The sequence below is a fragment of the Arthrobacter sp. 01T428 genome (assembly GCF_056398685.1).
The window spans coordinates 1-54,803 of sequence record NZ_JBFTPW010000031.1 but is presented as its reverse complement, the minus strand read 5'-3'; the positions used below and the strand labels follow the sequence as shown (position 1 = coordinate 54,803).

The window sequence follows — 54,803 nt, the reverse complement described above, 5'->3', positions numbered from 1 at the left end:
ACGGAGGGGCTAGACGGGGTGGAGCGGACACGTACAATCCGAAGGACAGCAGCCAAAAAACGTCGTAGACACCAAGGTTCAGGGGGTCCGGAGCTCTGCGACGGCGCGCGCCCTGGACCCCACAGCCGGCCGCGAAGCGGACGCCCGATTACCTGGTTGCAGCGAAGCGGAAACCAGGACATGCCCGAGGACGCGGATGGATCCACCCGCGCCGGCCACTCCCCCAGGGCAGGCCGCCGGCATCAGCCACCACGCGCGGCCCTGATGCGGACGGCGGTCCGTCGCCGGTGACCACAACGGCAGCCGGCCACGACGACGGACCGCCCAAGCGCGGCGGAAAGTGCGGCTCCAGCGGCAACGAAAGGATCCGGGGGTGGGGTTCCCCGCTCTGGGCGGAGCGGGGAACCTGTCGCCGGTGGTTAGGCGGCGGTGAAGACGGTGCACGGCTGCCGGTACCGGCTGGGCAGCTCGGCTGCCGCCGTGGGCAGGTCTTCCGGTCCTTGGGCCTGTCCGTTCTTCCAGTGGAAGAACGCCTGTTCGCTGATCGCATCCCAGAACCGGGCTTTGGTCCTGTAGAAGGTCGTCCGAACGTCGCCCTCGCAGTACGTGGCCATGCCGAACAGGTTGCCGATCTCATCGGCGGTGCGGATCCCGGCGACCATGACATAGGGCCACTGGCCCAGGTCCCAGCCGTCGCACCCCCAGCTGGGGATCACGGCCCAGCCGTGCTCGCCGATGAGTGCCATCCAGTCGTAGCCGTCGTTCATGTGGTAATCGCCAAGCACGGTGGAAGGAGCGCCGGAGGGACATTCCCGTGCCGCAGGCCCCGGAGGAACGGAGGGGCTAGACGGGGTGGAGCGGACACGTACAATCCGAAGGACAGCAGCCAAAAAACGTCGTAGACACCAAGGTTCAGGGGGTCCGGAGCTCTGCGACGGTGCGCCCTGGACCCCACAGCCGGCCGCGAAGCGGACGCCCGATTACCTGGTTGCAGCGAAGCGGAAACCTACCGCCTTGAAACGAGCCCTCCGGCCGGGGCCACGCATTCCGCGCGGTGTTCGTCCCGGGACGACGGGGCTTGGAAGGGAGGGGAAGAATGTTTGATCTGCGAGGCCTTTTCCGCAGGCGCCGGACGGCGCCCGACTCGGAGGAATCCACGCCTGCAGCGGGCGCGCCAACGGGGCCGGACTTGCTGACTCCGGACCAGGCAGCGGATGTGGAACAGGCCTGGGTTGAACTACGGCAGGCCGCGGAAGAGGCCGGTGCGACGACGTTCCGCGCCTGTACGCGTGGCGGGAGCCGGTGGGAAGAAGACCCGGCCGCTGTGCGCGCCTTGGCCGCCGCCCTCCGAAGCTTCAAGGAAGCCGACACAGCCACCGGCAGCGACCCCGCCCGCTAGGCGGCTGCCGTTGTCGGCAAGGCCCCTAGCCCGGGCCACCACGCATCAGGTCGAAACCTGCCCTCCGTCAAAGCCTCCCGGAACAGCGCGGGGGAACTTAGAATCCAGGCATGGTAGTCATCCTGACCGTCGAAGGCCCTGACGGCTCACAATCGACCGTCAGGGCCGCAGCCGGCAGCTACGAGGAAGCCAAGACGTCGGCCGAGGCTTTGGTCCCGGAAGGGCACAGGATCATCGTGATCCGCACGGACCACTACTGACACGGCAGCGGGAGGGGCCACAAACGGTGTCCCGGGTGCCAGTAGCGGTACCAGTAGCCGGCTTCCGCGTCGGTGAGGATTTCGTCGATCCGCTCGGCGGTGAACTTCCCGAAATAAGGACGGTCCCCGGCCTCCAGCTCACCTAGGGACTCGAGGGCACCGGTCAGCAGTGCGTCATCCTTCAGGGATTCGTCGACCCGTTCCCTCACGCCGTCGGCGGTGAGGTCTTCCCAGGTGTGGGGCGAGGTTGCCACGGCTTCGCGGGTAGCGCGGAGACGCTCCCGGGGGTTTGTGCCGCGGGACTTCACATAGAGAAGAACCTGGTATTCGTCGGAGGTCACCTGCAGGATCGAGGGCCGGCCGGTTACTGCGGACGGGCCGGTGGGAGTGAGCCGGTAGCGGCTCGGAGCGTGATGGTGCCGCTGGTGGAGGTCCTGGCGGATTTCCCTGATGCGGTGCCCGGGCCGGGGTGTGGTGGCCGCCGGGGTGGTGCGGCTGCTTTGGTTGCTGTCCTGAATGTTGTTGCGTGGCGGCATGGTGCGTCCCGTGCGGTGGGCCAATATGCGCCCCCAGTCCCCTCATGGTATTCCCGGCGCCCGGGGTGTTGAAGAGGAGCATTTGCCACGCCCTCGTTCCTGGCGCCCTACGTCGCGGTCCGCCACGTGTTCCAGCCAGGGACGAGGGTATCGAGTTGTTCCCGGTGCGCTCCGCTCAGCCGGCCTTGGCTGGCGGCTTGGCGCTGCCCGTGCAGCCAGGTGCCGAGCTGCCGCTCGTCCTCGCCTGACGGGTTCTTCCATGCCGGCCACCGGCCGCTGGCGGCGCATCCGGTTGCGGTTGCCGGGGCAAAAAGGACAATCGGCGGGCAGCGGGTGTCCCGGTCGGGGTGCGTTTCCGCCACGGCCGGGAGGGTTGTGCCCATTGTGGACAGGTGGAGTCCTCCGCGCAGCTCAAAGCTGTCCCCACTGGGTTCAACCCGGACATTCCCCCGACCCGGCCATGCTCCGGCAGCCCCGTCGTTAATGTGCCTGAGCGGTCCGGGTTCCAGAGCGTCGCCCGGACCGGGGCGGAGTTCCGGCTAAAGTCTACGTACCGGGCAACAGCCCGGGGGCGGCGTTTAACGAACAAAGGACCCGAATTTGGCCTCGGATCCTTGTTCAGAGCGTTGCCGCTCTTTGGTGCGATTTCAAGGGTCTACTCCTTGAGCCGTCACACCTCAAGAGTAGGCCCTCCGGTCTGTCCGGTCTAGGACGTAAGTCACGGAACAGCGGACCGGGTCGCACCTCCGCCCACAGGGAGGAGGTGCCGGCATGAGCTCCAAACGGAAACGTGAGGAACCATGGGGCGCCTGGAACCTTGCGATCAACGTCATCCGCCTCGCGGTTGAATTGATCCGCTGGTTCTGGCACGTAGCCCCCTAAGCGGGGTTGGCGGCGGGTACCGGCTTTCGGGCCGGTACCCGCCGTCCGCCACCGGACAGACGCGGGACGCCGGCCTGGCCTTCTGCCGGCGCATCCGAAAGGTGCCATGCCTTGACCCGTCAGCCGTCCTTGGTACAGTGGCCGTGTCCCGCCTGGCCCCCATCAGGCGGGACCTTACTTGTCCCCGGGAGACTTGGTCCGCCCCGCGCGGCAAGCCTCCGGGACTGTGCGTGGAAGGGAGCCAGCTATCTGCGGGCGTTACGCATTCACCAAGGACATGAACCAGCTCGGGATCGAGTTCGGCGCGCAGCTGCGCGCCGGGGTCAGGGAACCGGCACCGAACCTGGACGTGCGCCCGACCACCCAGGTGCCGTTCCTGCAGGGCCGGCTCAGCGAGGACGTCACGGTGGCCCGGGAACTGTCCGTGGGCAGATGGGGACTCATCCCCACCTTCGCGAAAACGTTCGAGTCGAAGTTCGCAACCTTCAACGCTGTCTCCGAAACCGCGCTGGAGAAGGCGACGTTCCGGAACTCGGTCCCCCGCTGGCGCGCGGCCGTTCCAGTGTCCTCGTACTACGAGTGGAAGAAGTCCGGGCCAAAACGCACGGACCCGAAACAACGCTACGAGATCACCCCCGCCAGCGGGAACGATAGCATCGCCTTCGCCGGTTTGTTCGCTCCCTGGCACAACCCGGCCATCGAAGACGAAACCCACCCGGAAGCGTGGCTGCTCTCCTGCACGGTCCTGACCATGGCCTCTCCCCCAGCCAACCCAGACCGCCCCGCCCTGGCACAACTGGCCGGGCTGCACGACCGCCTCCCGGTCCCCCTGTCCCCTGCCACCATCGATGCATGGCTGGACCCCCGGGACAAGGACGGCGCCGGACTGCTGGATCTGGTCCGCGGTGAAGCGTACGACGTTGCCGCCAACTGGACCCTCCGTCCCGTCGAACTCGTCAAAGACGAGGACGGCCGTCAGCGCCTGGAAACCGTCGACAACCCCGTCGCCTGACCCAGCGAAAGGCTCCGGCAAGCGGGGGTTTAGGCGGCCTTGACGAGGGGCAGTTCGTCCCAGTGGGTGGTGTAGCGGGGTGAGAGCATGTCTCGTTTCATGGTCCAGTCCGGGCCGCCCTTGATGCCGGCGTGGCCGAGCCCGATGGAGCCCCTGCCGTATTTGCCGGCCACTTGTTCCAGCAGCGGGCCGATTCCGCGTTCCTCGTGAACGTTTTCGAACAGCTCCAAGGGCCTTTGGTTCCCGCTGGGCCGCAGGTCGGTGACCATGATCCCGGCGCGGACGTATTTCACGCCGTCGTTGATCCTGGCAATGAGGGCGTGGGCCGCTTTGGTGAGGATCACCGGGTCGGCGGTGGGCATCGGCAGCGCGACGCACACGGACGGGTAGGACGTGTCGCCGGGACTGTAGTAGGACGTGCCGGCGAACGCGGTCAGCACTTTGGCCTGCAGCTCATGTTTGGCCAGGCGGGCGCTGGCCTGCTGCGCATACACGCTCATGACCTGGCGCATGTCCGCCGCCGTCGTGATCGGTTTGGAGAAGGACCGGGAGAAGATCAGCTGGTCCCGGCCTATCCGCTCTTCCTCCATGGGGATGCAAGGGGTTCCCTGCAGCTCGAGGACGGTGCGCATCATCACCACCGAGAACTTGTCCCGGATCGCCACGGGATTTGCCTTGGACAGGTCAAGAATCGAGTAGATCCCCATCCCCGCCAGGCGTTTCGTGAGCCTGGTGGCCACGCCCCAGATCTCACTCACAGACAGGCGGGACATGAGCGCTTCGCGCTCGGCCGCCGGCACGGATTCCCACCGGCACACCCCATCGAAGACGGGGTTGTGCTTGGCCCACTTATTGCTGAGCTTTGCCAGGGTTTTCGTGGGGGCTATGCCCACGCAGACGGGCACGCCAACGTGGGTCCGGCAGGCGTCTTTCATGGCCCGTCCCAGGGCCAGCAGATCCTCTCCGGAGCCCTTGACTCCCAGGAAGCATTCATCGATGCTGTAGACCTCTTGCCAGGCCGAGTACCGGGCCAGGAGCTCCATGACCCTGGCGCTGATCGATCCGTAGAGCTCGTAGTTGCTGGACCTCGCCACGAGGCCCCATTCCTTGGCCCGTGGTGCGAGTTTGAACCACGGCTCTCCCAGAACGATCCCGAGCCTCTTGGCCTCATCTGAGCGCGTTACGGCGCAGCCGTCGTTGTTCGAGAGCACTATGAGGGGTTTGCCTTCGAGGGAAGGATCGAAGATCCTTTCGGCGGAGGCGTAGAAGCAGTTGACGTCGATGTGGGCGATTTCCTGCATGCGGCGCATCACCGCCGGCCTAGACATAGTGAAGGCATCTGATCGCAACAGCCCAGATCCGCAGATCCGAGAGTTCCTGGACGCGGATCGGCGGGTATTTGGGGTTGTCTGCCTGCAGTATCACGCCGGCTCTGGTGATCCGCAGCCGTTTGATGGTCAGTTCGCCGTCGAGGATCGCCACCACCACGGACCCGTCCTTGGGCTCCAATGCCTTGTTTACGATGAGTTCGTCGCCGTCGCTGATGCCGCCCGGCTCCATGGAGTCCCCGCACACCCGAACGATGAAGGTGCTGGTCTTGTCCTTGATCAGGTGTTCGTTCAGGTCGAGTTCCGAGGAAAAATAGTCCTGGCTCGGAGACGGGTAGCCCGCCGGGACGGCCACCGGTGCCACCGGAACGTGCCCCGGAGGCGCCCCCGCGTCTATCATGCGAGGGTCCAAAGCAAGACTCATGACACACCTTTATTCGAAAATATGTTCGAATAAAGTCTAGTCGACCCCACTGACATTTCACCGCCCATGCGACAGTCAAAGATGTCGGGGGTCGGGTCAGGGACGTATCAACCGGTCTCGGTGCGTAGCCGACGGGATCCGCGCGTGGCTTCAATGTCGCGAAGACCGAGCCGGAGACCGGAGTGGTCTTGGTCGATGGCTACGCATATGCTCGTGGACCCCGATTTCGGAGACGTCTCAGGGGCCATATGCGGATGGTGAAGGTGTGTCCGACGAATTGTGCGAGAGTGGGGCAATTCGAGTTATCCGCGGCTGGAACGTGGGATCCGTTGAGGGTAGCTCCCGCTGGGCGCGGGCATCGACCCCAGGGGGCCAGCGGCGTCTGGGGGTAGTGGAGAATCCATGCCAGGAACCGAGATTCTCTCCCGCCGCTGGTCCCGTCTGTCAGCCAGACACCGAAGTCCGGCCGGTGCGTAAACCAAGCCTCTTGTTATGAGTCAACCTTTTTCAGGTGCTCTATACACGAGTGGTGAGTACTTAAATTTTCCGGAAGCCCGGACTGGCCGGCCCGCTGACATTGCTGGTGGGCTCTCCGAAGAGGGCAGGCACTGACACTACAGAACGCGGGCGAAGTTCTGGCGGCCCGGCGTATCTACTGGCCTCGATCAAAATGGGGACATTTAGAACCGCGGTTCGGAGTCCGGGTTATCCCACCCGCCGGCATTGCTGCCGGGATGCGTGGCCCACGGGTTTCCGGTGAGGCAGGCTGGCTCGTGCCGCCAGGGTGGGTGGCGGCGCCCTGGACGCCGATATCGTTGCCTCGACGGTAACTCAGGAACCGCACCCGCTGTGACAAGGTCAGGGTTGGCTTCATTGGACCACTCCCCTCAGCAGCCTTTGCCTCACTCATCAAATTGCAGAGAGGTCCAGGCTTAGCCGTGAGGCTGCTGAGCTTGGCGAGTTCTGATGACGCGTTCTGGCATCTGGATGGCGACAGCCTCCTCGCGCGGCCTTACGCTTCTCGAGGGGTCGGCGACGAACCTTTCGTCCGTGCGGGATCGCGTTCGGCGAGCGTACCAATGACGTCGTCGATCTGCTTCATGACCTCTGCCTCAAGCTTCACGCCAACCGCCGCGACGTTGTCCGCGATCTGTTCGGGCCGGGAGGCACCCACGATTGCCGAAGCAACGTTCGGATTCTGCAACACCCAGGCGACCGCAAGCTGGGGCATTGTCAGCCCGGCTTCCTCAGCGATCGGCTTGAGGTCCTGTACACCGGTGAGCACGTGATCGCGCATCCACCGCTGGATCATTTTTCCGCCGCCTTTCGTATCCGTGGCGCGGCTGCCTTCAGGGGCCGGCTGGCCGGGCAGGTACTTCCCGCTTAGGACACCCTGTGCCATGGGGGACCAGACGATTTGGGACACGCCTAGCTCTTGCGACGCCGGAACCACTTCCGCCTCGATGACCCGCCACAGCATGTTGTACTGCGGCTGGTTCGAAATCAACTGGAAGCCAAGTTCCTTGGAAAGAGCATGGGCCTCGCGCAGCTGCTCGGCAGTCCATTCGCTCACACCGATGTATAGCGCTTTGCCCTGCCGCACGATGTCCGCGAAGGCCTGCATGGTCTCTTCCAAGGGCGTTTCGAAGTCGTAGCGGTGGGCCTGGTAAAGGTCCACATAGTCTGTCTGCAATCTGGAGAGCGATCCGTTGATCGATTCCATGATGTGTTTGCGGGACAGTCCGACATCATTTTTGCCTTTGGGGCCGGTGGGGCCGAATACCTTGGTGAAGATCTCCAAGGATTCACGGCGTTCCTCTTTCAGTGTCTCGCCCAGAACGGTCTCCGCGGCGGTGTCGGCATAGACGTCGGCCGTGTCAAAGGTGCTGATGCCGGCATCGAGCGCCGCGCGTACGCACTGGGCGGCGATGTCGTTCTCCACCTGCGAACCGTGGGTCAGCCAGTTGCCGAATGTTATTTCCGAGACTTTGAAGCCGCTGTTACCCAAGTATCTGAATTCCATTTTGTTCGGAACTTCCTTTAGTTGCTCGATGTTTCCCGACAATCCGTCGGGCGTCCTACACGTGGTGACTGTCTTTGGTCCGATATGGAGAACCACAAGGGCCCGTCACCGGAATTACCGGCCGCCGTCGATCTTCCGGCTCCGTTGCTTTCTGGGCCATCGGACCGGACGGGTAGGCGTCGTCCGGGGCTGGTGGCCTGAGTGGACCGCGGGGGCCTCCTCGCGGCTGAGTCCCAAGTCCCCCGCGACAAGGTTGTCCCGCCAACTGCTCAGTCGTGGGGGCTCGGAGGATCACGGACGTCACGGCAGGCCGGTCCGCCAACCGTGCCAGCGCCATCTAGGATGCACTGACTCCATAGTCGGGCGGCGATCTTTCCACATGGACAGATGGCGTCCCCAGCGCGGGGGTCCTCGATCAGGCAACCAACGTCTGCGCTGGTGCGAACTGCCTAACCGTTTACAGCCATCACGGATCCCGCGGCATCGTCCCATTGACCATCCTCCAGTCCTGGTCACAGGGCGTGGAAGCCTGGGGCCGGGAAGGCCTGCACTCCGCCTCCAACATCAAGGTCTAGGGCGCAGGTCGTTCTTGCCGGTGGCGTATAGCCGTGGATCTTTTGATTACGCGGACGGACTGACATTCGCGAAAATGGAAAGATCTCCTCTGGTTGAGATCGTCCCTTATCCAGATTACGAGCCCGTCGCTGGTCCTGGATTCGACTGTTCCGGTCCAGTCGCGGGTCCCGAGCCCTCGAATCGACACGGCGTCGCCGGGGCTGAGACTTGTCCAAATCACCAGGGGGTGCTTCTGTGCCTCCTCGCAATGCTGTTCTTCCAGATGCGGGTCCCCTTGATGCTGCTCTGTCACGTGCTGTCCCTTCGGCAGGTCCGGGGCCTCCGGTGCGAGTGATTGGGCGGGATGACCGGGACACGCAGCCGGCTCCGAGTCAGAGCAAATCGAGTTCGCGGGTGAGGCCGAACGGAACGTCGGGGCTCAGGGCGACCTCGAAGGTGGTGTGGTCGAACCTGGTTACGACAATGCCGCGATCTGTTGCTTCCTTGCGAAGCAGAGCGCACGTCTGTTCAAGTTGCCGGTCCCTTGATTCAGGGTCCTCAACTTTGACAGTGATCCTTGAGGTTGTTGGTGGCATGCTGCCTCTCCTTTCTTGTTTTCAATTCGGGGCTCTGGAGCGGTTCCAGCGCGCATGCCGCGGCCGTGCGTCATCACCTTTGTGAATCGAAGGCTGAGACCGGAATTTGGGCGGACGCGGGGTGAGATCCGCAACCAGGCTGCAATCGGCACTGGGACCCTGTCAGCGTCGAGCGCTGGGAGGTCCAAGCCAAGCTGCCAAGTGCAAATGCTGAACTGCCGACGTTCACGATGTGCCGGGAGCCGTTGGATACCCAGTGGCAGGTGGATCCGTCCGCATCGGTCATTCGGCATCCGACCTTAGGAGGGTTCCGACTTGTGTGAAGGTTGGGATTGCGGATTGCGCGCCGGGTCGGCTAACGGCGATCGCCGCTGCCGCCCCGGCTGCCTTCATTGCGTCGCCGATCGGCTCGCCGAGTGCCAAACGTGCTGCGATGACACCGCAGAATGTATCTCCGGCGGCTGTCGAGTCGATGGCGTCGACGGCATAGGCAGGAACCCTGATATGTTCACCGTTCGTGTCGTAGTAGGCACAGCCCTCGCCGCCCAAGGTGATGACCACCCGGGGCACCTTGGTCAGTAGGCGTTGGACGATGGCGTCAATGTCACCAGAAGTGCCTGCGTAGTCAGCAGCCTCGTGTTCATTCACGATCAACATATCCACGAGGTCCCACAGTGTTTCCTCGATGGGTATGGCTGGTGCCGCATTGAGGATGAGCAATGATTGCACTGGACGCGCTCTCGCCACGTCGAAAAGCAGTTCGGGGGGCGTTTCGAGCTGGCACAGAATTACACTCGCTTGCCCGACGGCTTCAGCGGCTTGGGGAGTCAACGCCCGGAACCGCGAATTCGCGCCGGGAATGACGACTATCGAGTTCTCCCCGTTTTCCGAGACACTGACGAATGCCTGTCCTGTCGCCTCACCTTCGGCTACTTCTAGGAGCGTGTGGATGCCCTCGGCGCGAAACGCGCGCTCCAGCTCTTCCCCGATCCGGTCGTCACCGATTGCGCCAATGAGCGTTGTTGGAGCGGCTCCGGCCCGGGCTGCCGCAACTGCTTGATTGGCTCCTTTTCCTCCACCGGATTGGGTGGAGCTTATCGCGAGCGTGGTCTCTCCTGGGCGAGGGAGTTGTAGCACCCGGATCGCAGTGTCCCGGTTGATGCTTCCAACGACAACCACGCGCGCCGTCGAGTGTTGGTTCATGCGCTGACCGTGACGCCATTCGTGACGTGCTGTCCTCGGTATTGCGGGATCGCGATGCCGCTGAGCTTGATGGAGTCGAGGGTGAGGTCAGCCGGAATCCAGTCGGTGCCGAACATGACCGCTGCTGCTGCGCCGGCCAGTGCAGGCAGGGTGGCTCCATTTCGGGGTTGGCTGAGGGCGCCGAGCATGAGGTCGTCTGCGTTTCGTGCTGAAGCGACGTGCGCGAGCAGGAAACCGAGGGTTTCCGGGGCGGCAGTCGGGTAACTGTAGATCCAGTCTCCAACCTCGATGCTCAACCGTCGGGCGCGTTCGATCGGGCCGTTGCTTGCTGCGGCCACTTCGAGGGATGTCTCGGCGATTCGGCGACTCCAGGTGTCATTGGGGAGCAATTCAATCGCCGAGAGGACTGCTTCGCGTGGTGCGTCGCCGTTCGCTAGTCGTGAGAAGAGTTGTGCGGTCGCTCGAGCGCACCAGAGACCGTCGGAAGCCGTGGTGAATTCTGCGTCTGCCGTCGCTGCAGCGAGTGCGGCCTGGGAATCCTGTGGGAACGTGGCGACTGCTGCCAGCACTCGAACCATCGCGAGGTCATCGAAATAGTGCGGGTTGTCATTTCCCGACTGCGCGGGAGTGAGGCCCCTCTTGAGGTTCAGGAGAGCAGCACGTGTGCCGATGCGCGTCCGAATGGGCGGGTCAAGTTCGGCGAGCTCAAGCCACCCCGCAAGGCGGGTGTTTTCATCCAGTGAGCTCTGCTGCTGTCGGAGCGAGAACGAGAACCACTCAACTGCCTCGCCCGGCGCGGGGTGAAGCAATGCGGGTGGGTTGGCATGCGCGAACGGTCGGGGGACGTTGGTTTGTCGGGAGTCATCAGCGAGTTTGCTCAGGATGCGTAGCCGGTTCACCCTTTTCGGGGGAAGCGAGTAGATGTGGAAGTCCGCGTTCATCGAAGAACTGGTATCTCCGGCGGTCAGTCCACGGACGATGGTCTCAGTAAGGGTCGTCATTTGGTATTTCCTTCAATCAGGCGCAGCAGGTCGTCCGCCGCGTCCAGTGGGTGGATCCCCGCCAGGGATCGGATGCACGAACCTTCGACCGGATACAGGCCCGCAAGCCATTCCGGCGGGAAGGAATCGGCCCCGGAGATCGCTCCGGCGATGCAACCGGCGATTGCAGCGTTCGTGTCGGCGTCGCGCCCCATGTTCACGGCGAACAGCATGCTGGGGGCAAAGTGACCGTCGCCAACCAGCAGGCTCGACATCGCGAGTCCAACGGCTTCGGGGGCAACGTCAGACCAGAAATAGTCGGGGACGGCGAGCCTGTCGTGAAGTGCCAGGGCGAGTTCATCGTGACCGAGCCCGGAATCGACGAGGTCGCGTCCGTCGCGAAGGTTGCGGGCGGTCCACGAGTCTGCGGGGATCGCGTCGAGACCAGCTTGGAAGCATTCGCGGGCGTTAGCGCCGGTCATGGCTGCGGTCACGGCGACGGCAACGACGACCCCGGAATGCACGCCTTCACCGCTGTGGCTCACTACGCCGTCTTCTATGGCGAGGTGGGCGGCGAGTTCGCGGTCTCCGTTTGCAACAATTCCCAGGGGTGCTACCCGCATCGCGAGTCCATCACTCCATGCATGGTTATGGTCGCCGGTCAAAGGTGGTTGTAGACCTCGCCTGAGGTTGTCGATTGCTGCCATTTCACTGAACCCGCCGCCTTTGAAGTTGTCGGTTTGAGGCAGCACGTCTTCGCGCCAGGTTTGTGCGAAATCGAAGCGGGTCGCTCCGAGCCCCACTCTGTGGATGGTCTTGGCGGTGAGAAGGGCGTATTCGGTGTCGTCACTCCCGGCCGGCTTGTCTTCGACGAATCCTGTAATCCGCCCATATCGTGCTTGGATCTCTTGGGCGGAGAGTGCTTCGACGGGACGGCCGATGGCGTCGCCGAGGGCAAGGCCGGCCATCGAGCCGCGTGCTCGGTCGCGGGTTGTTATGTGTTTTGTCAGGGTCATGTCAAGTCCTTGGGCTCAGAGGAGGATGGATGCGCTCGGGCGGAGGCTTTGCAGGACTTCGATGCGGTGGTTCGCTTCGTTCAGGTCATCGCCGATGATCTGTTCTGCGACTTCGGCGATGAGGTCCGCGTAATGTCCAAAGTCGGCTTTGCTGGCTTTCTCAATGGCCTCGTACCAATCAGTTGCGATTGCCTCGGTGCCTCCCAATCCGCCCGCGATCGAACCGACCATGCTGGCGATGGAGTCGGAGTCACGGCCGTAGTTGACCGCTCCGAGAATGCACTTCCGGAAGTCGCCGTTGTAGGCCACGAGCAGTCCCAGGGCCACCGGCAGCTCTTCGATGGCTTTGGTACGGGAGGGTGTCCGGGCGTCCATGTTCGGTTCCCGGTACTTTTCTCCGACCGTGTCGAAGGGTCGGATCGCATCGCGCAGTGCAGCGCCGATCTCGTCGTCGGTTGCGGTTTCGGACAGTTCCCGGACGGCAGCAACGGTGGCGGCGATGGCCTCTCGTGTCCCATCATGAGCCAAGGAAAGCGCCCATTCAATGACACTCTCCACTGTCGCGCCGGGGGCTGCCGAGGCAGCTACGGAAGCCGCGAAGACTCCGGCGGCCTCTCGGCCATAGCTCGCCTGGTGGGCGCCGGCCATGTCGATTGCTTCGTCGTATGCCCGGGCGGGGCTACCGATATTTACGATGCCGACGGGGGCCATGTACATGGCAGCACCGCAGTTAATCGCGTTGCCAACACCGGCCTCGCGGGGGTCCACGTGGCCATACTGAAGGCGCAGTACGAGATACTTCTCGGCCAGGAAGATCCGCTGCAACAAAATGGATTCCCGCTCGAACTCCGGTACCCACCAAAATTCAGTCTGCAGCAGCGGCACGAGGTCATGTGCGATGGCGAAGGCATCAAGATGGGTGCGCTTCTTGTCATACACCTTGATCAGCGCTTGGGTCATCAAAGTGTCATCCGTGATGTGGCCATCGCCCTTGTGATACGGGCTGACGGGGCGCTGTGTCTTCCAGTTCTCGTAGAACGGGGGCACAATTCCACCGACCCTGGAGCCATATCGCTCCTGTATCTGCTCGGGGCTGAACCCTTCTGTGGCGCCTCCAAGAGCATCGCCGATGGCGGAGCCCGCGAGAATCGCTGTCGCGCGTTCCCGAATCCAGTTCATGTCAAGCCTTCCTGTAACGGATGTTGTTCCTGGCCCAGGCGACAAAGCATCGCCTGGGCCAGGGTTGTCTACTTTTTGTTTGCTTGGGTCCAGCCATCGACGAGCTTGTTTTTCAGAGCTTCCGAGTCGATGGAGCCAGAGAGGAATTGCTGGTATGCCGGTGTAGCGACGGTTGACTTCCACGCCGGGTAGCTGGTCGCGGCCGATGCTGGCGGGGCAACAAGATTGCTGCCTGATTCAAGGACTGTCGCCCAACCGTTCTTGTCCGCAGTCGCTGTCGCCAAGGCGGCACGGGCGTCTTTGGTCGGTGGAATCAATGCCTCGGCAAGGTTCAGATCGGACAGGTTCTTTGCCGACATATAGAACTCGAGGAATTTCGCGGCTTGCTGAGGGTTCTTTGAATTCGCCGTCACCGAAAGTGTCGTAGGAATCGCCGCCTGCTGGGTGCCGGTTGCACCCTTGAGGGGCGGAAGCACGACCCACTTCAAACCAGCAGGAGCATTCTTGGCGACATCGGCAATGTGGTACGACTGCAGCATGACCATGGACGCTTTGCCGCTATAGAACGTGGGGAGAACATCGCCGCTTGCCTGCGAGACGCCTACGCGGTCCATAGTGCCGTCGGTGATCATTGTTTTGACGCGTTGAGGGATCTCTAGCTCTGCCGATCCGATACTCGCCTGGGCGTTCTTGTCGCTTCCTGTGAAGTATTTGGCCCCGAATCCGAGGCCGAGGCTGACGAAAGCGGCCGTCGGGCTTTTCAGACCCCAGGTAATTCCACTGACGCCGTTCTTGGTAGTTGCCTTAGCGATCGACTGCAATTCATCCCACGTCATCGATTCTCCGGTGGGAATCTTGACGCCGGCGGCGTCCAACAGGTCTTTGTTGGCCAGAACAACGTAGGTTTGCATCTCGGTCGGAACGCCGGCGATGGTGTTTTTGATTTTGACGGTGTCCAGCACACCCGGATCGATGCTGTTCACCGTGTCCTTGGACAAGAACGGAGTGAGGTCGGCGATGTCGCCGTCATTCACGTATTGGCGAATGTCCTGCGAGTCGTCCATCAGGATGTCTGGTGCAGTGCCGCCGGCCATCTGGGTACTGATCTTCTCGTAGATGCTGTCGATGGGCGTCATGACGAGGTTTACGGTGGTTCCGGGGTTGGCCTTGTTCCAGGCGTCAACGATGTTCTTGTTCGCAGTCTGCCCGTCCGGGGTGTTCGCGAACGCCTGGAAGGTGAGCGTCACCGGGCCGGAGGCGGCCGGGCTGTTGCCCCCGCATCCGGACAACAGCCCGGTTGTTAAGGTAGCCGCGGCAAGTACGACCGCGCATTTCTGAAGTTTCATTTCTCGTCTCCGTGGTTGGGGTGGATTTTCGTTTGGTTTGAGGGCATGAATTGAAGTCCTGTCATCCTTTGACAGCTCCGGACAGCAGGCCGCTGCCGAGTCGACGCTGGAGGATGGCGAAAAAGACGATGCTCGGGATGCTCGCGAGCACGGCGGCTGCCGCGAGGGGCCCTACATCCAATCGCCCGTCCGAACCTACGAACGCGGCCAGCGCAACGGGAAGGGTGTAGGTGTTGGGGCTCTGCAGCAATACCAGGGCGAAGAAGAACTCGTTGAAAGCGATGACGAAAGTGAACATTGCCGTTGCAATGAGACCCGGGCGCAGAAGCGGGAAGATCAGGCGGAAGAGCACGGTGAATTTATTGGCACCATCGATGGCGCCGGCTTCTTCAATTTCAAGGGGGATTGAAGCAATGAACCCTTGAAGCATCCATAAGGAGAAGGGCAGGGTGAAGACGACATAAACGACGGTGAGCCCGATGAGTGAGTCGATCAAATGGAGGTTCTTCAGAATCAGGAAAAGCGGGATGATGATGAGGACCACGGGCATGATTTGGCTGATAAGAATCCATCCTGTGCCTACTTTGCGGGCGAGACCTCGGGCTCGTGCCAGGACATAGGCACCTGGAACGGAGATGACCATAACGATGAACGTAGCGACGAGAGCGACGCCGATGCTGTTGACTGCCGCCAGAACGAGTCCTCGACCGTTGAATGCCTCAACGTAATTCTCGAAGGTCACCGGTGACGGAATGAGGTTCACGGCAAGCGTGTTGAGTTCGGGGGATGTTTTCAGCGACACCGAAATAAGCCACAACAGCGGGAACCCAAGGAAGACGAGGAAGAGGAACAGCGCGATGTACTGCCCGCCTCTGGCCAGGGATGTGGTGAGTCTCATGATTTGCGTTCCCCTCGGAATTGAAGCCACAGATACACGGCCAGGATGGCGATGATGAAGATGGCGATAATGTCGCCCATCGCCGAGGCCATACCGATGTTGCGAGCCTTGAACGCCTCGGTATAGGTGAAGAGCATCGGCAGCATGGTTGAGGTGCCGGGGCCGCCTTGGGTCAGGACGTAGACCAGCCCGAAGGAATTGACGTTCCAGATGAAGCTCAACGCTGTGATCGACACAGTGATCGGGCGCAGCGAGGGAAGTGTCACGTGGAATAACCGGCGCCACGCTCCGGCGCCGTCGACTTCGGCGGCTTCCAACAACTCGCGAGGAATCTGCTGCAGGCCAGCCAGCAGGGTGATGGTGTTCTGAGGCATACCGGCCCAGATGCCGACGAGAATCACGGCGGGCAGCGCCCATGTGAAGTCGCCGAGCCAATTAATGTCTGATGGCAGACCGACCGTCCTGAGCAACCAGTTCATCGGCCCCTTGGTTGGTGAATAGATCATCTGCCAGATGATGGCCACGACGACGGGTGGCATCGCCCATGGCAGGAGGGCGAGAAGCCGGGCGGCACCGCGGAACCTGATGTTGGTGTTCAGCAACAGCGCCAGTGCAAGCCCCAACACGAACTGCCCCGCCGTCACCGTCAATCCCCAGATAAGGCCGACACTGAAGGAATTCCAGAAAGCCGAGTCGGAACCCAGATTGACGAAGTTGTCCAGGCCAACGAAATTCGGGACACGGTTTTGGGCGAAGCTCGCGTCGGTAAATGCGAGGTACACCCCCCAGAGAAGCGGCCCCACACTCAGCACCAATATCGGGATGAGCGCAGGCAGGACGAGTCCGGCCGTTTCCAGTCGCGTCGACCGGTTGGGTGAGCGCTTCTTGCGGTTCCCGCTCAACTTCGGGGAAGTCGTGCTGGCCGCACGTGGTTTGAGATCCAGCGGCATCAGAGTGCCCCTTCCAGTTCTAGTGAGGCCGAGGACGCACGGATCATGAGAACCGGGTCGACGGTTAGCAACTCCGGATCCCGGAAGGGGTCCTCAAACCGCTTCAACAGCAGCTGGGCGGCCAGGCTCCCACGCTCTTCAGCTTGAAGTGACACGCTCGTCAGCGGCGGGTTGAACACAGCGGCAATTTCAGTGTCGTCGATGCCGGTCACGGCGATATCGTCGGGGACTCGGAAGCCGGAGCTCACGCAAGCGCTGATCGCGCCAACGCCAATGAGGTCATTTGCCGCCACGATGGCATCGATCGGTTTCCCTGCGCCCTTGTCGTTTTCCAGGAGCTTCTTTGCCGCCGCGAGGCCGGCTGAGGCCGTAAAGTCGTCAGCGCACACCATCGGTCCGGCTGAGTGCAACCCGTGTCTGGCAGCTGCCGACTCAAAACCGCGCTGACGAGCCGCACCTGGGTTGGTGTCCAGCGGGCCGTTGATAAATGCGATGTTCCGGCGCCCCGTCTCAACGAGGTGATCCACTGCCATTTCCACAGCCATGGCGGAGTCCACACGGACGCGGTCAATGTCGGTCTCTTTGTCTAGTGATCCAATGACAACGACCGGGACGACGCATTCGGCAAGAGCCCGTCGCAGTTCAGGGGTCACCCTGATGGGCGAGATGATGAGGCCATCGGCTACGCCGACACTCAGGCTGCGCACAAGATCGAGCGTCTGCTTCGGGTCCCGTCCCGTCGCCGAGACGCTTAGACGGATTCCCCGGCTGCCGAGCGATCGTTCCACGGCCCTGAGCATTGCTACGTAGTTCGGGTTGCCGATGTCGTCAACGGCAAAGACAACCTGGCGCGTACCACCCAGGCGGAGCGTGCGTGCCGTGGCATCCGGAACATAGCCCAGCTTTTTGGCTGCCGCCCGCACTTTTTTCACCGTTTCAGCACTTGCGGATTGCCCCGTGAGCGCCCTTGAAGCCGAGGCAATTGAAACGCCTGCCAATTGCGCGACATGGTGAAGGTTTGGTTTCTCTTGCATTACTTCTCTCCATTGAGATGGAAATGTCATCTAGCTCGGGCCTTGTAAACGTTTCCAACATTCTGTATTGGAAACGTTTACAAGGGTTTTGGATGCTTCAATGCTAGGGGTTCGAGGAGCGTCTGTCTACAGCCCTAGCGAAACAATCTTGGTAGCGACAGCGATCGTCCAAGTGAGTACACGTGCCGGAAGCCCCTCCGCGGGCGGATGAGGTCGCTTTCAGAGTCGTCTGCACTCAATGTGTCTTACGGGAGTCTTCCTCGAGCCGGGCGTCCAGTTTGGACTTGCTGGCGGCCGGGGAGAGAAGGCTCGCGAAAACGGCCACGACGATGGTGCCGATGATGACCGCGAGGGAGACATAGGTCGGGATTTCCGGTGCCCATTCGACATGGTGGCCGCCGTTGATGAAGGGCAGTTCGTTGACGTGTATGGCGTGCAGGACCAGCTTGACGCCGATGAACGCGAGGATGACCGACAATGCGTGCTTGAGGTAGACCAGTCGGTTCATGAGGCCGCCGAGCAGGAAGTACAGCTGGCGCAGGCCCATGAGGGCGAAGATGTTGGCGGTGAAGACGATGAAGGCGCTCTGGGTCAGTCCGAAGATGGCCGGAATGGAGTCCACGGCGAACAAGAGGTCCGTCATACCGATGGTCACGAAGACGATCAGCATGGGCGTGAACAGTTTCTTGCCGTTGACCGTGGTGCGGAGCTTGCCGCCGTCGAACTTCTCCGACACCGGGACGATCTTGCGGATGCGGGCAATGAAGGGATTCTCGGAACTCTCTTCTTCGTCTTCGCCGTTGTCCGTGGCCTGCTTCCAGGCGGTCCACAGCAGGAACGCGCCGAAGATGTAGAAGACCCAGCTGAATTGCTCAATCACCACGGCGCCGAGGGCAATGAAGATTCCGCGCAGGACCAGGGCAATGATGATGCCCACCATGAGCACTTCCTGCTGGTACTTACGGGGCACCGAGAACCGCGCCATGATGATGATGAAGACAAAGAGGTTGTCGATACTCAGGCTGTACTCGGTCACCCAACCGGCGATGAACTGGCTGCCATGCTCCGGGCCGGCGAAGGCGAACATCGCTCCGGCGAACACCAGGGCGAGGGTGACGTAGAAGGCGACCCAGAGGCCTGCTTCCTTCATGGAGGGTTCACGCGGACGCTTGACCACCAGGAGAAGGTCGACAAGGAGAATGATTCCGAGAACGACGAAGGAGCCGATCTCAAACCAGGCGGGAAGTTGCATCTAAAATGCCTTTCGTAGGTACGCCAAAACGGCGTAAGTCTCTCCGACCTGCCTGCGTCTGTGTGCCTGAAGGCAGCGACGCTCAAACGGCGATCCGCTAGGCCCGGCAAGGCGTCTGTGCCTTGCGTGTTGACGGACCTAGCGCTTGGGATACTCCCCTACGTAAGCTCGACTTTACCCTAGGCGTGCCCGGCGGAACGCATCAGGCGGAGTTCGCGCTTGTAGTCGGAGGAGACCCGCTGTCTCGTCTAGGACAACTCGGTATTGCCCTCCAGATCCGTCTATGGAGTGCCGAGACACCCGGAACGAGGTAGTTTAAGTTGGTGGCTTTTGCCACTCCGGAACGGTGCCTTTTCTGTGGGGAGCAATGTCGCCGTGACCCCACTCTGCGAAGAGAGCTTGCCGTGCTCATCTGGTTGTGCGTACTGCTCCTCGCGCTTATCAATTCCTCTCGGTCTTCTCCGCTGCGGGCGGGTTCATCAGCCCACAGGCACGCCGGATCGGGCCATATTCGAAAGTAGCGCCGACACCGCTCGGTCAGCGAAAACGGGGTCGTTGATGTCGGTATCGAGTTCGACTAGGTCGATGCGGTCCGGATCAACCTCCGCGCGGATGGCGGCGAAGAGCGCCTCGTCCGCAACGCGATCGGCGAACGGAGCGCCATCCACTGACAACGACGAGACACCCCTAAGCGGGAGCAGGAGGGTACTGGGACCATTCGAAGCATTGAGCCGCATCGCAAGCCTTCGTCCGAGTTCCTCAGTCTCCTCGGGAGTGGTTCGCATCAGCGTGACCGACGGGTTGTGCTGGTAGAGGCGCCGAGTCGAGAACTCGCTGGGGACACTGTCGCGGGGACCAAAGTTGACCATGTCGAGCGCACCGACAGAGACCACCTGGGGAAGGCCGCGGAGCGCAGCAGCAGAAAGCCGCTCCGGACCGGCGCTGAATACACCACCGACGAGTTCGTCAGCGAGTTCAGTCGTTGTAATGTCGAGGGCAGCATCGATCCATCCTTCACGGATGAGGCGCTCCATCATGCGGCCGCCTGTACCGGTCATGTGGAAGACGACGACTTCTGCCCCTCGCCGATCGAGCTCTCCTCGAGCGCGATCCACACAGGGCGTGGTGACACCGAACATGCTTGCGGCAACAGTCGAGGCGCTCTTAGCTGGCCGGCTCCCGCCGGACCCTTGTGCGACGATGCTCGCCGCAGCCTTCTCGATCACACTTCTGAGGATGCTGTTCAGTCCGGCGACATCTGTGATGGAGGGAACGAGGATGAGGTCGCTCTCCCCGATATAGGGGGCGGTGTTTCCGGAGGCCGCGGTCGATACGATCATCTTCGGAAGGCCCAGGGGAAGTTGGCGGAACGCCGCACTTGCGACAGCTGTACCGCCGGTACCGCCCAGGCTGATGGCGGCGTCAATTGCGCCGTCCCGTCCGAGCCTGCGAAAAACCGCTGCCGCACCATTGGCCATTGCCTGCATCGCTTCGCCGCGATCCCGCGACCGGATCAGCTCTCGGATGTCCGCGCCGCCCAGATCGGCAACGGTCGAACTCGGCATGTCCGCCCACGCCGGCGATCCGTCGTGCACCCCGAAGTCCACGGCGAGAACCTTCGCGCCCCGCTGCAGGAGCTCGTTCCTGAGGAATTCGAACTCGGACGCCTTCGTATCGAACGCTCCGAGCATAGCTATTGTTGTCATAACGACTCCTTCGTCCGTGTCCATTGTGATGTGTCAATAGGACTGGCAGTAGGTCCATTTGGTCAGAAGTGGTCAGGATCCCAGTTGTAGGTACGATGCGCTTGACGCCCCACTGTGAGAGAAGTGCTCTGCGGGTGCGACCCCGTAACCCACTTCTTATTCGAGCCGTTGGTTCTAATGAACGCAGTGGCCACGGCCGGCGGTCGGGCAACCACCAGTGTCAAATTGGCCCTGTCATCGGGCATTAAATGCCTTGACAATGGTGGGTGAGGAAGACCGTCAATGACAGGAGAACATAGTGGGACTTGGTGGACTGACCCCTTGCTGTGAGGCCGTGGTGGAGCCGCAGAACTGGGGCAAGCTGGAATGGATGGTATCGGGAGCTATCGGAAACTCAGACACGATGACAGTTGGACGCTGCACCATCGCTCCGGGTCAGCAGAATCCCCCGCATTACCACCCCAATTGCGACGAAGTGCTGCACGTCATCAGTGGAATGATCGACCACCGGTTGGGAGACAAGCAACTGCTGATGTCCGAGGGTGACACGATCTCAATCCCTCTGGGAACTGTCCACAACGCCCGCAATATCGGCTCCGGGCCGGCGGTTCTCATGATCACCTTCTCTACGGCCTACCGAGAAGTAATCGGCGAGTAGGCGGCTAGCGTCCACTTAGCGGCCTCAAAAAGGGGCTGTTCAAAACGAGACGACTATGTGCCAGTTATCTCAAGGACGTGAACAAGCATCGAACCAATAAGGAAAATTAGCGTCGGCCAACGTGCCCGATCGCGGCCAAGCTTGGCTTTCTCCGTTCCCCATTCAATTTTGACGGGAGCCATCAAGCAGTAGGGGTTTTCGAATCGACCCCAGAAGCCATTGCTCAGCCCTCTCAGCCTGAAATCAGCTAGAACGGATTTTGTAAATGACCTATCAGCGTGAATATGAACAGACCTTGCGGGTTGGACTTGTCGGAGTGGGTAGCCATGTCTATCGGAACATCCTTCCTGCTCTGCACTTTCTCCCGGTCACCCTTGTGGGAGTCTGTGACATCAACAAAGAACTGGTCGAGCGAACGGCCCAGGAGTATGGTGTTCGGTCTTTCACCGACGCCGCGGACATGTTTGCAAACGCAGATTTGGACGCTGTCCTGATCTGCGTCGGACCGAGGCAACATCCGCAGCTCGTTATTCAGGCCTTCGAAGCAGGTCTTCACGTCTGGGTTGAGAAACCGCCGGGGGTTCGCGCTACGGACGTCGAGGCGATGATGTCAGCCGTTGGTGACCGCACGTGCGTGGTGGGTTATAAGAAGGCTTATCGTCCGGCGGTCCGCAAGGCCAAGGAACTGGCCGCTGCACCAGATTTCGGAGAGCTTCGTTCGCTGCTTGCGGTCTATCCGATGACGATTCCGCGCGATGGTGCCGGGGTGCTCGACAGGGGTGACACACCGAACTGGCTCCGCAACGGTTGCCATCCGCTGTCGGCCATGGTGGCACTTGGTGGCGAGGTCGAGTCGGTGCAAACCGTGCGTGGCCCTGGTGAGTTGGCCCATGGCGCCGTTCATCTCCAGTTCACGAGCGGCGCTATCGGAACACTCTTCTTAGCCGGGAGCTCTCTCCCAGGGGCCCGCATGGAGCGGTATGAACTCCGCTCCGACGGCCGTCGAATCGTCATCGAGGACAGCGCCAAAGTTGTCTATGATCGTGGCATCCCTTTCGAGTACAGCCGCCAGCGAAACTTCACCCATCCGGGGCTCGACAGCGGCAGCGTCGTATGGGAAGTCGAACACAACTTGGCGACGTTGGAAAACATGTCGTTCTTTGTCCAGGGCATTGTCGACGAGCTGCTCGACTTCTGTACATCAGCACTCGACGGCGGCTCGAAGCCACAGTGCGATCTGTCGTTCGCACTGCACGTTACGCGGATCTATGAGGCTGCCCTGCTAAGTTCGGGTGCCCCCGTGCCTGTCGATTCCGCCAAGCCGGGGACGAACAACCAGGGAACCGATCTGTGAGGAGCACAGTAGTGTTTGCGCACGAGGCGAAGCATCGACTACGGGTGGCATTTCTCGGCACATCCGGCCACGCACTACGGAACTACCTCCCCTCCCTCGCATGCGTCCCCGTCGAACTCGTAGCACTATGGGACCCCGACGCCACGCGCGCCCAGGCCTTCGCGCGGACATTCGGAGCACCAGCCTGGTATACCGATCTTGATCGGCTCCTTCAGGACACGGCGCCGGACGCGGTGCTAATCGCCGCCGATGGCTGGGAACAGGACGAGCCCCTCGCGGCATCGCTAGTGGCCCGCTGTCTGGAAGCAGGTTGCCATGTCTGGACAGACAAGCCCATCGCTGCGACCGTACGTACGGTTCGGGATCTAATTGCGCGTCGGGACCGGGTTGGAAGGGTCGCAGCGGTCGGTGCGAAGACGATGTTCTACCCTGCCTTCAGAAAGGTCCGGGAGATTGTGAGTCGACCCGAGTTCGGAGCGCCGACTTCGTTCATGTGTAAGTATCCGCTGCGAATACCACCCGTGCCCGGGCTACCGCTGACCGATCCTTCCGTCCGTAAAGCCGTGACCCACATCTGGCATCCTGCCGGTGCCGCGCTGCTGACGATGGGGCCCCTTGAAGAAGTCTGTCACTATCCAGCGCCCAGTGGAGGCGGCGGTGTAGCGGTTGGAACCTTCCGTACTGGAGCTGTCGGCATATTCCACTTCACGGCCGGGCAGGCGAAGACGAGCCCGCTCGAGCGGCTGGAGGTCGTTGGTGATGGAACGAATGTCGTCGTCGAGAATGCAGTGCATCTGACATGGTACCGGCGGGGTGCGATCGGCGAGTATGGCCGGACGCCGACGTACTTTACGGATGATGGCCAGGCTCCGCTCACGTGGCAACCAGAGATGAGCCTCGGCCAGTTGTACAACCAGAACAACTTCTTCCAGGGTTACGCCCCGAGCTTGATCGAGTTCGTCGAAGCTGCGCTGACCGGGGAGCCGCTTCGACACGGCACTCTTGAGGATGCCGTTCAGATCCTTGCCTTCTTCGAGGCGCTGCACATGGGCGAGCCGGGCCAACCGACTCGCATCGAGGTTGGGTCGGACGTGACGTCCAGCTAAGTCGGCCACCAAATCAGCCCGTAGGCAATTCCCTTCAGCATCGGGAGTTGCGCCTGCTGGGAGATTGAGGAGGGGCGTATGTTTCGGTTCCGAACACACGCCCCTCCTTCTGTTCGAGAGCACTGAGCTCAGCATGCCGGCAACAGTTGATCGATCAGCTCGCTTGATCTTCCCGACCCACCCGAGGACACCCGCTGTGGAATCACGCATCGTCGTCCGCGACGGCACGCTCCTCAGTTCCATACGCGGTGTTCCACACCACAACTCCTGCCAGTAGTGCAGGCTTGGCTAGCTTTCTCCCGCTCATGCCTCTGAGGTATGTGCCTCCCAAGCCCCGGCAAGACGTGCGACACCTTCGGCAATAATGCCGGGATCGTAGGCGAAGCTGATCCGAATGTATTCGTCAAGGTGGTCGATGCTGCTGAACATTGGTCCAGGGAGGACCGAGACCCCCAGTCTGACTGCGCGTTGGGCGAGAGCTGTGGCATTGCCCGACGGGAGGTGCGCCCAGAGGGATGCGCCTCCGGTCGGGATGGTGTAGGTCCACTCAGGCAGATATACCTCGAGGGCTGACGTGAGCGTTTCGCGCTGACTCCGCAGATGAGCCCGTCGAAGGCTCCTTGCCTCATCGATCCGCGGCAACAGCGCTGCCGTGGCGAGCTGGCCGATGAGCGATGTTCCGAGATCTTCCGAGCTCTTGACCGACGCCAGTTGGGCGGCAAGCGCCGGAGTTGTGCGGACCCAGCCCACACGGAGACCCCCCCAGAAACTCTTGCTCGCCGATCCGAGGACGATAGTGGAGGGCGAATACTTCGCAATGGGCGGCGGGGGGGCTTCGTCGATACAGGCATCCACCACGGCAGCGTCCTCGATGATCGTCACGCCGTACCGGTCTGAAATCCGGGCGATCTCACGACGCCGATGCCTGCTCATGGTTGAACCTCGGGGATTGCTCGCGGTCGCCTGCACAAAGGCGATTTTCGCGCGGGAGGCGACAATAGCCCGTTCAAATGCAGCCGGCACCAGGCCTTCTTCATCGGTGGTGACCGGACTGAGCCGAGCCCCCTCGCTTCGCAACGTCTCGATCGCCCCCCTGAAGGATGGCTCCTCGATCAGCACCGGGGTCCCGGCCTCAAGCAGCGCGCGGACCAGAACTCGGAGTCCCTGTTGGGCTCCTGACGTAATGAGGATCTGCTCCGCTGTGGTCGGCAGATCCATGTTCGTATAGTACTCGGCGACCTTTTCCCGCAGATCTGGGAGGCCTTCGGGCAGGTAGCCGTGGCCCCTTACGAGCGTTCGCAGCTCTGCTTCCAGGTTTCCAACAACGTCGGCGACCATCGGGAGTCCATGCAAAGCGGCACTCCGCAGGTCGATGTGATCGAGGTCTGACATGGAGCCGACAAACGTGTCCAGTCGGTGATCACCGCGCACCCGCCCTTGAACTCCCGCACGCGTCACTCTCGTGCCTGAGCCTTGGCGGCTGTCGATGAGACCTTCAGCACGAAGCTGATCGAGGGCCGCAGTGACGGTCGATCTGCTCATCCCCAGAGTCGACGCGAGAGCCCTCTCCGAGGGCAGTTTGGCCCCCGCTGGAAGCTGTCCGGCTTGGATATCGGCTCTGAGCTTGTCGGCAAGGCGTCGGAACATGGCGTCCGTCGGCGTCTCCGACCAGTTACCAAGCATCCGAAGGACTGTGTATTGGCTGGGTTTTCCGTCCACTTTGACTCCAATGGCACTGTGCGGGAGCACCGCATGGGTTGAATCATTGAGTATGCCTACGAGCCAAGAACCAAGCGTGCCGAGGCAAGTTCAGACTCCGGCAGGAGCAGCCCTTATGTCAAGCGGCGTCGTAAATCGGGAAGGTAAAAGTGGACCGAACATCAATCATTGACCAGCTGAAGGACCGGCGGGAGCGCGGGGAGCCCATCCTTGGTGGCGGAGCCGGGAACGGAGCATCCGCCAAAGCTCAGGAAGGCGGCGGCATCGACCTTCTGGTCATCTACAACTCCGGCCGTTTCCGGATGGCTGGACGTGGGTCGCTTGCGGGCCTCATGCCCTATGGCAATGCCAACGAAATCGTGCTGGAAATGGCACCGGAAGTCGTGACCGCTGCGATTCACACCCCGGTCCTCGGCGGCGTATGCGGCACAGACCCGTTCCTCCAGCACGAACGGCTGTTCGCGAGCATGGTAGCGGCGGGGCTGGTAGGCGTGCAGAATTTCCCGACAGTAGGACTCATTGACGGGAATTTCCGTGCCAATTTGGAAGAGACAGGCATGGGGTTCTATAAAGAGATCGAGCTGATACGCCGCGCCCACGAGTTCGGCTTCTTAACCACTCCCTACATCTTCTCTGAAGAGGACGCCACAGCGATGGCCAGCGCCGGGGCCGACATCGTGGTCTGCCACTTCGGACTGACGACCGGAGGCACCATCGGTGCCGAGACAGCGCACACCCTCGAGGACTGTACCGTCTTGGCAGAGCGGTGGGCCGCTGCTGCCCGCTCGGTCAACCCGGACATAATCGTGCTTGTCCACGGAGGCCCCATTGCCACCCCGGCCGATGCCGCACGCATGGCAACGGTGAAAGGCGTGGACGGATTTTATGGAGCCTCCTCCATGGAGCGACTGCCTCTCGAAGGGGCAATCGCCTCCAACGTGCGCGACTTCCGGGCCGCACTCACCTCTGCAGTCGTCTAGGTCATGCAAGCGGGCTCGCGCACCGGGCCAGATATGGCACGCAAAAAACCGAGCAACCAGCAAAAACAACTACTTCGAGAACAAAGGAATGAGGACTCAATGAAGCGAACCTCCCTTATTATCCGCACCGGCTTGGCCCTGACGGCCATCGCTGTGCCAGCAGTCTTGTCCGGATGCGGTGGAGGGGCATCCCCCTCGGCCAGCCAGACCGTTACGAGCATCTCCGTGATGGATTGGTTTACCACCACGGGGGACATAAATGTCGATTTGCTCAACAAGTGCGCGGCCAAGGTAGGGGTCACACTCAACCGCCAGGCGACCCCGTCCAGCGCCTACCTCCCCAAGGTCCTCCAGCAGGCATCCTCGAAGACGCTCCCGGACCTGCTCATGCTCAACGACCCCGACATCGCGCAAATTGCGTCGATCGGCGCGCTCGCTCCACTGACCGACTTCAACATCAACACTGATGGTTTCTCTCAGGCGGAGGTCCAGGCAGGGATGTACAACGGCAAGCTTTACGGTCTACTGCCAACGGACGACCCATATGTCCTGTTCTACAACAAGGATCTTTTCACGAAGGCTGGAGTCCAGCCACCCACAACCTGGGATGAGCTGAAGGCCGTGGCAGCGAAGCTCACTTCCGGTAGCCAGTACGGCTTAGCCTTCACTGCGAGAGCGTCGGCGGGACCCACTTCGTCATCGTTCCTGCCGTTTGCATGGGGCAACGGCGGTGACGAGACGAATATCGACAGCCCTCAGTTCGCCGAGGCGCTCCAGCTCTGGACAGACCTTGTGAAGTCAGGGTCAGCCTCGTCGAGCGTACTGAACTGGTCATCCCAGGATGCGGCGAACCAGTTCTCAGCGGGCAAGGCGGCAATGGTGATCAGCTCTGTCGGGGTCACCCCGACCATCGACAAGGCCGGCATCCGCTACGGGATCGTCAAGATCCCCGGAAAGACGACATCACAAAAGCCAGTCCCCGGCGTCGCCGATGCAGGCTGGACAATTCCCCAGACCGGTAACAAGGCCAAGCAGGCCAAGGCGACCGAGATGGTCTCCTGCCTAACGGACGACGAATCCCAGCTGACCATCGCCAACTCAAGAGACCACCTTCCAACTAGGACATCGGTCGCGGACAAGTTCAACGCCGCGCATCCACAGCTCGCCGTGGTCGCTGATCTTGTCAAGAGTGCCCGCAGCCGCAGTGCCAAGCTCGGACCGAACTGGCCCAAGGTCGAGACTGAGATCTACAATGCAATCCAAGCTGCCCTCAGCGGCAAATCCACGCCCTCGGACGCGCTCAAGCAAGCCAAGAACAATGGGTGAGACAGTGGGACTCCCACCTTCGTTAGCGTTTGCTCCGTCTCTTAGCCTCGTCCCTGGTTATGGTCCCCCTAAATTGCGACCTCCTAAACAAGTCCTAGGAGGCTCACGGGATGCCCGGCCGGTGGGGATCAGGGGAGGCCTCGAATGACGACCACCACCACACGAATGCCCACCCTACCTCCTGCATCGACTGAGGCAGCACGCCCGCGTAGTGCGGCTCGGCGTCTCGAGAGCTTCTACCGATGGCTTTTCCTGCTCCCTGCCGTGATTTACATGGTGTTGTTCTTCGGCTACCCGGTGTACCAGAACCTGATCATGAGCTTCCAGGACTACACGACGGCGACTTTCTATACCGGTGTAGCCCCTTGGGTTGGATTTGCGAACTACGCACAAGTCCTCTCGTCGTCGGTTTTTAGCACCGCGGCGATCAATACGCTGCTGTTCACAGCAGTATCGATCGGCGTAGGTTTCACGGTCGGGATGTCCCTCGCGGTGTTCTTCCGCAAGAAGTTCCCACTGAACGGGGTGCTGCGCTCTCTTCTTCTGCTGCCGTGGCTTCTGCCGCATATCGCTACGAGCGCCGTCTGGAGGTCGATCCTCGACAAGGACTCTGGAGTCCTGAATTCGGTTCTTGAGGCGCTGCACTTCACGCAGAACGGGGTTCCATGGCTGACGAGCACGCAATTCGCGCTTATCGCTGTGATCGCTGTCAGCATCTGGGGCGGCATCCCGTTCTACGTCTCGCTCCTCTACGGAGGGCTCCAGGACGTCCCAGACGAGCTGTACGAAGCGGCAGCTATCGACGGCGCCACCGGTTGGCGGGCGTTCTGGAGCGTCACATGGCCCATGTTGCGCCCAGTGACTGGCGTTGTCCTGCTGCTCGGCATTATCCATGGGCTCAGGGCCATGGACATCATCTTGGCCCTCACGGGTGGTGGCCCTGCAAATGCGACCCAGAGCATCGCAACTCAGTCGTACACGCTGTCGTTCCGGGAGTTCCTCTTCGGGCAAGGCTCGGCGCTGACGAACATCCTCGGGCTTGTTTCGCTCGTGTTCGCGCTCGTCTACCTCAGGGTCAGCCGCCGCGGAGTGGAAGATTGAAAGGAGTAAGCCCCAGTGACCGCAATATCTGAGCTAACCAAAAAGCCGGTTCGTCTGAACAAGACCAAGATCATCGGTCTGCCTTACACCGTCCTCGGGGTACTGTTCCTTGCCATCATGCTGTTCCCCGTCTACTGGATGGTGAACACATCGATTCAGCCCAACGGCACGACAGTGCTTCCATCCTGGTTCCCGATTAAGCCCGACTTTTCAGGCTACGTCATCGCCCTGGGTCAGCAGGGGCAGAACCTCCTCACCAGCCTCATCGTGGCGCTCGGGAGCGTCGTGCTGAGCTTGGTGATCGCCTCTCCCGCGGCGTATGCGCTGAGCCATTTCAAGGTCCCGGGAACTAATCTGGTGCTCTTTGGCATCCTCATCACCCAGATGATTCCCGGAATTGTTGTGGCAAACGCGCTCTACACCGCCTACAACAACCTCGGTCTCCTGAACACTATTGGCGGCCTGATCCTTGCTGATTCAGCTCACGCCGTCCCGTTTGCAATCATCGTCCTACGTGCTTTCCTGCGGTCTCTCTCGCCCTCGGTCATCGACGCCGGAAGGGTGGATGGGGCCGGGCACGTACGAGTTTTCTGGTCTATCGTGCTCCCGCTTTCACGCAACGCGCTGATCACGGCCGGGCTCTTCACCTTCCTAAGCGCGTGGAGCGATTTCCTCTTCGCCCTCACCCTCACCACCACCGACGCCGTCCGACCGATCACCCTCGGCCTCTATCAATACATTGGCGAAAGTGTGACGAACTGGAGCTCGGTGATGGCCACCGGCGTCCTCGCTTCGCTACCTGCCCTCATTCTCCTAGTCATCGCCCAGAAATATATCGCCGCCGGAACCTCTGCGGGAGCGGTCAAATAGCCGACAAGGGTCCACGATATGTCTTGAAAGCTGAAGTGCCCGTAGCCCCTGCTGTGATGGATGTTCTTTACGCACTCATCACAGCAGGGCTACGACCTTGATCGAGCCTAATTCCCCGCCGGTACTGCCACGGTCATCCCACGAGTACCGCGTCATCGATGCCGAGGTCCTCGTGTTCGGACAAGTGGGTTTGCATCGAAACCACCTCCGAGGCTAGCTGCCCGTCGTGCGGCGTCATCAGCACCCTGGTGCATTGAAGCCGGCCTCAGCGACTGTCGCGACATCCCTATCGTCGGCCCGGTCGAAGCGACTTCGAATTTCCGCGGAATGGCTCGGGCGCTCCATGGCCAGCGATTCCGCAACTATGCCTCGAGACCTTTCTGTTTGAAGAGGTGCATGACCGCCAATTACGAGAGATCTGAGCAAGAAGCTCAAAGCGCCCATCTCTCGTCCTGACCAGCCTCTCAAACGCCGCCGACGGAACGTCAGCGATGATCTCCAAGGCGTACGCCGAGAAAGTCGGGGATCCCGGACTGGCCAAGACTCTCATCGGGACCGGGCCGCTGAAGTTCGACGAATGGGTCACCGGCGTCCATCTGAAGCTGGTCAAGAACGACTCTTACTGGGAAAAGGGAACGACAGCAATCCCCTGCCTTACCTTGACGGCGTCGTGGTCCAGGCAATCGGAGAGCTCCGTCGCCGGCATCGATCCAACTGGCGTAGCTGCGGTCCTTGACCTCGCTACCGAGAACAACCAGCCTCTTCCCCCGTGCTCGATCGGCTATAACAAGTGCCGAAGTTCGATCTGAACGCTGCAAAGCAGAAGCTCGCCTCGAGCGGATTCGACACAAGCAAACCGATCACCCTAGATGTCATCTCCCGGCCGGAGGACCTCAAAGTTGCCCAGGTGCTCCAAGGGATGTTCCGCGATCTTGGGCTCAATGTGACACTCCGCCCCTCCGAAAAGACCGCGTTCGCAAACCTGATGATCACCGGGAACTACAGTATCTCCCTCTTCACCACACGCGTCCGTGTTGACCCTGATCTCACCCTCGGAGTCGTCTTGTCCAAGGGCGGAACCCTGAACTACGCCGCCTGGAACGATCCCACAGTGCAGAACCTCCTCACCACCGGAAGGTCCACCGAGGATTCGAGCGAACGCCAGAAGGCTTGCGAATCCATCACCCAGATCTGCCTGGACGAGTTCTATTACAGTTTCCCCGCCCGGATGCAAAGCGCGGCCGCGATGTCCAAAAAGGTCCAGGGCTATTCACCTGCATGGTCAGGCTTCGCCCAGGACGGCAGCCGCCTCTAGCTCAAGGCCTGACCACACCAAGTCTTCCGCCGGATGCATGGAAGGTAGCCGGCGGCCCCCCACAACCAACAACCGAAAGGAAAACCACTAACGTGAGCACCATAGCCAGCACTCGCACAGTGATAAATGTCGACGCAAACGGCATCCGCGCCGTCGCCCGGGTGGGCGACGTCCTCTTCTCCTCGAGCATCACCGGTCTTACCGCACCTGACGGCACCCGGATCACCGACGTCGCGAAGCAGTGCGAGAAGCAGTGCGAGAAGCAGTGCGAGAACGTCTTCACCAAGCTGACCAGCCGAGAACCAAGCCGCAGCAACCGCGCCGGCTGCTTCTCCCCGGACAACACGCCCGCTTTGTCCCGCCGTACCTTCTTCTCGGCGCTGGGCGTGACGATCGGAACGACGGCCACAGGATGTGCTCTCCAGCCTGAGGCGGCACCGCTTGCCCCAACCGCGGCATCAACGCCGGCCCATGCTCCTGAACCGCCCCCGTACCTCACAATTCCGTCACCGAGTTCAACCGCCACGGCCCAACCCGGACAGGACCTCGCAACTCTCCCGGCTCTTCGCAAACGGTTCGCCGGACGCCTTCCCAGGGAATGGGGCTTGGACATCACCGGGGTCGTCACCCGCACCCGATCCCCATCAATCGCGCTCACCTTCGATGCGTGCGGCGGATCCGGCGGGTCCGGCTTCGACGCCCGGCTCATCGAAACACTACGCCGGCTGAATGTGCCGGCGACCCTCTTCCTTAACGCTAGGTGGATAGACGCAAACCCCGGACTCAGCAAAGAGCTCGCCGAAGACAGTCTCTTCGATATCGGGAACCACGGCATGGCCCATTTGCCGCTGTCAACCACCGGCCGAAGCGCCTATGGCATCCTTGGAACGAGTTCACTGGATGCAGCGCTCGACGAGGTCATCGGCGGCTCGAACCGAATCCTTGAGCTCAGGGGCGCGGCCACGGCTTGGTTCCGGCCAGGCACAGCATTCTACGACGATATAGCAGTGCAAGCCGTAGCCGCCCTGAGCCTCGCGCCAGTCAACTTCTCAGTGAACTCCGACGGCGGAGCGACCTTTCCGCCTGCAACCGTAGCCGCGCAGCTTGCGACCGTGAAACCGGGAGACATCGTCATCGGCCACATGAACCAGCCGATGTCCGGTACAGCGGCAGGCTACAAGATGGCGCTGCCAGCCCTGATCGACAGTGGCGTGAAGTTCACGACACTGTCGCGAAGCGGACTGTCAATCCCCCGCTCTTAGGTCACCTGAGCGTTCCAGTAGCCGATGACCGCAGGAGAAGCCGAGGAAAGCATCGCCTTCGCCGGGCTGTTCCCGCCCTGGCGCAACCCGGCCATAGAAGACGAGACCCACCCGGACGCGTGACTGCTCTCCTGCACGGTCCTGACCATGGATTCTCTCCGGCCGACCCCGGACCGGTCGGCCCTGGCGCGATTGGCCAGGCTGCATGACCGGCCTCCGGTCCCCTCCCTGCGAAAGGTGTACATCACCGGGTGACATTGGCATCTTCTGGAACGGTCGCGTCACGTCCGCAGTTCTGGAGGGCCTTGAAGTTCATGCCGCCCACAGGGTCGGTCTTCCAACAGGCGTGCAGGGTTCTGCCAAGGGGCGACGCCTCCCGCAGATCCCCCCGTGGGTGCCGGCCGCCGACGTTCTCGTAGATCCTCTCCACGGTGAACTTCCCCAGGTAGGGGCGTACATCGAGGCTCAGGTCTCCCACGGACTCAAGCGTGCGAGGGTTGATGCCTCTTCCCGGACGTACCCGGATTTGGCGTCAGGCCGGCCCTTAGGTGTTTCAGGTCCGGAATGTGGTTGTACAAGGTGCCCGGGCTGACCCCGAGCAGCTTCGCGATCGAGGTGATACTGGCCTCCGGGTTGGGCAGCATGTCCCTGGCTGCCCGGATAATCTCCGGTGTGGCGACACTGGGGCGCCCGCCGACACGTCCGCGGGCCCGTGCTGCGGCAAGGCCTTCACGGGTACCGGCAACGATCAGTTCCCGAATGAACTCGGCCAGGGCGGCGAAGACATGGAAAACCAGTCGGCCACCCGGGGTGGTGGTGTCGAGATTTTCGTGAAGCGAAGTGAAGCCCACGCCAAGGCTTCTGAGCCGGCCGACGGTGGTGATGAGGTCCTGGAGTGATCGGGAAAGCCTATCCAGGGACGGCACCACCAAGGTGTCCCCCGGGTCCAGGAAGGCCAGGCACGCAGCGAGCTCGGGCCGGTCGCCGTCCCGACCGGATTTCTTCTCGGCAAAAACACGTCGGCAATTCGCAGCCTTGAGAGCATCCATCTGACGTTCGAGGTTCTGCCCGCCGGTGGACACCCGTGCGTACCCGATCCTGATCTCGGTGAGCAGAACAGGCTCGGCAAGCAGCAACTCGGGCGTTGGTTGTCCGGACATGCTCCCCATCCTGTCAGAAAACGGTATTCATGAGGTTCTTGAACACGCCGGTTTTTGAAGGAGTTTTTGAAGGCTTCTGGAGCTCGATAGAGGCCTTGGCTGAGATCTTCAGAAAACGATCGTTTGTTGAAGAACCGATTCGTTGAAGCGAGTCCCAGCCTGTCGAACCTCAAGAAATGTTGACTGTCAGCAATGCCCGCTGATCACGCATCGGCTGGGCAGCGTGTCGAACCGACGAACGTCGGCTCAATGTGGTGGAGCGGCGCGCTGAGATGCGGAAACAGGGTACTTTCCCGCACAGAACAGGCCGATCCATTGCACGCCTGGGAACCCCGGTCAAGGGGTGTGCTCCGCGGTGTCACGCTGTGCGCGGGAGACTGCGATTGGTGGCTGAGATTGTCCATAAGAGTCCCCATGGCCAATCGCGAGCCAATGATGATGACGCCGGCAGCGATGGCTGCGAACACCAGTCCCAGGATCAGCTTTTTTACTCTTCTTAACATCGACAAAGTGTACGGACCCTCAGAGCTTCGCATTCTGGACACGCTCAACCAACGCGGGCCAGAGGATACAACTCGGAGTCCTCCACGACAGGTGGAGGGATCCGCACCATCTTGAAGAATGTGTCTGCCTGCGCCGCAGTCAGGTAAATGCTGCAGACCACCCCGTTGTTCCTGCCGCCTACGCTACTGACCCGCGCCTGCCGTTGCTCCTTGCCCGGCAAGGAGCAACGGAAAATGACTCCATCATGGTCTAACCTCGGGAAACGCACGCATGACCTGTACCCAGGTCTTGCCTAGGGCGCGGCCGATGTCAGTCCAATCCCGACCCTGGAACCGGGCCAGCCGCACTGCGGCGACCAGCTCATGGCGTGCTCTACCGGCTTCGTCGGACTTGTACTGAAGCAATCCCAAGGGATCGTCCAGATGAAGCCCAGACCCAACATCTCGTCGTCATATCAATCTTCAAAGGCACCCCCGAGATGCCGGTAGGCTCCGGCCAGAGCAGCTCCCTGGTCTGGCGTCAACCCATCGAAATCGCTGGTGTTGCTGGGGCCGGTGTAGTGATGCTGCCTGACGATCGTCATCCCTCGTTCTGGTGGTTCCGATAAGCAGTAAGGACCCCCACGAAGAACGCGTTCCTGTTATCAGCCGTCCAGGTACGGGCAAGGCTGATGATCACCTTCATGTGGTCTCGGCGGAAACGCAGCGGCCTGGTCTCCTGGTCGACTGATCCCCGGGCCGGTTTTAGGATCCCCGGCGCCCGGCCGAAGATGTCATTGGCCGGGATCGGACTGTCATCAGGAGCGAATATCTGGCTGAATTTACTCTCCCCGGCGGCCCAACTGATCGCATTCAAGACGATACCCGGATACGAGATGGCTGTGCCGTCGTGATACTCCCCCATCCACAAATTCAAATCCTTTGGGAGGTAGAGCGTGACGTGGCCTGAATGTTCCTCTTCAACCGGTTCGATCGTCGAAGCGGCCGTCGCGGCGACACCTTGTGCGGACTGATCCACGGACTCTACCGGTGAAACCGTTGCCGTATCCGGTTCGGGCTCCTCGGCTTTGTCTGGTTCCCCGGCAGGAGAGTCGGATATCTCAGGCGCAGGCTCCGATGCAGGAAAAGTCTTCGGCGCTTCAAGTACGGGTTCCGGCGTCGTTTCAGGACCCTGCTCAGCCGGAGTTACTTCGGCTGGAGCAGACGGCACCGATTGCAGCACGCGCCTCTTCAGGCCGCTGAGTGCGCTGAGGTCCATCTTTCCCGGGCTAGAGGGCATGCTCACTTGGCGGCCACCTCAAGGTTCTCGTCAAGCGCTTCCTCCTGGGTCTGGAGCTCGTGGACGATCTGCTCTGTCAACCGCATGTAATCCTCGGCCAGGTTTCCCGCCGACTGTGCGATACGGGGTTCATCCGAGCTGCTCTTGCCCTTGTTGCGGAGCCGCTCCCAGAACGGCGACTGGGTCGCTGCCCTGGCGGCCAGCTCATGGGCCGCGAGACCACGGAAGCTGGCGTCTGCGTCAGCTGCAACAACGTCGCGGATGCTTCCCTCGAACACGGGCGCGATGCCGTCCAGGGACTCCTGTAACAAAGTACGGGCCTGTTTGTCCACGTTGGTGGCGTTTGTGGGAATGCCAAAGAGAATTACACCGAGCAGCGAGACAGCTGGATTGTCGTTCTGAACACTGAGAATACGACGGGCAAGGGACTGAAGACCACGGATTGACTTCGGTTCAGGCTTCACCGGAGCCAGGATCCAACGAGAAGCCAGCATCGCTTCCTCGATGGCGGTCCAGCCAGCCTCTGAAGGAGGGGTATCGATCAGGACGATGTCGTAGTTCGGAGCAATCTTGGCCAAGGTTCGTGCCACTCCCCCGCGCATCTTGCCCTGACGGGAAGCGTCTCCCTGGAACGTGTCCATGAGTTGTGCTGTGTGATTGCCGCCGGCGAGGACATCCAGGCCCGGACGCACATCCTTGATGGGCACCGGGACCTTGTCGTACCGAACCGCAATATCCAATGCTTCGCCGCGGTCGTACCGGTCATCGTTGATGATGCCCAGGTTGGTAGAAGTGTCGCCCTGCGAGTCCAGGTCGACGACGAGCACCTTGTATCCGGCCTCAGCGAGGAGAGCAGCCAGATTGGTGGTCACGGTCGTCTTGCCGACGCCGCCTTTGCCGTTGGAGATGCAGATGGTGCGTCGCGACGCCAGTTGAACGGCGGGCGACAACGTGTGGGAAGAAGTTGCCGTATCCATAGTGCACATCCTAAATGCGGTCAATGCATAGCAGCCGCACATTCACTGTGGTGTCGCACTACAGCATTAGTGAATCTATCGTGCAATAGAAAAGCTATAGCTACGCAGTAGCCTGAGAAGTTATCGCACTGGGCCAAAAGAGTAGTTATGCATCACTAGTGCAGTAGAAATAAAGCTATCAAACAGTCAACTGTGCATCTGATGCATGCATGTGAAATACAGTAGTTTACAAGTTACAGCACAGTAATCAATAAAGCTTAAGGGTAGTAAACGATGAAGGTATGTGCAGTAACGATGCAGTAGAAAAAACTGGCGTAGAATGCCTCACTGCCGCGGTTCGCGGTCACGAGTCACCCCTTTGGCAATATGGTGGGCAATCCGGCGTTCCAGGGTGGCACGGTGCGTCTGCGCGTTCTTGACGAGCTTGGCCCAGTGGGTGACGGCACCCCCCAACTAGGACTGACGATAGTGTCCCCCCAGCACGCAGCAAATACTACGAGCCATTGAGTTTCGTGTCGTTCATCGCACAGCCAGACGGTGACCTACCAGCGCAATCTCCTAGCGTTGGATATTTCACTTTTTCACAAGCCGCCCCTTACTGCATTGCGCAGGCTATCGTGTGCGGCTCCGGGTGGCCTGGCCTGGCTTGATGTCCGGCCTGTTGTCTGCCGAGTCGGCACGCCGGCTCTTTGGGGCGGGTGTGAGGGCGTTGAGGATCTTGTCGAGGTCTTTGATGGCTTTCTGCTGGCCGTCACTGGTGGGGGAGGCTTTGACCTGGCGTTGGAGTTGCTCGACGTGTGCCTGTCCGCCCGCGCCGACGGCGCGGGCGAGGGCGTTGGAGAAGCTGGGCCGTTGTTGTGTCGCGGCGCGGCGGAGGGCGGCGAGCTCCTCGCTTTGCTGGCCTTGGTGGGTTAGGCTAGACCCTGAAACAACGAGGCGTTGGCTTTCTGAGCTCGCGCTAAGGGCCCCCGGATTCTGCTGCGGCATATGGGGGCTGTTTCTTTTTAACGACACATCCGCTCCGTGTACGTGCAGCTGCACGGCGACATCACGGATCTGGCTGAACCATTTGCTATCTCCAACGGCAAGTTCTCGCCGGTAGCTCCATCCGGGCGACGTCGGGAGCCCAGAGGAGCGGCTCCCGTCCTGGGCCTGAGTGTTGGATCTGGACGTTCTCATTGATGATTCCGGCGCTGCGGAGCCGGTGGATAGTGTCCTTGTCGGTCTTGTTGGCACCGGGGATGACCCGGTCCCGGGAATCCATAACCATGAGCCTGACAGCGTTCTCGCCTTGACCGCGGGTGAGTTCCGTTGCCAGGGTAGTGAGGCATTCGGCCCTGGCGTAGCTCATCAGATTGTCGTCGCCAATTTTGATCTCAGTCTGGACGGTGATGACGGTGAACATGTCGGATGCGGCAAGGTAGTCGAGCATTTCCCGGATGTATTGCTGGCCGACAGGGCCGCGGTTGAATTCGGTGGTGTGCCAGAACAGGGACCCGGGAATGTCAGTAAAGGCGGATCTGATCGTGGCGGCCTGCTCACGGTCAACAACGACGGCCGCGATGGTGTAGAACGGCCGTTCGTTGAGGTCGCCGCCGCGGTTGCCTGGTGCGCGGTAGGACTCGTCTAGGAAGGCCACGGGGCCGCTCGATCCGGCGTAGATTTCCCGGAGTCGATTGTCTCGAAGTCCAAACCCGTCCATAGTCATGGACGAAACTCTAGTTTGTGCCGCTGACAGCCTCGATTCACGAGGAGGTGGTGAATACGGCACCTATTGCCCCCCTGGGCGTCCGGTAGCTTGCAACGGCATCCTCGGGCACGATTCTTTGGGAATCCAAGGTCACGCGCTTCGGACTTCGGGGGACCGGGCGAGCAATGCTCGCCATCCGCCGTCCGGGGGACTGTGCTGGCCGCGTTCAGAACGTTCCCGCTCTCGGCGCTCCTGGGCGGCACGGCGTTCAGCCAATCGCTGGGTGTCTTCTACGGCGCGTTTCTGGCTGGGGGAGCGGTAGAAACCGCCGTCAGGGCGAACCCACTTGCCCAGCCGGTACTTGAGCCAAGCACCGGTGTTTTCAACGCCGTTTGCGCCGTCATGGTGGTATCCGGCGTCGGTGTTGGGCCGCCAGTCAATGGCATGTTTGAGGTCATTGACGGTCCACCCTGCTCGGAGGAATGGCCGGCAGACCGCGGCGACGTGGGCAGTCGAGATGCGTTGCAGCGGAAAGGACCTGAATTGAAGCTCCAGGGAGGCTAGACGCTCAGTCTCCCGGCGCGCACGCTTGGTCTCGGCGTTTGTCGTTGCGTTTGGATCCCAGAAGGGTTCTTTCCGACTGAGCAGTTGGTGATTGACTTCGCGCCGCTGTGTGGCGCGTTTGGGAGAAGTTAGCGGCGGAGCCGCTTCCAGTTGAGGTTTTGAATCCTCGCCCGCACGTGCGTGCGGGGGGTTATTAACAGCCCTAGTGGGCACCGGTGCGCTACTTTTTTCCACATCCCCGGATTCGCTGATCTCCAGGGGCTCCAGTAAGACATAGATTGCTGCCTCGTTGTCCGTCTTGCCGCTGGACTTGGGTGTGAACTCCGCTGTGCGTCCTGTGGCCACCACTGCAAGGGCGTTCCAGTCCCGGAGCCGGCGGAAGTAGTTGGAGATACTTTTCGGGGGGAACCCGAACCGTTCATGCAGACGCTGCCACAGCGGCATCATGGTCATGCTGGCGGGGTCGAATCCTGGGCATTGAGCCAGGGCGTTGACGAAGCGCCAGATGTTGGCTTTGAGGTCCTTGCGGGCCAGCTGGTACTCGGGAATGTCCTGGAAGCTCCGGAGCCACCGGATGATGTGCCTGGCGGGCTTGTATCCGGTGGGTACTACAGACCAGACCGCCCGGTTGCTGCGCTCGTTCGCCTTACGTACCCTTCGAGGGCGTAGCTTGCCCTTGCGGCCTTTACGGCTCTTCTTGCGCGGCATGGGGGTCTCTGGATCCGCGGGTGTCGGCAGATCGACGCAGAGAGCAACGACGTTCTCGGGAGTCAGTTGAAGACGTTGCGGGCCGTCCTCAGGCGTTACTTGGCGTCCAAGACTCGCACGGGCATGCGTTGACCCGGAATCAGATTCCGGTACCATAGGGAACAGTTCCTTCCTGTCGGAGGGTAAGGAAATGGGAGCCTCCTCGTAAGAGGGGCTTCGGAAAAGTTCAGATCGTTGTCCGCCAAGATTTGGATCTGAACGAGAAACTTATTGAAGGCCCGCCTTGTGCGGGCCTTCCTTCTTTAACTTGCCCGGTCTATAAGAGCCCCCTGGCCGTGATCATCGAGTTTGCTAGGAAGACCGTTATCACGGTCAATAAGAGCGCCAAGGTAATCGCTGACCGACAAACCGTGGCGGTTTGCTGCCTCGTGCGCCCGTTTGTGCTGAGCCGGGAAAATACGCCCACGCAGAGCAACACGATTGCCGTCAAGCTTCGGGGTTGCGTAAGGGATGTATGAACTCATACTCCACATACTTACTTAATGTCAGGGGCGGAACCGGTACCGGTTAGCGGCGTGTCGCTTGGCTTCTCGGCCAGGGCCACCAAAAACACCTAGTTACCGTCGAGGTACCTGTCGTAATCGGCAAGCGCCCGGCTTTTCGCTTCCCGGTCCAACCGGTACACAACACGCTGTCCCTGGCGTTGCTCGCCGGCGTCCGAGTTGACTATGCCCTGAACCTCCAGATCCTGGAGGTGTCGGAAAATCGTTTGGTAGTTGGCGCCGAGATCGCGCGCGACCTGACCAGATGTGGAACCTGCTGGATTCTGAGCCAAATACCTGATGATCGCGGACCGCACTTCGTTTGCTCCGAAGGCCTTCATCGCCGCCTCCGCCCGTTGGTTGGTGGGGGCAGGGGGTTTCGCGTATCGGGGCACCTGCTCATTTTGCCGTATCTGCTCACAAACGCATATTACACTAACATTTAATGTTAGACTCGCGATTAAAGAGAGTTCTGTCTCAAAGAGGTCATTTGACAAGACATACCGTTTGACCTGTTTTACGCTTTGCCGGGCGTCAGTCAATTCGGTGGATTTTGTCAGTGGCTGACTAAAGGCTTGGAACCGTCCAAAGCAAGGGGGAGTGATGGCAAGTTTGGTGCCGTTTGGAGTGAAGTGGCCGACCACGGCTGCGTTGAAGGATCGTTCTGCTCGTGAGCGTGCAGCTTTCTCCGAGTGGATCGATGGCCTTGACGTTCCGGAGGACCAGCGGAAGGTGTTGGCTGTCCTGTTGGAGATAGTCCATGACATTGAGCTTGTGGACGCACGCTGCGCCGGTGTGACGTCCGCCGCGGAAGTCTCCCGCCGGGCCGGCACCCTGAGCGATGTTGAGGCAGTCCTCGGCGGGTTGGTAGCGGCCGGGCTTCTGACGCTTCATCCAGCGGCAGCAGTGTTCCCGGATCCCCGACCCGGGCTGGTGTTCCGGATCCGTCACCCTGATGTTGTGCTGACGCGTGAATCGGCGGGCACGCTCTGGGGCATGGATGCCTGGACGGCGAAGTCGGCCATGGCTGTGGGCCTCTCCGAATACGCCCTGCCGTTGGGGAGAGGGTGCCGATGAAAGTTGTTTGCAGCGTAATCGGCGGTCTGCTGGCTCTGATGCTGTTCGTCGTAATGATGATGAGCGGCGGTCCTGGTCAGCAGGCCGCTACTACCGCGTGCCTGCCTGGTGGCAGTGCCCAGGGTGTGCCGAATGGCTGGGGTTCGGCGGTTGATGCGGCGGCGAAGACTGCCAGGCTGCCGGCGTCGGTTCTCGCGGCTCAACTGGATGCGGAGTCCGGGTGGAACCCGAAGGTCACCTCGCCCGTAGGCGCTGCGGGCCTGGCGCAGTTCATGCCGAGGACCTGGGCAGCCTGGGGCAACGGGGCAGACGTCTTGGACCCGGTGGCCGCGATTGCCGCGCAGGGGCGTTTCATGGGCGATCTCTATCGCCGGGCACAGATGATGGCGACGGGAACGAACCTTGACCCCACCGGCCTGGCTTTGGCCGGTTACAACGCCGGCTGGGGCGCGGTGGAGACCTGGCACGGTGTCCCCCCGTACGCGGAGACACAGAACTACGTCACCAAGATCCTCGACAGCGCGAAGAAGTACGCCGGTGCCGCGACGGTCCCGGCGTCCACGTGCTCCCAGGCCGGCGCGGCAGGGGACGGCGATGACCTGCCCTGGAAGTCCGCCGCCATCATGACCCCCAGCCCGCTGGGCATGTACAACCGCGAATGCGTTGATTTCTCGCTCTTCCGGGTCAACCAGGAGCTGGGCTGGACCGCCGGGCAGCCGTGGAAGGTCACGAACAGTTCGTTCCGCGGTGACGGGGTGCTTTTAGGTAGTGCGAACACTCCGGGAGGTCAGAACTGGCTGACCGGGTGGCAGGTCAAGGGCTGGCCCACCGGGCATGAGCCCAAGGCCGGCGCGGTCGTGTACTACGCCCCGGGCGTCGGAGGCTCCGATGCCTCTTACGGCCACGTCGCCATGGTGAAGTCCGTGAACCCGGACGGCACCTATGTCGAGGAGGGCTACAACGGAAACCCGGCCCCGAACGACCACACCTATTACACCCGGCCCGTCAAGAACACCACTCCGAGCGCGTTCCTGTACGTGCCTACACAGAAGGATTTCGGACTTGCTTCCTAGCCCAGCCAAAGCCGCAGCGGCCATCAGTGCCGCCGCGCTTGTCGTTGTCCTCGCCGCCGGCTGCGCGGGATCTCCAACCTCACAGACCTCGCCGGTGCCCACGATCACCGGCCCGTCCGATTCCCTGCCCCCAACGTGGGGGAGTGGACCACAGGCCCCGGAAGATCCGAACGCACCCAAGCCGGCCACGGTGACATGGTCGCCGGACTCCCGGGCGGCCGCAACGGGCGTCGCAGTGAAGTTCATGGCCGCGTACGCCCGCCCGGGGACTGCCCAGCCGGGATGGGCGGAGGCATTGGCCCCGTTCGCGTCGCTGGACCTCATGGCCAAGTTCCGCCAGGTCGATACGAAGTACCTGGCCACGTCACAGCCGGCTGCCACGGGATCGCTGCAGGGGGATGAGTCGGATCCGTACAACGCCACCGTGACGTTGGGGACCTCCGAGGGGGCGTGGCAGCTGGGCGTGCACCGGCAGCCGGACGGGTCCTGGCGCGTGGCCTCCATCCAGCCGCCGGTAAGGCAGGGCCACTGATGAGCAGCGTGGCTGTTCCGGCTTGGCCGATCATCACCCTCCGGTGGGAGGGCGAAGTCCTCATAGTCAGCGACTCCGACGCTTCCCTGGACATGCGCCGGGTCCTGCCCATTCCGGGTGAGGACCCGTTCGAGACCGCGCGCCGCGCCGCGGTGAAGGCCTGCAAGTCGCTGCACATGGACAGGGCACGTGTGGAAGGCGTCGACGGGGACCAGGTGCTGTCCCTGATCGTGGATGCCCGTCAGGAAACCTTGACCTCGTCACATGCCCCGTCGGGTCCTGCAACGGCCGCAAGCCGCGCACACACCGCCCTGGACGGTGCGCGGGCCCGGGCCGAGCGCAGCCGGTTCGCCCGGGTCCTGGTGCCCGTGGTCGGTGCGCTCGTGCAGCTGCGCGCCTGGGCCTCGAAATGGATGGTGTGGGCAAGAACCCGTGAGGGCAAGCGCGCCCTGACGGCCGTCCTCGTCGTGGCCTGTGTGGTCGCCACGGCCGGCGTCGTCGTCGCGCAGCGGGCGGGATGGTTCGCCACGAGCACGCAGAGCGTGCAGGCGGCAGCCCCGGCCCCCGCCGGCCAGTTGCCCGTCTACGCGCCGGCCGGGTGGCAGACCTTCGCCTCCTGGACGGTTCCGGCGTCGCGGACGAACGTGGCCCCGGTCCTGTCCCCGGACGGGAACCAGGTCATCACCGTCAACAGCGGCCACCTCGATGCGCTCGATGCCCGGACCGGGGCCCGTGTCTGGTCCACCGCCTTGGAAGGGTCGGTATCGGCGCTGCGCGTCATTGCCGTGGACGGGGAGCAGAAGATCGTGATTTCCGACAGCAGCAAGGTGCGGGTGTTCGGTCTGGACGGCACCCCTGGTGCGGTGTTCGAGGCCGGGGACGCCACCGCCCGGCCCGTCACGGACACCGGCCGTGAGGTGTTCTTCACCCTTCCCGATCAGCGGGCCATGGTCCTGACCCGCGGGAGTATGTCCCTGCGCCGCATTCCGGCCGGTGCCGTCGTCGTCGGTGTGGACCGCGGCACTCTGCTTGCGGTGGAGATCTCCACCGCGCGGCTGTGGCGCATCACCGATGACGGGGTGGCTTTCCCGGCCCCGATGACGATTCCCGCACCGAAGGACACGACGAAGCTCACCGCCGTCTACGCGGCAGGGAACGGCGCGCTCGTGACCGTGTGGGCGGGTCCCGTGAAGTTGGACAAGGCCGTGGTCGCGGTTCTGCCGGTCTTTCCCCAGCTGGCGGCCCCCACGGTTCTCGAGACGGTTCCGGCTTCCTCCGCGGCCACGTCCACACCCGTGGTGGACCGGTACTCGGGCACCGTCCTGGTAGGCAATGTCTTCATTGACACCGTGAAGAACACGGTATTCGAGGTTCCGGGGACCTCGGGCAAACTCGGTGCCGGCTTCTGGTGGGGATCCAAGGATCAGCAGCCCGTGAGGGTGAGCACAACCGGTGACCTGGTCCAGTCGCCAGCAGATGCCCCTGTGCCTTTGTTTGCACTCCCTGACCACCGTGTCCTGGTCGAAGCCGGGACAGACCAAAGCATCTACGCACTTGCACCTGAAGGAGAGAAGAAATGACACAGCCAAAGATCACTGCGTTCCTGGACTCCACCGGCCAGACGAACGTCACCGACCCCGACGGCAAGTCCCACGAGAGGGCTTTCGCGGATCTTCCCTCCGCCCGGCGTGCCGTGCGGGAAGCCGCGGCGAAGCACGCGGCCGAGCACGGGGTCCCGGTCGAGTTGGAGATCACCGATCCCTCGGGCCTGCATGCCCTCCTCGTCCACGCGGACGGAGACACCGAGCTGATCGGCGGAGACCTGCCTGTCCCGGCGCGTGACGCGGCTGCCAGCTCCCGATTCCAACCGACGCCTGCGAAAGCTCCTGCTGCCGTACCTGCCCATGTTGCGGAGCCGGTCCAACCCGCGCAGGAGGCCACGGCGGAGGAATCTGCTGCAGTGGCTGTGGAAAAGCCTCTGACACGCGCCCCGGCCCCAAAGATGCCTTCCGACGAGCGTGCCCGCCCCGGGCGCGGCAGCGATCTCCCGTCCCTCGATCTGCCTCACCTGGAGGAGCCCGCCCGGGTGGTGGCCCCTGTCGGTGCTGAGTCACCGGCACCGGCGTTGCCGTCCCGGAAATCGTTGCGGGACGCGGACGCGCAGTCCTTTGTGCGGGCCGACGTCGTAGTGGAGCCCGCCGTGCAGGGATGGCGGGGGATCCTGAACAACCTGGTACCGAGCCTTTCCCTGGCTCCGGGGGAGGCTGAGCGGCTGGAACGCGAGTGGGTGCGCCTGGTCGCCCGGCACTATGCGCTGACCCGCACGGTTGCCGTCATTAACCAGAAGGGCGGCCCGGGCAAGACCATGACGACTACCTGCCTCGCGGCCGTCTTCGGCCGTTCCGGCGGGTCCGTCCTGGCCTGGGACAACAACGAAACCTCCGGCTCGCTGGGTGACCGCACGGAAAGGGGCGATCACGGCGCCAGCGCCCTGGACGTCCTGACCCGCGCAGCGCACCTGCTCTCGGATGCGTCGCGCGCGGCCGACATCAACGCCTTCGTCCACCGGCAGATCACTGACCGGTACGACGTGCTGCGGTCGGACTCGGACCTGCTGGGAACCCACGAAGTCACCGCCGACGAGGTCGACACGCTGCACGCGGTCGCCTCGAAGTTCTTCAACGTTCTGCTGATGGATTCGGGTAACAACCATCGCGCGGGCAACTGGAACCGGATGATCGATCACGCGGACCAGCTCGTGGTCCCGGTGACGATCAACGATGACGACGTCCACAAGGGACTGCTGACCCTGAAAGGTCTGGCGCTGCGGGGGGACCGGACTGCAGAGCTGGCCAGCCAGGCCGTCGTGATCGTCTCCCAGAAGGCCCCCGGGCAGCACAAAGATGCGGAGAACACCGCGGCCCAGTTCGCGGAGTATGTGCGGGAAACGGTCATCATCCCGTATGACCCGGCCCTGGTCTCCGGTGTCATCCGCTTCGGGGCCCTTCAGCCCGCAACACGGTTGGCATGGCTGAAAGCCGCCGCCGCAGTCGCGAAGGGCCTGTGATGTCGCAGGATCTCGAACAGACCACCTCCTGGGGGTCCCGTTTTCTTCCTCCACCGGAGCCAGTGGAGGAAGAGACGGACGTGCGCGACCATGACCCCATCGTGGGAGACCGTGAATTCCTGCCCGGCGTGCAGGACTCCTCCGCGGCCCTTGCCGATCAGCTGCGCATCCCGGAAACGACACCCGAACCGTCCCCGGTGAAGATCAGCCAGAGCACGCTGTGGCTGGTCCCGGCCTGCGGCGGTGCCGGTGTCAGCACCCTGGCCGCTCTCCTCGGGGAGGACGCCCTGGACGCCACAGTGCACCCTCCGGTGTGGTCTGGGCAGGCCGTCGTCGTCGCCCCGACCCACCCGGCCGGGCACGCCGGGGCCGAGCGCCTGGCCCTGGCCAAAGCCCGGGGCGAGCTGATTTACGACGTCGTCGGCATCGTCTGGGTTCAGGACCGTCCCAAGATCTCCGACGCCACCAGCCGGGAGTGCCGGCGCATCGGTGCGATGTTCCCCAAGCTCTGGTCCATGCCGTACGAAGCGGCGTGGCGGGAACCCGGCGCCGAGCCGGTCCCGCACCGGCACAACACCAAGAACCTCATCCGAACGCTCAGCAAGTTCACGTTCCGCAAGGAGAACAAATCATGATCACCACCCTCACCCTCACCGCCACGAAGTTCTACGTGGGCATGGACGGCAACCCCATCGATTCCAAGCCGGCCATGCCGCCGGGAATGGGGTCCCTGGCCACGCTCATGAGCTGGGTTCTCTGGATCGCCGGGACCGCCCTGTTCGCGTTGTTCGTCGTGGGCATCGTCAAGGCCGCCCGGGCGCGCAGCCAGCAGGGCCAGGTAGACGCCGAGGCGCCGATGTGGCCGCTGATTTGGGCCGTCGTGCTCGGTGCCGCGGGCACGATCTGGCGCGTCATTGTCCCCGCGTGATGCACCGTGAAGCCTCGTCAGGCAGTCGGGTGCATCTGGCTGATCGTCGTGATTTCCATGGCGCTGTTCATCGGCCAGTTCACCTTCCTGAAGCACTGAAGCACTGCATTACTGCACTACGGATAGAGAGGAATTGAACGCATGGGTTTGAAGAGCTTTACCCGAAGCCAGTACGACGCCGTCACTCATCCCGAGAAGATGAACCCCGGCCAGCTGTCGCGGACCCGCTGGGCCCTGGCGATTTTCATCATCGTCCTGCTGGCCGGGGCGGTCATCCTCGGCGTGCTCAACAACCAGAACCAGGGACAATCAGGCGCGGGACCGGCCCCGGTGCCCACCATCAGCTACACTCCAGGTCCCGGAGATTCCGCAGGGGGCTGCCTGGACAACACCTCCAAGGACATCAGCACCACCGCCCCCACGGTTGAACAATGGGTCGTCAAAGGCTGGGCCCCCGTCCCTGTGATCAAAGGAGCTGGCCCCTGTGGAAAGCCCGTCGGCGGCGTGGACACGGGCTTCGCCAAGACCCCTGCGGGGGCTCTCGCTGCAAGCATCACTTGGGGATCCGAGGTACAGGAAGGCCGGCCAAACGCCGGCACCGCAGACGCGATTAAGGCCGTTGTGGTCCCCGGATCGGACCGGGACTCCATCTTGGCCCGCGTGAACCGGATTCGGTCTGGTGCCGAAACCCCTGCACAAGACCCAACGAGCATCGTGCGGATCCAGGGCTACAAAGTAAACATCGATGGTGACACAGCACGTGTTGACTTTCAGCTCAGCATCCAGGCGAGCGGCGGCGTGAAGGACGCCCTTATTCCCACCCGTCTTCAATGGATGAATGGGGACTGGAAGATGGTCCCGACGTCCGGAAACGACATTGCGCGCGCGGTGCCGCTGAACGGGGCTACCGGCTTCGTTCCGTTCTCCCCTGGTGGTCCATCATGAGGCCCCTGTGGGACCCGGTCGGGGACGCTGTTGCGAACGCCGTTCAGGATGCTTGGGTGGGTTTGGCCGGGAAGATGTACGAAGGTGTGGTCACGGCGTTGCAGTGGCTTTCGTCGTGGTGGCTGAATATCCCGGCCCCGTCGTTGATGAATGCGGCCGGGGATTCCCCGGCGCAGAAGGTGATGCTCTACACGCGGGTTTTGATCGGCGTGGTCGGCATGCTGTCCACGGCCTTCGTGGTCGTGCAGTACGCGATGCGCAAGAACAACAACAACGGGGAGCAGTTGGCCTGGGCCATTGGGCGCACTGTCGTGTTCTCCGGGCTGACGCTGTCCGTGGTGGGGCTCTTGCTGGCCTTCGGTGACTTGTCGGCCCCGTGGTTCGTGACAATGATCGGCGGGGAATCGGACTTCAACAAGTCGATGTTCACGCTCTCCGGGGACCAGAAGGCGGTCATGGGCATGTTGACCAGCAACAACGGCGCCGGCCAGAGCGTGGTGATCATCCTGATCATCGTGTTCCTGATCGCACTGGTGGGGTCCTTGATGAACTTCTTCTTCATGATCTTCTCGTACGGGATGCTCCCGATCGTGGCCGGCATGATCCCGGTCCTCGCCGCCGGATCGGTCACGGAGCGCGGCGCGGCCGCGTTCTACAAGGTGATCGGCTGGACCCTGGCAACATGCCTTTTCAAACCCATCGCCGGCATCATCTATGGCGGCGGTATCGCCATGGTGAAGCTACTGACCTCAACAGATGGCGCGAAGCTCGGCGCTGACCAGCTGGCACTGCAGACCATGGCCGGTTTCATGGTGATCGGCGCGGCCGGCCTGGTCCTGCCTGCCCTGATCCGCTTGGTCGTTCCGACAATGGCCGCAGCGTCCCGCGGCGTCGGGGCCGGTGCCCTGGTGATGGCGGGCATGACGGCCGCGACCGGGGCAATCATGGGCGGTGCATCGTTGATGGGCAAGATCGGCGGCTCCCAGGCCCAGAACCTGGCCCGGGGCGGCCGGATGGGCGCACCCGCGATGGCTACCGCCGGCACTGGTGGCGGAAGCCTTGGAGGCCCGGCACCGGCACCGGTGAACCGCGGCCTGGTCAATCCTGCCCGGCATGGATATCCCGCCCCGCCGCAGCCGAAACCCCAGTCACCTCCGCAGGCTCCGCCGATCCCGAAGCAGGAGCTGGCCGGAGTCAATGGCGGGGGACAGGCACGGGCCGCCGCTCCTGCTGCACAGCCGGCACCCGCGCAGCCGGGGCAGGGTTCCGGGCGGCGGCGGATGGACGCGGCTAAGAATCATTTGTCGCAGCACGTGTACAGGGTTGAAGAAGCGATCGAAGGAGGGGAGGCATGAGCCGCCCAATGTACGGAGATATCACCACACCGCGTGCGGCGGGGTTCCTCGGACTGTCCATGGGAGGGGCCGGCATAGCGCTGGTGTCCGTGATAGCCGCAGCGATTCTGCTGATGCTCGGCTGGCTGATCCCTGCCGGGCTCGTGCTCGCGGCAGGGATCTGGGCCGTGATCTGGGTTGCCACGGGCAAGCGGCAGGGCCGGTCCTCGTTTGAGCAGAGCAGGAACCGGGCCGCGTTCCGCAAGGCCCAGCGCAAAGGCACCACAAAGTACGTGTCGGGGCCGACATCAAGGATTCCTGACGGCACCTTCCGGGCTCCGGGCCTGCTGGCCGGCACGGAACCGTACGAAGGGACCGACGCGTTCGGGCACCGGTTCGGGATGCTGTGGAACCCGCGCGAGAGCACGGCCACGATCTTCTTCTCCTGCGCCGGCGAAGGCCGCGGGTACAACGACCAGTCCACCATCGACCAGCTCGTGGACGGCTGGGCCGGGTTCCAGGCACAGGCGGGCCTCGTCGTGGACCTGGTACAGATCGCGGTGACCACCCAGGCGACGCGGGACCCGGGCGCACGTCTCCCGTCCGCGATCAACGAGGCCCGCGAGAACCACGGCACGATGGACCCCGCCACGGTCGGGACGTTCGTGCGCGAGACGGTCGATGGCATCGTGGCCAGCGTTAATTCGAACATGCCGCGGCTCACGCAGCATGTGGCGATGACGTTCACGGCCGCTGAGATCGCCGCGGAAGGAACGGAAGCCCGGACAGCTGAGGACATGGTCGAAGACCTGGCCATCCAGATCCCGGCACTGAAGGAACAGATCCAGCACGCGGGCTCCCACACCGTCTCTGTCATGAAGATGATCGACGTCGTCGATTACGCCTACGTTGCCTACAACCCTGACCGTGCCTTGGGGGTCGAGCGGGCCCGGGAGCGTGCCCGGGTGAAGAAAGGCACCGGCACGAACCTCTCATGGTTCGAGGTCGGGCCGCCGGCGGCCGATTCCGCCCTGGAGCACTGGGAGCACTCGGGATACGTTTCCCAGACTCATTCGGTCTGGAAGCCTCCGGCCGGGTTCTTCGCGGATGACTCAATGGACGCACTGTTGATGCCTGACGGTGTCTCGGACCAGAAGCGCATCACCATGCTCTACCGGGTACTGGGACCCGAGGAATCCAGCAGCACCCTGGCATCGGACCAGACGGACCGTGCTTTCGAGTTGAACCAGGGCGGCAAGGCTGCCACAGCCGTCGGTGCCAGGGACCTCACGAGTGCCGCCGCCGGCGCGGAAGAGCAGGCTCGGGGCGCGGCCGTGGTCCGGTTCGCGTTCGTGATGACGAACACCGTGGCCGCGGGTCCGGATCAGAAAAACCGGCTGGCCAAGGCGACCGCGGCTCTTCGCAGGGCGTGCAGCACGGGCGTCACGATGAGCATCCGTTCCTCGGACGGCGGCCACGACGCCGGCCACGCCATCGGCCTGGGCTTGGGCGTTGTTCCGGCCAAGTACGCCACTGTCAGCTCGGCCATGCGCCGGTCACTCTAAGCGGATAGGAGCACTTGATGGGCAAGATTGACGAGTTCGCGGACTGGACCATGCACCAGTGGTACCGGATGATGCGTAAGGAAGCCCCGGCCGCCGCCGCGGCCTACGATTCTCTTCCTGGCCTGACCACCAGGGGCTTTGAAGCCCCGCGTGGTGGCGCACACCTGCACGTGGACGCTCCCCTGGAGTTCCAGGGCATGTCCACGCAGGTGGGGGGCATGTGGCCGTTCGGTGTCGGCACGGCCTCCCCGATGATCGGGGCGCTGCTCGGACGGAACCTGCGCACGGGCCAACCCTTGATGGGTGACCCGCTGTCCCTGTTCCTGGCAGGAATCTACTCCGCACCGTCGGGTTTCGTGCTGGCCCTGAACGGCCGCGGCAAGTCTTCCTTGGTGGTGAGGATCTGCCTGATGCTGAAGGATCTGGGATTCATCCCGCTGTGCCTGGGGGACTTGAAGCCGGACTACGTCGGCATGGCCCAGGAGATGGGCGGCCAGCACATCCGTCTGGGCCTGGGCGGGGTCGGTTGTATCAACGCACTGGACGCAGGCCCGATCTGGCACTACCTGAACAGGCTGTCCGACAAGACCCGGGCTGAGGTCGATGGGCAGATCCACGGCCGGAGGGTGAACACCGTAGCCGGCCTGATCGAAATGATCCTTCAGCGCCGCCTGACCGAGGAACAGTCCGAACACACGATCCTTTCGGCCGCCATCCGGGTTGCCACAGAGGAAGCAGCGGCCGAGGGCCGCCAGCCGGTTCTTGCCGACCTGCGGCGGGTGATCCAGGACCGCCACCCGCGTATCCGCGCCGCCATCCTGGACATGGATGAGAAGGAATACGACGCCGAGGTCCGGGACCTGGTCAAGGGAATCATCGGTCTGGGCCCGGACGGGATCTTCCAGGGCATGTTCTGGGGCGAAACCACTGTGGAGATGGACATCTACCAGCCGGTCGTGTTTGACGTCTCCAGCATTGACGAGAGCGAAGCGCTGTTGCGGGCGGCCGCGCAGCTGGTGATCTGGTCTTACGGACAGGGCGGTGCCCTGTCTGCGAAGATCCTGGCCGATGAGCCGGACCCTGAAGACCCCGAGGGCAAGAAGAAGCTGGGCCCTGAGGTTCACCACTTCATGGTCATGGACGAACTGTGGCAGATCCTCCAGGCCTGGGAAGGTTCGGTGTACCGGATCAACGAGATCACGAAGGTCAACCGCACCAAGGGCCTGGGGCAGTTGATGATCACGCACTCCATGAAGGACCTACGGCTCTCCACGGAGGAGCGGACCAAGATGGCCATGGGCTTCGTGGAGCGCAGCTCGATGGTGTTCCTGGGCGGCCTGGCCGAGAACGAGCAAGAGGATCTGCGCCAGATCCGCCGGTTCTCGAACAAGGAGATCCAGCAGCTCGTGGACTGGTCGGCCGAGGGCACGATCAACCCGGCAACAGGTGAAATGAACCCGCCTCCGGGCCGGGGCCACTTCCTGTTGAAGACTTCCAACGCGCCGGGTATCCCGTTCCGGGTCGACCTGACCGAACCGGAGAAGCGGATTCACGACACGAACGAGGCTTGGGCCGACGCGATCGCCAGGGCTCGCGGGAAGCAGGTAACGGCATGAGCGAGAACCGGCACGGCACCCGGTCCAGCACCTGGTCCAGCACCTGGATGTCCGTCCTGTTCGTCCTGGGCCTATGGGCCGGCATTGTCGCCTCTGCCTGGGTCGGGGAGTGGCTGACGCCTACCGGCACGAACTGGGGACTGAACCCCCTGTCGATTCTGTTGCTGTGGGCGACGGGCGTCCGGATCCCTCCGGCGTCCCTCGCCCTGCTCCTGGTTCTGGTCGTGGTCCTCGTGTGGCTTCTCGTGACCAAGTTGCGGGGACCCGGCGGACGGTCCCGGAACAAACGCATGGCCGACCGCGCGAAACTGATGGCTACCAAGGAAGACATCGCCGAGGTGAGCGTGCAGACACGCGCAGTCGAGGCGGCACGCCTCCACCCAAACTGCCCCGGCATCACCCCGGGCCTGCACGTGGGCCGGTGGGTGCTCGGCGGGGACTGGCTCTATCAGGGACAGCGGCAGTGCGGCCTGTTCGTCATGGGCCCGGGCCGCGGGAAGTCCACTGCCCTGCTGGTCCGTGGCGCCCGGTGGGCTCCGGGCTCGTACACGATGGCCGGGAACAAGGTGGACGGCGTGAAGGAGGTCCTGGCGGCCCGGGCGATCTGGCACCCTGGGAGCCAGGTCTGGATGCTGGACATGCAGCAGGTTTTCCGGAAGTCCGGAAAACCTGCTTTCTGGTTCGACGCCCTGCTGGGCATCACCAACTCCGAGCAGGCCACAAATCTGGCCACGACATTGGAGGAAGCTACGAAGGAAAATGGTGATCGGGGCGGTGACCCACAGTTCGATGAGCAGGGCCGGTCGTTCCTGGCCGCCTGCATCCTCGCCCAGGCCCTCATCGGAGGGGAACTGGAGAAAGCGCACGCCTGGGTGACAGCTGCCGATTTCCTCAGCCCCCGGGAGGTGCTGATCAAGGCGTCGTCGAAGAACCGATCCCGTGACGGAGAACAGGAGGAGGAACGGGACTTCTCCCGCCTGGCCGATCAGCTCTTCGGCATGTCGCGCCAGCCCGAGGAAACCATGGGCAGTGTCGCTGCCTCCGCGCAGCGCATGGCGTCCTCCCTGACGCACGATCACCTGTTGGGTTGGATCCGCCCCAACCCGGGGTTGCCACGGTTCGACCCGGTGAAGTTCCTGTCCTCCCATGACACCCTCATTGCCCTGTCCAAGGGCTCCAGCCGGGTTGTCACGGGTCTGATGACGGCGTTCCTGGAGGCGATCTTCGAGACCGGTGAACGCCTGGCCGAGGCGAACGGCGGCCGTTTGCCGGTCCCAGCGGTCTTTGACCTGGACGAGTTCGGTAACACGGTCGCGTTGCCGAAGATGGGCGACTGGTTCACGTACTTCGGCTCGATGGGCATGATGGTGCGGGTCTTCATTCAGTCCGAGGCGTTCGGTGAACAGGTCATGGGCGAAGCCGCGTGGCGGGTGTTGAAGAACGCCGCCGGTGTTTTCGTCTTCGGCGGCGGCATCCGTGAAAAGGCCTACTTGGCGGATCTGTCTGCCTTGTACGGGAAGACGGACGAGTACACGGCCTCCTACACCTCCAATGAGCGCGGACCGGCCAGCCGGAGCATTTCCACCCGGCAGGAGGACATCCTCACGATCAAGGACCTGCACACCTTGCCCATGTGGCACGCCGTGATGGAGGAATCCAGCGGTGTCGTGACGATCGTCCGCCTGGTGCCCTGGTTCCAAGACCCCGAGATGGCCGGACCAATCCAGGCCGTTCTTGATGCTGGAAAGAAGGTCGCGGCGTGAGCGAGGATCTGGAAGCGGAGACCACCGAGGACGGGTACACCGTGGACGAGAACGGCGAATTCCTCGCCGATCCCGCCGACGTCCCGGTGCCCGCCGCCGAACACGACGAGTTGGAGCCGGAGGCCGCGCACGACGTGGAGGAGATTGACGACCCCCCCGACCTCGCCACCGGCCGGAGCGAGGAGGTCCTGGACTTCCTGCTCGGAGCCCAGGAAGCCGCGGCCCTGGCCTCGGACATCCTCCGCCGGAAGATCACCGTACCGGCTTTCCGGCAGCTCGTCATCGACGGCGACGCGCCGGCCGCTGCCGAGACCACAGACGGGACCGCGAAATGGTCCCTGCGTGCACTGCGCGCCTGGGCCCAGGCCGTGCTGGCCGCCGAAGCGGAGGCCGCGGCGCAGATCGACCCCGCAGAGGAGGCAGCGAAGGAACGCAACGCCTTCGTCCACTGGGTCCGTGAACGCCTGGACCGTTTCGAGTCCCACGATGACCGCACGGGCGAATGGTGCCGCCAATGGTGGGACCACCCCGAAGCCGTGGACCGCTTCCACGCCCTATGGCTGGCGTACATGGCAGCCGAAGCCGAGGACGAGCTGTCGGGTTGGTGGGTGAACCACTGGGACAGGCATTTCGCCTTCCTGTTCAGCAAGTCAGGGGTTTTCTCCCAGTGCGCCGGAGGGATGCACAAGAATGCTGCTGACCGCAGAAAGCTCCCCTACGAACCACCTCCCGACTCCTGGTTCCCCTACCAGGACAACGTACGTTCCGGCAACCGGGAACCAGAATCATGAACTCCCATCCACCCAGAGAAAAGAGGGAAGAGCATGTCGGAAGGCACGAAAAGAAAATTGCCGAACTGGAAGCCCTGAACAAGGAGGTCAGTTCGAGACTGACACAAGGCGACGTCGTTAACGGTTACGCGAGAGAGCTCTGCCGTCCATCGCTTCATCCCTGGCGGCCATCATCGCCTGCATCGAATTGTTCGAGAAGGAATAACGAATGGACATCACCTTGGAGTCTGGCCAAGCGTGTAGAGGCTGGCCTGCGAACGCGACCCGGCTGCTGGCCTAGGGCATAGAGGAGGCCGCCACCAAGGGTGACGGCCTCCTCTATGCCCTAGGCCTACCAGCGGCCGCTGCGGATCCGCCATGGGCTCCAGTAAACCTCGAGCCAGACACCGTGGCTGCTCACTCGTGGCCACCCCTGCACC

At 62.5% G+C, this 54,803-nt stretch carries 51 protein-coding genes and 2 pseudogenes; 27 read left to right on the top strand and 26 right to left on the bottom strand.

Annotation, left to right across the window (positions count from 1 at the left end):
* Positions 1-419 precede the first annotated feature (419 nt).
* A pseudogene (locus AC1DJB_RS22530) lies at positions 420-788 on the bottom strand (hypothetical protein); the annotation flags it as partial.
* Positions 789-1,096: 308 nt separating this feature from the next.
* Between AC1DJB_RS22530 and AC1DJB_RS22525 the strand changes: the two are divergent.
* Together AC1DJB_RS22525 and AC1DJB_RS22520 are read left to right on the top strand one after the other, a co-directional pair.
* On the top strand, positions 1,097-1,399 hold the full coding sequence (locus AC1DJB_RS22525; RefSeq protein ID WP_476910872.1) for a hypothetical protein: 303 nt from the start codon (positions 1,097-1,099) through the stop codon (positions 1,397-1,399).
* Between the two features lie 110 nt (positions 1,400-1,509).
* Positions 1,510-1,659, top strand: a complete 150-nt coding sequence (locus tag AC1DJB_RS22520) for a hypothetical protein (RefSeq protein WP_476910871.1) — start codon at positions 1,510-1,512, stop codon at positions 1,657-1,659.
* Here AC1DJB_RS22520 and AC1DJB_RS22515 read toward each other — a convergent pair.
* Positions 1,653-2,195, bottom strand: a complete 543-nt coding sequence (locus AC1DJB_RS22515; protein WP_476910870.1) for a hypothetical protein — start codon at positions 2,193-2,195, stop codon at positions 1,653-1,655. The two genes, AC1DJB_RS22520 and AC1DJB_RS22515, sit on opposite strands and share 7 nt — an antisense overlap.
* Before the next feature lie 107 nt (positions 2,196-2,302).
* Positions 2,303-2,578, bottom strand: coding sequence for a helicase associated domain-containing protein (locus tag AC1DJB_RS22510; RefSeq protein WP_476910869.1), 276 nt, complete (start codon positions 2,576-2,578; stop codon positions 2,303-2,305).
* A 725-nt stretch (positions 2,579-3,303) separates the two neighbouring features.
* On the opposite strand from AC1DJB_RS22510, the gene AC1DJB_RS22505 reads away from it, so the two are divergent.
* Positions 3,304-4,089 carry an SOS response-associated peptidase gene (locus AC1DJB_RS22505; protein WP_476910868.1) on the top strand — a complete coding sequence of 262 codons (786 nt, stop codon included), beginning with the start codon at positions 3,304-3,306 and terminating at the stop codon, positions 4,087-4,089.
* Between the two features lie 29 nt (positions 4,090-4,118).
* On the opposite strand, the gene AC1DJB_RS22500 is transcribed toward AC1DJB_RS22505, so the two are convergent.
* From AC1DJB_RS22500 to AC1DJB_RS22490, 3 genes are all read right to left on the bottom strand, one after another.
* Positions 4,119-5,399 carry a Y-family DNA polymerase gene (locus AC1DJB_RS22500; protein ID WP_476910867.1) on the bottom strand — a complete coding sequence of 427 codons (1,281 nt, stop codon included), beginning with the start codon at positions 5,397-5,399 and terminating at the stop codon, positions 4,119-4,121.
* A gap of 10 nt (positions 5,400-5,409) precedes the next feature.
* Positions 5,410-5,841: a LexA family protein gene (locus tag AC1DJB_RS22495; protein WP_476910866.1), complete on the bottom strand. Its 432-nt coding sequence runs from the start codon at positions 5,839-5,841 to the stop codon at positions 5,410-5,412.
* Between the two features lie 1,012 nt (positions 5,842-6,853).
* Positions 6,854-7,864 (bottom strand): aldo/keto reductase family protein, encoded by a 1,011-nt coding sequence (locus AC1DJB_RS22490; RefSeq protein ID WP_476910865.1) that lies wholly within the window; start codon positions 7,862-7,864, stop codon positions 6,854-6,856.
* A 416-nt stretch (positions 7,865-8,280) separates the two neighbouring features.
* Here AC1DJB_RS22490 and AC1DJB_RS22485 point away from each other — a divergent pair.
* Positions 8,281-8,439 (top strand): annotated as a pseudogene (locus tag AC1DJB_RS22485) (TraM recognition domain-containing protein); the annotation flags it as partial.
* 372 nt (positions 8,440-8,811) lie between these two features.
* Here the strand turns inward: AC1DJB_RS22485 and AC1DJB_RS22480 are convergent.
* The 11 genes from AC1DJB_RS22480 to AC1DJB_RS22430 form a co-directional block, all read right to left on the bottom strand.
* Positions 8,812-9,015, bottom strand: coding sequence for a hypothetical protein (locus tag AC1DJB_RS22480; RefSeq protein ID WP_476910864.1), 204 nt, complete (start codon positions 9,013-9,015; stop codon positions 8,812-8,814).
* 282 nt (positions 9,016-9,297) lie between these two features.
* Positions 9,298-10,218, bottom strand: coding sequence for a ribokinase (locus AC1DJB_RS22475; RefSeq protein WP_476910863.1), 921 nt, complete (start codon positions 10,216-10,218; stop codon positions 9,298-9,300).
* Complete coding sequence (locus tag AC1DJB_RS22470) at positions 10,215-11,219, bottom strand: ADP-ribosylglycohydrolase family protein (RefSeq protein WP_476910862.1); 1,005 nt, start codon at positions 11,217-11,219, stop codon at positions 10,215-10,217. The genes AC1DJB_RS22475 and AC1DJB_RS22470 overlap by 4 nt, the downstream gene beginning before the upstream one ends.
* Positions 11,216-12,214: an ADP-ribosylglycohydrolase family protein gene (locus AC1DJB_RS22465; RefSeq protein WP_476910861.1), complete on the bottom strand. Its 999-nt coding sequence runs from the start codon at positions 12,212-12,214 to the stop codon at positions 11,216-11,218. The genes AC1DJB_RS22470 and AC1DJB_RS22465 overlap by 4 nt, the downstream gene beginning before the upstream one ends.
* A gap of 15 nt (positions 12,215-12,229) precedes the next feature.
* Complete coding sequence (locus AC1DJB_RS22460) at positions 12,230-13,393, bottom strand: ADP-ribosylglycohydrolase family protein (protein WP_476910860.1); 1,164 nt, start codon at positions 13,391-13,393, stop codon at positions 12,230-12,232.
* Between the two features lie 68 nt (positions 13,394-13,461).
* Positions 13,462-14,739, bottom strand: a complete 1,278-nt coding sequence (locus AC1DJB_RS22455) for an ABC transporter substrate-binding protein (protein WP_476910859.1) — start codon at positions 14,737-14,739, stop codon at positions 13,462-13,464.
* 61 nt (positions 14,740-14,800) lie between these two features.
* Positions 14,801-15,637 (bottom strand): carbohydrate ABC transporter permease, encoded by an 837-nt coding sequence (locus AC1DJB_RS22450; protein WP_476910858.1) that lies wholly within the window; start codon positions 15,635-15,637, stop codon positions 14,801-14,803.
* Positions 15,634-16,587 (bottom strand): carbohydrate ABC transporter permease, encoded by a 954-nt coding sequence (locus tag AC1DJB_RS22445; RefSeq protein ID WP_476910857.1) that lies wholly within the window; start codon positions 16,585-16,587, stop codon positions 15,634-15,636. The genes AC1DJB_RS22450 and AC1DJB_RS22445 overlap by 4 nt, the downstream gene beginning before the upstream one ends.
* A complete protein-coding gene (locus tag AC1DJB_RS22440) occupies positions 16,587-17,621 on the bottom strand; it encodes a LacI family DNA-binding transcriptional regulator (RefSeq protein ID WP_476910856.1) in 1,035 nt (344 codons plus the stop codon). Before AC1DJB_RS22440 ends, AC1DJB_RS22445 begins: the two co-directional genes overlap by 1 nt.
* A gap of 235 nt (positions 17,622-17,856) precedes the next feature.
* On the bottom strand, positions 17,857-18,873 hold the full coding sequence (locus AC1DJB_RS22435; protein WP_476910855.1) for a TerC family protein: 1,017 nt from the start codon (positions 18,871-18,873) through the stop codon (positions 17,857-17,859).
* Positions 18,874-19,352: 479 nt separating this feature from the next.
* Positions 19,353-20,579 carry a Tm-1-like ATP-binding domain-containing protein gene (locus tag AC1DJB_RS22430; protein WP_476910854.1) on the bottom strand — a complete coding sequence of 409 codons (1,227 nt, stop codon included), beginning with the start codon at positions 20,577-20,579 and terminating at the stop codon, positions 19,353-19,355.
* A gap of 298 nt (positions 20,580-20,877) precedes the next feature.
* Between AC1DJB_RS22430 and AC1DJB_RS22425 the strand changes: the two genes are divergently transcribed.
* The 3 genes from AC1DJB_RS22425 (at position 20,878) to AC1DJB_RS22415 (ending at position 23,697) form a co-directional block, all read left to right on the top strand.
* Complete coding sequence (locus AC1DJB_RS22425) at positions 20,878-21,237, top strand: cupin domain-containing protein (protein WP_476910853.1); 360 nt, start codon at positions 20,878-20,880, stop codon at positions 21,235-21,237.
* 265 nt (positions 21,238-21,502) lie between these two features.
* The gene (locus tag AC1DJB_RS22420) at positions 21,503-22,591 is read left to right on the top strand and encodes a Gfo/Idh/MocA family oxidoreductase (protein WP_476910852.1); all 1,089 of its coding nucleotides are present in this window, start codon (positions 21,503-21,505) and stop codon (positions 22,589-22,591) included.
* Positions 22,592-22,602: 11 nt separating this feature from the next.
* Entirely contained in the window at positions 22,603-23,697 is a 1,095-nt protein-coding gene (locus AC1DJB_RS22415; RefSeq protein WP_476910851.1) for a Gfo/Idh/MocA family protein, read from the top strand.
* 303 nt (positions 23,698-24,000) lie between these two features.
* Here AC1DJB_RS22415 and AC1DJB_RS22410 read toward each other — a convergent pair whose 3' ends face one another.
* Positions 24,001-25,344, bottom strand: a complete 1,344-nt coding sequence (locus tag AC1DJB_RS22410; protein ID WP_476910874.1) for an aminotransferase-like domain-containing protein — start codon at positions 25,342-25,344, stop codon at positions 24,001-24,003.
* Between the two features lie 221 nt (positions 25,345-25,565).
* On the opposite strand from AC1DJB_RS22410, the gene AC1DJB_RS22405 reads away from it, so the two are divergent.
* The 7 genes from AC1DJB_RS22405 to AC1DJB_RS22375 all read left to right on the top strand — a co-directional run bounded on the left by AC1DJB_RS22405 (position 25,566) and on the right by AC1DJB_RS22375 (position 32,270).
* A complete protein-coding gene (locus AC1DJB_RS22405) occupies positions 25,566-26,396 on the top strand; it encodes a phosphoenolpyruvate hydrolase family protein (protein ID WP_476910850.1) in 831 nt (276 codons plus the stop codon).
* A 99-nt stretch (positions 26,397-26,495) separates the two neighbouring features.
* Positions 26,496-27,722: an ABC transporter substrate-binding protein gene (locus tag AC1DJB_RS22400; protein WP_476910849.1), complete on the top strand. Its 1,227-nt coding sequence runs from the start codon at positions 26,496-26,498 to the stop codon at positions 27,720-27,722.
* Positions 27,723-27,866: 144 nt separating this feature from the next.
* A complete protein-coding gene (locus AC1DJB_RS22395; protein WP_476910848.1) occupies positions 27,867-28,823 on the top strand; it encodes a carbohydrate ABC transporter permease in 957 nt (318 codons plus the stop codon).
* A 117-nt stretch (positions 28,824-28,940) separates the two neighbouring features.
* Positions 28,941-29,693 (top strand): carbohydrate ABC transporter permease, encoded by a 753-nt coding sequence (locus AC1DJB_RS22390; RefSeq protein WP_476910873.1) that lies wholly within the window; start codon positions 28,941-28,943, stop codon positions 29,691-29,693.
* A gap of 491 nt (positions 29,694-30,184) precedes the next feature.
* Positions 30,185-30,502, top strand: coding sequence for an ABC transporter substrate-binding protein (locus AC1DJB_RS22385; RefSeq protein ID WP_476910847.1), 318 nt, complete (start codon positions 30,185-30,187; stop codon positions 30,500-30,502).
* Positions 30,484-31,008 (top strand): hypothetical protein, encoded by a 525-nt coding sequence (locus AC1DJB_RS22380; protein WP_476910846.1) that lies wholly within the window; start codon positions 30,484-30,486, stop codon positions 31,006-31,008. Before AC1DJB_RS22385 ends, AC1DJB_RS22380 begins: the two co-directional genes overlap by 19 nt.
* Positions 31,009-31,100: 92 nt before the next feature.
* Entirely contained in the window at positions 31,101-32,270 is a 1,170-nt protein-coding gene (locus AC1DJB_RS22375) for a polysaccharide deacetylase family protein (RefSeq protein WP_476910845.1), read from the top strand.
* Between the two features lie 244 nt (positions 32,271-32,514).
* Here AC1DJB_RS22375 and AC1DJB_RS22370 read toward each other — a convergent pair whose 3' ends face one another.
* The 8 genes from AC1DJB_RS22370 to AC1DJB_RS22335 all read right to left on the bottom strand — a co-directional run bounded on the left by AC1DJB_RS22370 (position 32,515) and on the right by AC1DJB_RS22335 (position 40,088).
* Entirely contained in the window at positions 32,515-32,748 is a 234-nt protein-coding gene (locus tag AC1DJB_RS22370; RefSeq protein WP_476910844.1) for a hypothetical protein, read from the bottom strand.
* 4 nt (positions 32,749-32,752) lie between these two features.
* Positions 32,753-33,430 (bottom strand): recombinase family protein, encoded by a 678-nt coding sequence (locus tag AC1DJB_RS22365; RefSeq protein ID WP_476910843.1) that lies wholly within the window; start codon positions 33,428-33,430, stop codon positions 32,753-32,755.
* A gap of 1,083 nt (positions 33,431-34,513) precedes the next feature.
* Positions 34,514-35,191 (bottom strand): hypothetical protein, encoded by a 678-nt coding sequence (locus tag AC1DJB_RS22360; protein WP_476910842.1) that lies wholly within the window; start codon positions 35,189-35,191, stop codon positions 34,514-34,516.
* Positions 35,192-35,214: 23 nt separating this feature from the next.
* The gene (locus AC1DJB_RS22355) at positions 35,215-36,189 is read right to left on the bottom strand and encodes a ParA family protein (RefSeq protein ID WP_476910841.1); all 975 of its coding nucleotides are present in this window, start codon (positions 36,187-36,189) and stop codon (positions 35,215-35,217) included.
* Positions 36,190-36,801: 612 nt separating this feature from the next.
* Positions 36,802-37,176 carry a hypothetical protein gene (locus tag AC1DJB_RS22350; protein ID WP_476910840.1) on the bottom strand — a complete coding sequence of 125 codons (375 nt, stop codon included), beginning with the start codon at positions 37,174-37,176 and terminating at the stop codon, positions 36,802-36,804.
* Positions 37,177-37,261: 85 nt separating this feature from the next.
* Positions 37,262-37,897 (bottom strand): hypothetical protein, encoded by a 636-nt coding sequence (locus AC1DJB_RS22345; RefSeq protein ID WP_476910839.1) that lies wholly within the window; start codon positions 37,895-37,897, stop codon positions 37,262-37,264.
* A 132-nt stretch (positions 37,898-38,029) separates the two neighbouring features.
* Positions 38,030-39,307: a hypothetical protein gene (locus AC1DJB_RS22340; protein ID WP_476910838.1), complete on the bottom strand. Its 1,278-nt coding sequence runs from the start codon at positions 39,305-39,307 to the stop codon at positions 38,030-38,032.
* Between the two features lie 457 nt (positions 39,308-39,764).
* Positions 39,765-40,088: an ArsR/SmtB family transcription factor gene (locus AC1DJB_RS22335; protein WP_476910837.1), complete on the bottom strand. Its 324-nt coding sequence runs from the start codon at positions 40,086-40,088 to the stop codon at positions 39,765-39,767.
* 208 nt (positions 40,089-40,296) lie between these two features.
* Here AC1DJB_RS22335 and AC1DJB_RS22330 point away from each other — a divergent pair, with 208 nt between their 5' ends.
* The 13 genes from AC1DJB_RS22330 (at position 40,297) to AC1DJB_RS22270 (ending at position 54,384) form a co-directional block, all read left to right on the top strand.
* A complete protein-coding gene (locus AC1DJB_RS22330) occupies positions 40,297-40,770 on the top strand; it encodes a hypothetical protein (protein ID WP_476910836.1) in 474 nt (157 codons plus the stop codon).
* Positions 40,767-41,843, top strand: coding sequence for a lytic transglycosylase domain-containing protein (locus AC1DJB_RS22325; RefSeq protein ID WP_476910835.1), 1,077 nt, complete (start codon positions 40,767-40,769; stop codon positions 41,841-41,843). Before AC1DJB_RS22330 ends, AC1DJB_RS22325 begins: the two co-directional genes overlap by 4 nt.
* Complete coding sequence (locus tag AC1DJB_RS22320) at positions 41,833-42,375, top strand: hypothetical protein (protein WP_476910834.1); 543 nt, start codon at positions 41,833-41,835, stop codon at positions 42,373-42,375. Before AC1DJB_RS22325 ends, AC1DJB_RS22320 begins: the two co-directional genes overlap by 11 nt.
* On the top strand, positions 42,375-43,955 hold the full coding sequence (locus tag AC1DJB_RS22315) for a PQQ-binding-like beta-propeller repeat protein (protein ID WP_476910833.1): 1,581 nt from the start codon (positions 42,375-42,377) through the stop codon (positions 43,953-43,955). Before AC1DJB_RS22320 ends, AC1DJB_RS22315 begins: the two co-directional genes overlap by 1 nt.
* Positions 43,952-45,442 (top strand): MinD/ParA family ATP-binding protein, encoded by a 1,491-nt coding sequence (locus AC1DJB_RS22310; RefSeq protein ID WP_476910832.1) that lies wholly within the window; start codon positions 43,952-43,954, stop codon positions 45,440-45,442. The genes AC1DJB_RS22315 and AC1DJB_RS22310 overlap by 4 nt, the downstream gene beginning before the upstream one ends.
* Positions 45,442-46,077, top strand: coding sequence for a DUF6668 family protein (locus AC1DJB_RS22305; protein ID WP_476910831.1), 636 nt, complete (start codon positions 45,442-45,444; stop codon positions 46,075-46,077). Before AC1DJB_RS22310 ends, AC1DJB_RS22305 begins: the two co-directional genes overlap by 1 nt.
* Positions 46,074-46,370, top strand: a complete 297-nt coding sequence (locus AC1DJB_RS22300; RefSeq protein ID WP_442546173.1) for a hypothetical protein — start codon at positions 46,074-46,076, stop codon at positions 46,368-46,370. Before AC1DJB_RS22305 ends, AC1DJB_RS22300 begins: the two co-directional genes overlap by 4 nt.
* Positions 46,371-46,511: 141 nt before the next feature.
* Positions 46,512-47,315 (top strand): DUF8175 domain-containg protein, encoded by an 804-nt coding sequence (locus AC1DJB_RS22295; protein ID WP_476910830.1) that lies wholly within the window; start codon positions 46,512-46,514, stop codon positions 47,313-47,315.
* Positions 47,312-48,670: a hypothetical protein gene (locus AC1DJB_RS22290; protein WP_476910829.1), complete on the top strand. Its 1,359-nt coding sequence runs from the start codon at positions 47,312-47,314 to the stop codon at positions 48,668-48,670. Before AC1DJB_RS22295 ends, AC1DJB_RS22290 begins: the two co-directional genes overlap by 4 nt.
* Entirely contained in the window at positions 48,667-50,214 is a 1,548-nt protein-coding gene (locus tag AC1DJB_RS22285; protein WP_476910828.1) for an SCO6880 family protein, read from the top strand. The genes AC1DJB_RS22290 and AC1DJB_RS22285 overlap by 4 nt, the downstream gene beginning before the upstream one ends.
* A gap of 17 nt (positions 50,215-50,231) precedes the next feature.
* The gene (locus tag AC1DJB_RS22280) at positions 50,232-51,830 is read left to right on the top strand and encodes an ATP/GTP-binding protein (RefSeq protein ID WP_476910827.1); all 1,599 of its coding nucleotides are present in this window, start codon (positions 50,232-50,234) and stop codon (positions 51,828-51,830) included.
* Complete coding sequence (locus AC1DJB_RS22275) at positions 51,827-53,593, top strand: type IV secretory system conjugative DNA transfer family protein (RefSeq protein WP_476910826.1); 1,767 nt, start codon at positions 51,827-51,829, stop codon at positions 53,591-53,593. Before AC1DJB_RS22280 ends, AC1DJB_RS22275 begins: the two co-directional genes overlap by 4 nt.
* Positions 53,590-54,384, top strand: a complete 795-nt coding sequence (locus AC1DJB_RS22270) for a DUF4913 domain-containing protein (RefSeq protein ID WP_476910825.1) — start codon at positions 53,590-53,592, stop codon at positions 54,382-54,384. The genes AC1DJB_RS22275 and AC1DJB_RS22270 overlap by 4 nt, the downstream gene beginning before the upstream one ends.
* The last annotated feature ends 419 nt before the right edge of the window (positions 54,385-54,803 follow it).

Bases quoted from the DNA above. Each gene is read 5' to 3' on its own strand.
- AC1DJB_RS22525 (WP_476910872.1), top strand. From the start codon at position 1,097: ATGTTTGATCTGCGAGGCCTTTTCCGCAGGCGCCGGACGGCGCCCGAC.
- AC1DJB_RS22520 (WP_476910871.1), top strand. From the start codon at position 1,510: ATGGTAGTCATCCTGACCGTCGAAGGCCCTGACGGCTCACAATCGACC.
- AC1DJB_RS22515 (WP_476910870.1), bottom strand. From the start codon at position 2,195: ATGCCGCCACGCAACAACATTCAGGACAGCAACCAAAGCAGCCGCACC.
- AC1DJB_RS22510 (WP_476910869.1), bottom strand. From the start codon at position 2,578: ATGGGCACAACCCTCCCGGCCGTGGCGGAAACGCACCCCGACCGGGAC.
- AC1DJB_RS22500 (WP_476910867.1), bottom strand. From the start codon at position 5,399: ATGCGCCGCATGCAGGAAATCGCCCACATCGACGTCAACTGCTTCTAC.
- AC1DJB_RS22495 (WP_476910866.1), bottom strand. From the start codon at position 5,841: ATGAGTCTTGCTTTGGACCCTCGCATGATAGACGCGGGGGCGCCTCCG.
- AC1DJB_RS22490 (WP_476910865.1), bottom strand. From the start codon at position 7,864: ATGGAATTCAGATACTTGGGTAACAGCGGCTTCAAAGTCTCGGAAATA.
- AC1DJB_RS22480 (WP_476910864.1), bottom strand. From the start codon at position 9,015: ATGCCACCAACAACCTCAAGGATCACTGTCAAAGTTGAGGACCCTGAA.
- AC1DJB_RS22475 (WP_476910863.1), bottom strand. From the start codon at position 10,218: ATGAACCAACACTCGACGGCGCGCGTGGTTGTCGTTGGAAGCATCAAC.
- AC1DJB_RS22470 (WP_476910862.1), bottom strand. From the start codon at position 11,219: ATGACGACCCTTACTGAGACCATCGTCCGTGGACTGACCGCCGGAGAT.
- AC1DJB_RS22465 (WP_476910861.1), bottom strand. From the start codon at position 12,214: ATGACCCTGACAAAACACATAACAACCCGCGACCGAGCACGCGGCTCG.
- AC1DJB_RS22460 (WP_476910860.1), bottom strand. From the start codon at position 13,393: ATGAACTGGATTCGGGAACGCGCGACAGCGATTCTCGCGGGCTCCGCC.
- AC1DJB_RS22455 (WP_476910859.1), bottom strand. From the start codon at position 14,739: ATGAAACTTCAGAAATGCGCGGTCGTACTTGCCGCGGCTACCTTAACA.
- AC1DJB_RS22450 (WP_476910858.1), bottom strand. From the start codon at position 15,637: ATGAGACTCACCACATCCCTGGCCAGAGGCGGGCAGTACATCGCGCTG.
- AC1DJB_RS22445 (WP_476910857.1), bottom strand. From the start codon at position 16,587: ATGCCGCTGGATCTCAAACCACGTGCGGCCAGCACGACTTCCCCGAAG.
- AC1DJB_RS22440 (WP_476910856.1), bottom strand. From the start codon at position 17,621: ATGCAAGAGAAACCAAACCTTCACCATGTCGCGCAATTGGCAGGCGTT.
- AC1DJB_RS22435 (WP_476910855.1), bottom strand. From the start codon at position 18,873: ATGCAACTTCCCGCCTGGTTTGAGATCGGCTCCTTCGTCGTTCTCGGA.
- AC1DJB_RS22430 (WP_476910854.1), bottom strand. From the start codon at position 20,579: ATGACAACAATAGCTATGCTCGGAGCGTTCGATACGAAGGCGTCCGAG.
- AC1DJB_RS22420 (WP_476910852.1), top strand. From the start codon at position 21,503: ATGACCTATCAGCGTGAATATGAACAGACCTTGCGGGTTGGACTTGTC.
- AC1DJB_RS22410 (WP_476910874.1), bottom strand. From the start codon at position 25,344: ATGTTCCGACGCCTTGCCGACAAGCTCAGAGCCGATATCCAAGCCGGA.
- AC1DJB_RS22400 (WP_476910849.1), top strand. From the start codon at position 26,496: ATGAAGCGAACCTCCCTTATTATCCGCACCGGCTTGGCCCTGACGGCC.
- AC1DJB_RS22395 (WP_476910848.1), top strand. From the start codon at position 27,867: ATGACGACCACCACCACACGAATGCCCACCCTACCTCCTGCATCGACT.
- AC1DJB_RS22390 (WP_476910873.1), top strand. From the start codon at position 28,941: ATGCTGTTCCCCGTCTACTGGATGGTGAACACATCGATTCAGCCCAAC.
- AC1DJB_RS22385 (WP_476910847.1), top strand. From the start codon at position 30,185: ATGATCTCCAAGGCGTACGCCGAGAAAGTCGGGGATCCCGGACTGGCC.
- AC1DJB_RS22365 (WP_476910843.1), bottom strand. From the start codon at position 33,430: ATGTCCGGACAACCAACGCCCGAGTTGCTGCTTGCCGAGCCTGTTCTG.
- AC1DJB_RS22360 (WP_476910842.1), bottom strand. From the start codon at position 35,191: ATGGACCTCAGCGCACTCAGCGGCCTGAAGAGGCGCGTGCTGCAATCG.
- AC1DJB_RS22355 (WP_476910841.1), bottom strand. From the start codon at position 36,189: ATGGATACGGCAACTTCTTCCCACACGTTGTCGCCCGCCGTTCAACTG.
- AC1DJB_RS22350 (WP_476910840.1), bottom strand. From the start codon at position 37,176: ATGCCGCAGCAGAATCCGGGGGCCCTTAGCGCGAGCTCAGAAAGCCAA.
- AC1DJB_RS22345 (WP_476910839.1), bottom strand. From the start codon at position 37,897: ATGACTATGGACGGGTTTGGACTTCGAGACAATCGACTCCGGGAAATC.
- AC1DJB_RS22340 (WP_476910838.1), bottom strand. From the start codon at position 39,307: ATGGTACCGGAATCTGATTCCGGGTCAACGCATGCCCGTGCGAGTCTT.
- AC1DJB_RS22330 (WP_476910836.1), top strand. From the start codon at position 40,297: ATGGCAAGTTTGGTGCCGTTTGGAGTGAAGTGGCCGACCACGGCTGCG.
- AC1DJB_RS22325 (WP_476910835.1), top strand. From the start codon at position 40,767: ATGAAAGTTGTTTGCAGCGTAATCGGCGGTCTGCTGGCTCTGATGCTG.
- AC1DJB_RS22315 (WP_476910833.1), top strand. From the start codon at position 42,375: ATGAGCAGCGTGGCTGTTCCGGCTTGGCCGATCATCACCCTCCGGTGG.
- AC1DJB_RS22310 (WP_476910832.1), top strand. From the start codon at position 43,952: ATGACACAGCCAAAGATCACTGCGTTCCTGGACTCCACCGGCCAGACG.
- AC1DJB_RS22305 (WP_476910831.1), top strand. From the start codon at position 45,442: ATGTCGCAGGATCTCGAACAGACCACCTCCTGGGGGTCCCGTTTTCTT.
- AC1DJB_RS22300 (WP_442546173.1), top strand. From the start codon at position 46,074: ATGATCACCACCCTCACCCTCACCGCCACGAAGTTCTACGTGGGCATG.
- AC1DJB_RS22295 (WP_476910830.1), top strand. From the start codon at position 46,512: ATGGGTTTGAAGAGCTTTACCCGAAGCCAGTACGACGCCGTCACTCAT.
- AC1DJB_RS22290 (WP_476910829.1), top strand. From the start codon at position 47,312: ATGAGGCCCCTGTGGGACCCGGTCGGGGACGCTGTTGCGAACGCCGTT.
- AC1DJB_RS22285 (WP_476910828.1), top strand. From the start codon at position 48,667: ATGAGCCGCCCAATGTACGGAGATATCACCACACCGCGTGCGGCGGGG.
- AC1DJB_RS22280 (WP_476910827.1), top strand. From the start codon at position 50,232: ATGGGCAAGATTGACGAGTTCGCGGACTGGACCATGCACCAGTGGTAC.
- AC1DJB_RS22275 (WP_476910826.1), top strand. From the start codon at position 51,827: ATGAGCGAGAACCGGCACGGCACCCGGTCCAGCACCTGGTCCAGCACC.